The sequence below is a fragment of the Thalassospira lucentensis genome (assembly GCF_001613805.1).
Taxonomy (GTDB): Bacteria; Pseudomonadota; Alphaproteobacteria; order Rhodospirillales; family Thalassospiraceae; genus Thalassospira; species Thalassospira lucentensis_A.
The window spans coordinates 172,250-229,920 of record NZ_LPVY01000008.1 but is presented as its reverse complement, the minus strand read 5'-3'; the positions used below and the strand labels follow the sequence as shown (position 1 = coordinate 229,920).

Here is a 57,671-nt window from a genome sequence, read left to right as displayed (position 1 = left end):
CCCTCGACCGGAATGCTCAGCCACGTCGGCAGTCTGATCCTTTATGCCAATCGCAACAAAGAAATGACCAAGGTGATTGCAAGGGTTGAAAAAGATCATATTCCGATCGAACAGGCCGAAATTGAACAGTTCGGCGCAGGTCATCCGGAAATCGGTGCCTATCTTCTGGGATTGTGGGGCTTCCCGGCCCCGGTGGTTCAGGCGGTTGCCTATCATCACCGACCGATGGATACGCCCCATCGCGAAATGAATGTCCTGACCGCGATCTATGTCGCCCAGGACCTCACACGACAGGTTGCCGCCAACGAAACCGGCAAGAAAGTCGAAAGCCATATCGACATGGATTACCTGGCGGGTATCGGCAAGGCCGACCAGCTTGATGAATGGCACAAGATCGCACGCGTTGTAGCCGACAAATATAAAACCCTGACCCAGTAAAGACCCGCGGCCATGGAAAAAAGCAAAGTCCTATTCGTCGACGATGACAGAAACCTGCTTCACGCCCTGCAGCGCAAAATGCGCCGCAAATTCGATTTCGAAATTGCGGTTGGCGGCGAGGAAGCCCTGCGTATCCTGATGGAAGACGGCCCCTTTGCCGTCTGTATCGCCGATATGCGCATGCCCGGCATGGATGGTGTCAAACTTCTGACCGAAATCGGCCGGGTCAGCCCCGATACCGTCCGCATGATGCTGACCGGCAATGCCGATCAGCACACCGCGGTCGAGGCCATCAATCGCGGCCAGATTTTCCGGTTCTTCAGCAAACCCTGCGATGACGAGGTCCTGGAACAGGGGATCAATGATGCCATTCGCCAGCATCACCTGATCACGGCGGAACGCGATCTGCTTGAACAGACACTGGCTGGCAGCGTCAAGGTTCTGACCGATGTTCTGGCACAGCTTAACCCCCTGATATTCGGGCGTTCCATGCGGGTGAAAGCATGGTGTGACATGATTGCGCGCGATATCGGCTATCCCCAGCCGTGGGAACTTGGTCTTGCAGCCCTGCTTGCGCCGATCGGTATGGTATCGCTGCCACCTGATACCCTCGCCCGTCTGGCGATGGGCAAGGTTCTGCAACCGCTGGAACGCGATCTTTTGAAACGCACGCCTGAAGTCGGCAAGCAGCTGATCGCCAATATTCCGCGCCTGCACCATATCGGCGAAATTGTTTATCTGCAGTTCAAGAACTTCGACGGATCGGGCTTTCCGGTCGGCGACAGCCCCAAGGGCAAGGATATCCCGCTTGGCGCGCGTGTGCTGCGCATCCTCAATGATCTTGCCGAACTCAGCACCAGCGACATGCCGCTCGCCCAGAATTTCGATGAATTGCAGGAACATCCGCACCGCTATGACCCCGAACTTCTGGGTCAGATATCCGACCTTCTTGCCATTGTTGACGACTCCTACGATATCGAAGCCCACCCCAAAGGACGTGAACAGGATGTCTATCTCAAGTCGCTGCGGGTACACGACTTTCTGATGACGGATATCGAAACAGTCGAAGGCCATATCCTGCTGACCCACGGCAATCACGTTTCCGAAGTTCAGTTGCAACGCCTGCGCGTATTCCAGCAGATCCACAAATTTCGTGAACCGATCCGTATTCGCCGCGGCGGCTCCCGCCCTTCGACCAATAACTGAATAACGGAACCGCGGGCATGACAGACAAGCGGCATAACGACGATCATCTCAAGGTCATTCACCCTGCCAGAGACTCGGCGGGCACCGACGATCTTCTTGATGCGATCAATCAGCTTGATGTCAGCTCCGAGGCTCTCAAGCAGATCCATGCCCTTCTGAACGAACAGAAAAAACGTGAAACCGAAGCCAATCAGCGGCTGAAAACCATCCTTAACAGCGTGGTCGAAGGCATTCTGGTCATCGATGGTGCGGGGATGATCTGCGACTGCAACGAGTCCGCCCTTAACCTTCTGCGCGGCACGATGACCGATATGCTCGGCCTGTCGGTCGACGCCCTTTTTGTCGACCGCAAATCGACGGTGCGCCACAAACTGCTGAACCGCTGCATCAATATCAGCAGCGGCACGCTACGCTATGACTATACCGAAACCATGGGTCAACGCCTTGATGGTGATACCTTCCCGATGGAAATCACCGTAAGCCCCGCCAACTTTACCGGCGAAATGAGCTACCTGTATATTTTCCGCGATATCACGCGCCGCAAACAGGCCGAAGAATCACAGCAAAAACTCGAAGGCGAACTGCGCGAAGCCTTGAAACTCGAAGCCATCGGCCATCTGGCGGGCGGGATCGCGCATGAAATCAACACGCCCAGCCAGTATATCCGCGACAACCTGAAATTCCTCAATGACGGCTACGGGGCGCTGTCGCGCATTCTGGGGCTGGCGCTGCAAACGCTGTGGCAAAATCGTGATCGTTTGCCTGAAAACACCTTCAACAATTTTGCCCGCAAAATGCGCGATGCCGATCTGGAATTCCTGCTTGATGAAATCCCGCATGCAACCCAGCAATCCCTTGATGGCATCAATCAGGTTGCGCGTATCGTCCTGTCGATGAAGGAATTTTCCCATCCGGGCGGGGCGGAAAAAACCGCGACCGATATCAACCGGGTCCTGTCAAACGTCACCGTCATATCGCGCAATGAATGGAAACATTACGCGCAACTGGTCGAAAATTACGAACCGGAACTGCCGCATATCCCGTGCCACATCAACGAAATCAATCAGGTATTTCTCAACCTGATCGTGAATGCCGCCCAAGCAATCGACGCCGCCGGTCGATCCCCCGAAGAAGGCGAGATCAAAATCAAAACCACCTTCCTTGATGACAGTGTCCTGATCAGCATTTCCGATAACGGAACCGGCATCGCCAAGGAAAACCGATCCAAAATCTTCAACCCGTTTTTCACCACCAAGGAAGTCGGCAAAGGCACCGGTCAGGGCCTCGCCATCACCCATGACATCGTGCAGATCAAGCATGGCGGGCGCATCTGGTTTGAAACCGAAATGGGCAAAGGCACAACCTTCCATGTCCTCCTCCCGGCCGAGGATCGGACAGGCAAACCCGATACGGTCAAAAAGGCTCCCGATAAAAAGAAGAAAAATGCCTAGGATGCCGATGTATCGCGACATCTTTGAATATATTGGATTTAACAGAACTATTTCATAAGTTAGGGTCAGGCTTCTGAAAACCTCATCGGTGAAAACCCAATCCGGAGACCAATATGGCGTCGCGCCCGACCGTTCATGACGTTGCCCGCGAAGCCGGGGTTAGTCTTGCCACCGTTGACAGAGTTTTAAATGCCCGAAGCGGCGTGCGGCCGGTCACCGCGCGCAAGGTCGAAGAAGCCATGGCAAAATTGCGATATGAACGCGATATCGCCGCCGCCAACCTTTCTAAAAAGCGCTTTTACCGGTTCTGCTTTATCCTGCCCAAGGGCCCCAACACCTTCATGCGCGGTCTGGAACAGGAAGTTGGCAAAATTGCCGAACACGGGCCGCTTGATCGCATAGAAATCGAAACCATCATGGTCCGGGCCTTCGATGGCGTTGCCCTGGCAGAGGTGCTTGATGCCATTGGCCATCAGAAATTCGACGGTGTCGCCGTTGTCGCCACGGAATCGCAAGCCGTGCATCAGGCCATAGAGGGATTGCGGGAACGCAATATCCATGTCGTGACCCTGGTCAGTGACCATCCGACATCCCGGCGCGAACATTTCATCGGGATTGATAACGAAGTTGCTGGCCGGACTGCCGCCGGATTGCTTGGCCGTTTTTGCCATGCGCCATCGGGGAAAATCGCGGTCATAGCAGGCTCAATGCTACTGCGCGACCATATGGAACGGCGCAACGGCTTTGAACGGATCATCCGCAACGAATATCCGCATTTCTCGATCCTGCCTGCCATCGAAGGTCTCGATAATTCCGACCGGGTGGAACTGTTGCTGCGCGAAATGCTCGAACAAAATTCCGATATTGTCGCACTATACAGCCTGGGGGCGGGCAATCGTGGCGTTATCCGCGCTCTTGAAAAAACCGGCAAGGCCGGAAAAATCCCGGTGGTCGCCCACGAACTGACCGAACATACCCGGACCGCATTACAAAACGGCATCTTTGACGCCGTCATCAATCAGGACCCCGGCCATGAAGCCAGAAGTGCGGTGCGTGTGCTAAAGGCACTGGTTGACGGACGTCCATTCCTGAATGCACAGGAACGCATCCGCATCGATATTTTCATGCGTGACAATCTCCCCTAGAACAAAATCTGAAACAGGCACTTTTAAATTCCTCTCTTTTGAGGTACGTTCATCAAAGACGTACGTACCTCAGAAAAGCAACTGGATATCGTTTCGTCCTAAAATGCATCAACAAAAGGTTGCAAAAGCAACCTCCGGGAGGAACCAATGAAACACATGCTTGGCGCTGTCGGCATCGCCGTATGCAGTCTGTGCACCGTCGCCGCACAGGCCGATACCACCATCAATATTCTGCGCGTTGAAACCGGCGATCCGGCCCAGAAGGCATATCTGTCGACTATCGGCAAAGATTACGAAGCCAGCCACCCCGGCGTGAAAGTCAATTTCGAATATCTCGCCAACGAAGCCTATAAAAGCAAACTGCCGACCCTGCTGCAATCCGATGCTGCCCCCGACATTTTCTATAGCTGGGGCGGTCAGACGCTGGCCGATCAGGCAAAGGCAGGCTTCCTCAAAGACATATCCGGCCTGCTAAACAGCGACTTCCTTGATACCGTTCCCAAATCCGCGGTTAACGCCTATTCGGTCGACGACAAGATTTACGGCCTGCCAATCTATGCGACCGAGGTCATCTTCTGGGTCAATAAAGACCTGACCGCCAAGGCTGGCGTCGATCACACCCAGATCAAAACCTGGGATGATTTCCTCAAAGCCGTCCAGAAAATCAAGGATGCCGGCATCACCCCGATTGTCGCTGGCGGCAAGGATAAATGGCCGCTGCATTTCTACTGGGCCTATCTTGCGCTGCGCTATGGCGGGGCGGATGCGATTAACGAAGCCATGCAGGATGACGGCGAGAATTTCGAATCAGAGCCTTTCGTCAATGCGGGCCGGACCTTCCAGGAACTGGCCAAGCTCGAACCCTTCCAGTCGGGCATGATGGGCACAAGCTACGAACAGGCCAGCGGCATGTTCGGCGACGGTGCCGCGGCCTTCCACCTGATGGGGGATTGGGATTATCTGCCGTCGCGTGCGCGTTCCCAAAGTGGCAAGGGCCTGTCTGATGACCAACTGGCCATCATGCCCTTCCCGATGATCGATGGCGGCGAAGCCGGTGCCGATGCAACCTTTGGCGGCATCAATGGCTGGGCGGTTTCCCATAATGCGCCTGACGAAGCGGCTGATTTCCTGCAACACATGATCAGCGCCAAATATCAGCGCGAAGCCGCCAAGGCCGGGATCTTCATTCCGATCGTCAAGGGAACCGACGACGCAATCGATAATCCGTTCTTCCAGCAGGTCGCCCGTGATCTGACGCAATCTTCCTATCACCAGATCTTCCTTGATCAGTATCTCGGGGCGTCCGTCGGCGCCACGGTGAATGATATTTCCGCCGATCTGGCCCAGGAAGTCATCACCCCAGAAGAAGCCGCCGCACAAATTCAGGAAGCCTGGGACTTCCAGTAAGTTCTGACCCTGCATTTGGCCCTGCATTCGGGGGCGTTTGGTTCAATCCGCTTGCGGGTTGGGCAACGCCCCCGCCTTCTCCAATGATACATGCTTCGGAGGCGGCCCATGCCGACCATCCCCCACGCCCCGCCGCACCTTTCGCTGGCCCAGCGCACAAAAAACGTCCTGACCAATGGCAAATTCGCAGCCCTTGTGCTGCTGCTGCCGCCTGCCCTGATCCTGTTCAGCCTGTTTGTCATTCTTCCCCTGCTTCAGTCGGGCTATTTCGCGTTCTTTAACTGGAACGGATATGGCGAACCGACCGACTATGTCGGACTGAAGAATTTCGAACAGATGATCGGACATTCCGTGTTTCATTCGGCGATCTGGAACACGATCAAGATCGTTCTGGTATCGCTTCTGGTCCAGATGCCACTCGCCCTGTTTCTCGCCCTTCTGATCTATAAAAAAACACCGACCAACGCCCTTTTCCGGCTGATCTTCTTTGTGCCCTACATTCTGGCCGAAGTCGCCGCCGGCCTGATCTGGAGCTTCGTTTTCGACGGCCATTATGGCGTCACAGCATCGGTTGGCGAAACCTTCGGGCTTGAACCCTTCTTCATTCTGGCCGATCGCGATTGGGCCTTTGTTGCCGTCATGACCGTGATTGTCTGGAAATATTTCGGCTTCCACATGATGATCTATATCGCCGCCCTGCAAGGCGTACCCCGCGATCTGATCGAAGCCGCCCGCATCGAAGGCGCAAAACCGTTTGATATCGTGCGCTATGTACAGATCCCGCTGATCAAACCTGCCATCATCGTCAGCGCCTTTTTCGCCATCATCGGCGCGCTTCAGGTCTTTGACGTGATCATCCCGCTGACCAATGGTGGCCCATCCAACACCAGCCATACCATTGTCACCTATCTTTACACCTTCGGCCTGACACGTCTGCGCATCGGTTTTGGCAGTGCCATCGGGGTTGTCCTGTTCATCACCGCGGTTGCCGTTGCCATTTTCTATCAACGTGCCGCCATGTCGCCGGGGAAAAAGCCATGACAAGCAAAACCTTCCTGCGCAATCTTCTGCGCGTCACCATACTGTGCGTCATCGCCAGTTTCGTCATCGCACCCCTGCTTGCCACCGCTCTTGGCGGCTTTAAAACAAATGCCGAAATCCGCACCAGCGCCTTTGGCCTGCCCGAAAGCTGGAATTTCGAATTCTATAACGCCATCGTGTCCGATCCGGCTTTCTGGCGATATCTGGGCAATTCGCTGCTGATTTCGGTGTCGGCGGTGATCCTGACCCTTCTGGTCGGGGCGGCTGCGGCCTATGTGTTCGCGCAAATCCGCTTCTTCGGATCGCGGATGCTGTTTTCCTATCTGCTGCTGGGCCTGATGTTCCCGTTTGCAACCGCCATCCTGCCGCTGTTCATTCAGGTGCGCGATATCGGCCTTCTGGATTCCTACTGGTCGGTCATTCTGCCGCAAACCGCCTTCGGGTTGTCGCTGGCAATTCTGCTTTTCCGCACCTTCTTCGAACAGCTCCCGCGTGAACTGTTCGAAGCCGCCTATGTCGATGGCTGTGGCTATATAAGGTTTTTCTGGCGGTTCACCCTGCCGCTTTCCACACCGATCCTCGCCACGGTTGGCGTCTTCGTCTTTGTCCAGAGCTGGAACAACTTCCTGCTGCCTCTGGTCATGCTCAATTCACGCGAAGCCTTCACATGGCCGCTTGGCATGATGCAGTTCCGCGGTGAATTCGTCACCGAATGGAACCGCACCCTGGCCTTCGTCACCCTGACGATCATGCCCGCCATCGTGTTCTTCCTCGCTGCCCAAAAATATATCGTCGCCGGCCTGACCGGTGGTGCTGTCAAAGGTTGATGCCATGTCTGCTGAAATGATCCAGAACCCCATCCTTCCCGGTTTCAACCCGGACCCGTCAATCTGCCGTGTGGGCGATGATTATTACATCGCGACCTCGACCTTCGAATGGTTCCCCGGTGTTCAAATTCATCATTCCCGCGATCTGGTAAACTGGAAACTGATATCGCGTCCGTTAAACCGCAAATCGCAACTCGATATGCGCGGCAACCCGGATTCCGGTGGCATCTGGGCGCCCTGTCTGACCTATGCCGACGGTCTGTTCTGGCTGATTTATACCGACGTCAAACGCAAGGACGGCGCCTTCAAGGATACACCAAACTATCTTGTCACCGCCCCCGCCATTGATGGCCCGTGGTCTGATCCGATCTATCTCAATGCATCGGGTTTTGATCCGTCGCTGTTCCATGATGATGGCCGCAAATGGCTGATCAACATGATCTGGGATCATAATCAGGTGGTCGGTGAACGCTTTGTCGGTATCGCCCTTCAGGAATATTCCACCACCGAACAGAAACTTGTCGGACCGATCCGCAACATCTATCGCGGGACGGATCACCTGTTTACCGAAGGCCCGCATCTTTATCGTCGCGATGGCTATTACTATCTGCTCGTGGCCGAAGGCGGCACTGGCTATAACCACGCCGTGACCATCGCCCGGTCACGCGAACTGACCGGGCCGTATGAAACCGATCCGGCCAAACATATCCTGACGTCCAAGGACAATCCCGAAAACCCGCTGCAACGTGCGGGCCATGCTGATATTGTCGAAACGCAGAACGGCGAATTTTATATGGTGCATCTGTGCAGCCGTCCGCTGCCCGGCACTAAAAGATCACCGCTGGGCCGCGAAACCGCGATCCAGAAACTTGTTTGGGAAAAAGGCGAATGGCCCCGTCTGGCCAATGGCACCAACCAGCCTGACCTGACGGTCCCGGCCCCCGATCTTGAACCCCATCCGTTCGAAGCCGAACCGTCGCGTATTGATTTCACACCGGGCGACCTGCCCGCCATGTTCCAATGGCTGCGCACCCCCGAACCCGAACGTCTGTTTTCGCTTGGCGAACGGCCGGGGCATCTGCGCCTGTTCGGGCGTCAGGCACCGGGGGGCGCATTCGAACATTCCCTTGTCGCCCGTCGTCAGACCGACATCAATTACAGTGCCGAAACCGTCGTTGAATTTACCCCGCTGGACTTCCAGCAGATGGCGGGCCTGATGGCGTGGTACAACCGGTTCCAGTACCATTACCTTGCTGTCACCGCCGACGAAGACGGCAACCGCAAGCTCAACATCTATAGCTGCCCGGGCGATTTCCCCTATGCCCGGCTGACCTACCCGCTGCCGGCGTCTATCGACCTTCCAAAGGACGGTGTCATCCGCCTTGGCGTTGATGTGAACGGGCCGGAATTGCAGTTCCGCTATGCCCTTCCCGGCGGCGACTGGACCATGATTGATGCGGTCCTCGATCACACCGCCCTGTCTGACGAAGCCGGAAGCGGCGAAGGCACGAACTTCACCGGTGCCTTCATCGGCATGGCCGCCCATGACAATAGCGGCCGCGGCATTCACGCCGATTTCGCCCATTTCATCTATCAAGCCAACGGGGAACGCAACAATGGCTGACGTTCATCTCAGACATATCAATAAAAGCTTCGGCGCTATCGAAGTCATTCCTGATATCGAACTCGAAATCCCGCATGGCTCCTTTACCGTGCTGGTCGGTCCATCGGGTTGCGGCAAATCGACCCTGCTTCGCATGATTGCGGGTCTGGAAAAACCGACATCCGGGACGATTGAAATCGGCGGCACCGACGTCACCGGTTTCGAGCCATCCGCACGCGGCATTTCGATGGTGTTCCAATCCTATGCGCTTTATCCGCATATGACCGTGGCACAAAATATCGATTTTGGCCTGCGTCTAATGAAAATGCCCACCTCTGAACGTGAAGAACGGGTCAAGGACGCGGCAAAACGCCTGCATCTTGAACCGTTGCTGGATCGCAAACCGTCCGAACTTTCCGGCGGGCAACGTCAACGCGTTGCCATCGGGCGGTCGATCGTGCGCAATCCCAAGGTATTCCTGTTTGATGAACCGCTTTCAAACCTGGATGCCGCCTTGCGGACCCAGATGCGCGTTGAACTGGCCGAACTACACCAATCCATCGGTGCGACCATGGTTTATGTCACCCACGATCAGGTCGAAGCCATGACGCTTGCCGATCAGATCGTGGTGATGAATGCCGGTCGCATCGAACAGGTCGGCCCGCCGATGGAACTTTACGACAATCCGCAAACCGAATTTGTCGCCGCCTTCATCGGGTCGCCGAAAATGAACCTGCTGCCCGGTCAGGCCATTGGCCGCGATGACATCAAATCGGTCGGCATCCGCCCCGAACATCTCGGAACCCATATGGAAAATGGCAAATGGGCTGCCAGGGTCGGGGTGATTGAAAATCTTGGCAGCGACACCGTCGTCTATATGGAAACCGATGATTTCGGGTCCGTTACCGTGCGCCTGCCCGGCCATCACCCCCTTCGTACCGGGGATCGTGTTTTCCTGACCCCGGATGAAAAGCACCTGCATCTGTTTGGCAAGGATGGCCGGAAAATCCACGCCAAAGACGCCCTTTCTGCGCCCACCACCTGAACGGAAAAACGCGTTATGACAACATCATCACTTGGCGTTGGTATCATCGGATGCGGTGTAATCAGCGAAATATACCTTAAACGTGCCCAAACCTTCCCGCAGATCGACGTCAAGGCCGTCGCCGACCTGAACCCGAATGCGGCGCGCATCCGCGCCGAGGCATTCAACGTCGATGCCCTGACCGTCGATGCCCTTCTGGCCCGCGATGACATTGATATCGTCCTGAATCTGACAATCCCGGCCGCCCACATGGATGTCAGCATGGCGGCGGTAAATGCCGGCAAACATGTCTATTCCGAAAAACCGCTAACCGGAAATGTCGCCGATGCCCGTGCCCTGCTCTCGCTCGCGGCCCAAAGAGGTGTGCGGGTCGGCTGCGCCCCCGATACCTTCCTTGGCGGCAGTCACCAGACCGCACGCGCCCTGATCGATCAGGGCAAAATCGGCACTCCCCTTGCCGGGACCGCGACCTTGATGCTTCCCGGTCACGAACGCTGGCATCCCAACCCGGATTTCTACTATGTCCGCGATGGCGGCGGTCCGCTGCTCGATATGGGGCCTTATTACATCACCGCGATGGTCAATATGCTGGGTCCGGTATCACGTGTTTCGGGCATGGGGCGAAGCAGTCGCGCCACCCGCGTCATTGAATCCGGCCCCCGCAAGGGGCAGGAAATTCCCGTCACCACGCCGACCCATATTACCGGTGTCATGGAATTCACCAGCGGCGCACTGGTTCAGATCACCACCAGTTTTGATGTCGAGGCACACCGCCACACCCCGCTTGAAGTCTATGGCAGCGAAGGCTCCCTGCTTGTGCCCGATCCCAACCGCTTTGATGGCACCGTCGCACTCTATCGCCGTGGCGAGGACTGGCAGGACATGCCAATGACGCATGGCTATGGCGATGACAATTATCGCGGGATCGGCATCGCCGATATGGCCGATGCCATTCTCAATAATCGTCCGCACCGTGCCAGTGGCAAACTCGCCCTGCATGTTCTTGACGTGATGGAAAGCCTTCTGATCGCCCCCCTCGAACAACGCACCATCGCCATCCAAAGCCATTGTGACCGACCCGACGGGCTCGCACCAAACCTGTCCGTCGGCCAAATTCACGCATAAAGGATAAATCCATGCCCCAGAAATCAGCCCTCATCTTCTACGGCGGATGGGAAGGACACGAACCCGAAGCCTGCGCCAAAGTTATCGACACCATGCTGCGCAACGAAAACTTCAACACCGAACGGGTCGAAGGCACAGACTGCCTTGCACGCGAAGACCTTGATCGGTTTGATCTGATTGTGCCTCTCTGCACGCAGACGAGTGTTGAAAAGGATGCGCTCGACAATCTGGTTGCCGCCATTGCTGCCGGAACCGGGCTTGGCGGTTTTCATGGTGGCATGGGTGATACGTTCCGTATGGAACCGGCCTATCAGTTCATGGTCGGCGGGCAATGGGTCGCCCATCCGGGCAATATCATTGATTACCGCGTCAACATCATCAAACCCGATGATCCCGTTGTCGAAGGCATCGGCGATTTCGATTACCACTCCGAACAATATTACATGCATATCGACCCGGCGATTGATGTGCTGGCCGAAACCACCTTCACCGGCGAACATGCCGCGTGGATTGACGGGGTGAAAATGCCGGTGGTCTGGAAACACCGCTATGGCAAGGCACGGGTCTTTTTCTCGGCCCTTGGTCACGTTGCCGACGAATTCAAAGTCCCCCAGATGCACGAAATTGTCCGTCGCGGCCTGATTTGGGCGGCACGCTAAGCCCCGCCACCACGCATTGACAAAGACCACACCCGTTGATTTTCGGGTGTGGTCTTTGCATTTGATGACACTGTCAAAAAATCGCCTGCCTATCGCGGCGCAAACAGGATAATCCCCGCCCCGATCAGACAGACCGCAACCCCGGTCATGTCCCATCGGTCGGGCATTTTACCCTCAACCAGCCACAACCAGCCCAGCGACGCGGCGATATAAATCCCGCCATAGGCCGCATAGGCCCGACCGGCAAAATCGCTTTCAACCTTGGTCAAAAGCCACGCGAACACAATCAGCGACAAAATACCCGGCACGATCCAAAATGCGGATTTGCCAAGCCGAAGCCACGCCCAGAATGCAAAGCATCCGGCAATTTCGGCAATTGCTGCACCGGCATAGGCCGCAATGCTGTGCATCTTTCCCCCAAATCAGAATGCCGGGCGCAAATCCCCGGCATATTTGCCCGCCCAGTTGGTCAGAACCGGCGTCAGATATTGCTTGAGCGTCTCGGCACGGGCATCGTCAATCACGCCATGCTGGCGCAATATCGCGCCCATCGCAACCTCGGCCCCGCGCTGGGTGCCGTCATCGATCTTAAGCGCCACGCCAAGACCCTGTTTGGGGAATGCTGCGCAATAAACGCCTTCGGCCCCGACCTTGACCAACGCATCTTCGCCACAGACTTCCATGATCCCGGTGCAAAAACGCCCGGTGCCCGCCACCATGAACGGGGCGGCCGCACATCCCTTGCGGATGCGTTTGATCGCCTCGATACGCTTCGGTGCCAATCCGCTTGGATCAGCCATGCGCGCCATGGCAAGGCCAAGGTCACGCAACCGCATCCCGATCACCGGAATGCCGCATCCATCAATGCCGCGTGGCGTGGACGACAGATCGCAATCGCCCATTTCTTCCAGAATTCTGATCAGGCGCTGCTGAACCGGGTGAGCTTCTTCAATGTAACCTTCGGGATCATCACCCAGATGCTGTGCGGTTGTCAGGAACCCGCAATGCTTGCCCGAACAATTGTTATGCGCCTTTGAAAGCTTCACATGATCAGACGCCTGCTTGATCGCCGCGTTCAGGCTCAATGAATAATGCGGCGCACAGGCCAGCGTATCAACCGACAACCCGATTTTCTCAAGCCATGCGGCAACCGCCTTGGCATGTTCTTCCTCGCCATTATGCGACGAACAGGCCAGCGCGATATGTTTGTCCTCAAGCCCAAAGGCATCCGCCGCCCCGCTTTCAAGCAGCGGGATCGCCAGCAACGGCTTGATCGCGGATCGCGGATACATCAACGCGTCAATATCGCCCCCTTCGGCAACCACCGTGCCATCGGCCTTCATCACGACATAACGCCCGCGATGAAAACTCTCGACCATCCCGCCACGCGTGGCTTCGACAAGGATCGGATTGGCAGCAATCTGGTTGGCAGAATTGGCAGACATCTTGGGGCTCTCCATGACTGGGCACATTCAAAGACCAGGCGCATTCAAAACAGGATCAAACCTATGCCCGAAATCACCCCAAAAAAGCAAGCACCACCCGTGACGCAGTGCAGCGCGATCACAACCCACAAAGCGGGACGTCAACTTTGGGCTTCCTTCCTTTCGAAGATGATCAACGAACCAAGGACCCAAAGATGAAACGCCTCTATTCCCTACTCCTCGGATTGGTTCTGACACTTCCCTTGGCCACCCCTGTTATGGCTCAGGATCACTGGACAGACCCGCAAGATGCCATCGGACAACTATGGTCCGGGCGTTCCCCGGTTGGAAACGCTCAGAATTTCCCGGTCAATCAATGCGATAATTGGGGTGCCTTGCCCCCGGCCGTACAGGGCGTCTCGACCCAGACCCTATCCGGGCTCGTGGTACCGTCGGTCAGTGCAACACGCGCCGTTGTCACCAACGGCCTGCGCCAAATGGCGCAATCACTGCACGCCTACAATGTCGCGCAGGTGGCGATCGGAAATTTCTATCCCGCTGCCGTTAATGGGCCTTTCGCGATGGGGCCTGCCTATTGGCAGGGGGCGGTTCGCTCACCACATGGCAACGCCGTTGATCACCTTCCCCGTATCGCCTTGGGCGGATTAAATACCGCCGCTTGTCCCAACTACGCAGGCAACCCGAACCAGCAACAGACAATGGATGCACTTGATAACCTGGCTGGCATCTCAAACAGCCAACGCTGGCATTGCGTTGCGCATCGTTTCTCTGTTGTCGGCGGTGTTGCAGTCCCGCTGACCGGCTATATCGAATTTACCCAACAAGAATATCCGGCCGATAACCAATATGCCTATGCCAACTCGGATGGCCGGATTGTCTACGACTACGTAAACAACCTCGTCTATTTCACCCCGGCCCATTATCGCCAATGGAAAAAGGCCGATTTTGCGCAGGACATGACCGGCAATTATGGATGCACCCCGGGTGGCACCTGCTGCGATCCATTCTTCAAGATTGTGCCGTAATTTTGCGCAGCCAGTCCCGAGGAACTTCTCGGTAATTGCAATCACGCTTCAGGACGCTGTCGGCCAGATGGAAAGCGCCTGGTCGATAACGCGTTCCAGCCTTTCACGGCTGAAACCGGCCTTGGCCTGTACGGCCATGCCATGCAGGATCGCCAGAACGAATAACGCAAGCCCTTCGGGGTCGGCTGTTTCGGGTAAATCGCCCTCGGCCTTTGCTCTTTCAAACCGCTGGCGAAGCTGCGCCTCGCCCGCCGCACGGGCATCAATCAATGCCTGTCGCACCGGTTCCGCATCATCCGATCCGGCCAGAACCCCGTGAATGCCAAGACAGCCGGTATGATCGGGGTACCGTGTGTTCAGATCAGCCGCCTGATACAGGATATGTGCTGCAACTTCGCGGGCCGTCGGCAGGTCGAGTGCCACCGGAATATAATCAAGATAATGCGCGTAATAACGATCCAGCGCCTTGCGAAACAGGGCTTCCTTGTTGCCAAACGCGGAATAAAGGGCGGGTCGTTCGACACCGGTTGCTTCTGTCAGATCGGCATAGGACGCGCCTTCGTAACCCTTGCGCCAGAAAACACAAAGTGCCGCGTCGAGTGCCTTTTCCACATCAAATTCGCGATGACGTCCCATCAGTCTAATCCTGCCTTTTCATAATGACCGTTACTAAACCACTTGACAGTGCATGTCCAGTTTTCATAATGATCGTTACAGTAACAATCATTATGAAATGTGCTGCCGCCATCTTGGCCGACCAGCACGGATCACACAGAAAGGATTAATCATGACCGCAACTCTTAGCGGCAAAGTCGCCCTCATCACGGGCGGGTCGCGTGGCCTTGGGGCTGTCACTGCCGAAAAGCTTGCCGATCTTGGCGCAAACGTCGCCATCAGCTACGCCTCTTCTGCCGACAAGGCACATGCCGTCGTCGAAAAACTCAAATCCAAAGGTGTTCGTGCGATTGCAATCAAAAGCGATCAGTCGGATCTGGCCTCTGCCAAACCATTGATCGATGCGGTGATTGCCGAATTCGGCAGGCTCGACATTCTTGTGAATAACGCCGGAATCGCCATTCAGGGGCAGTTGGTGGATGATCCCGAACTTGATGGCGAAAGATATAATAGCCAATGGCAGGTCAATGTCATGGGCACGATCGCCAATACCCGTGCGGCTGCACCCAAACTTTCTGACGGTGGCCGGATCATCTTTATCGGCTCCCTGCTTGGCAGCTACGTTCCCTTCGCCGGTGCCGCCGACTATGCCGGGACCAAAGCCGCCCTTGTCGGCTATGCCAAGGGCGTTGCCCGTGATCTTGGCGGTCGCAACATCACGGTCAATGTCATTCAGCCCGGCGTCATGCCAACGGACATGGCCACCGAAGTCCTTGGCGACAGCGTGCCCGATGCGCTTCTTGACATGCATCCGATCCGCCGGATCGCGACACTCGACGAAGTCGCCGAAACCATCGCCTTCTTTGCCGGACCGCATGCCGGTTACATCACCGGCGAAACCATCAATGTCGCGGGTGGCATCGGAACCTGACGATCACCCGATGCGGGCGGGCAAATGCCCCCCAGCAGCCGCTATCCATCGCCTGCCCGCATCACCTTTCAAGTCAAATCCAAAGGTAAATCTCCATGACAACCATCGGTATCATTGGCGCTGGCGAAGTCGGCAGCCATATCGCACGCGCCGCCATTGCAAACGGCTATGACGTCGTGATTGCCAATTCACGTGGCCCGCAAACATTAAACGATCTCGTGGCGGAACTCGGCCCCTCGGCACGTGCGGCAACCGCCGCCGATGCGGCCAGGGCCGGGGATTTCGTTGTCATTGCCGTGCCACTGAAACCCGTCAATGACATGCCGGTTAACGAACTTGCCGGGAAGGTCGTGATCGACACGAACAATTACATGATCTGGCGTGACGGCAACTTCCCGGTCGTTGATCGGGGTGAAAAAACCGTTCATGAACTTCGGCAGGAACATCTGCCCACCTCGAAGGTGGTCAAGGCTTTTACCCATATTCAGGCCCCCCGGATTCTATCCTTTGCCAGACCGGCCGGGGCGCCTGACAGAATTGGCCTGTCGGCTTCAAGCAACTATCCCGAAGCCGTTGAAATCGTCACCCGGCTTTATGATCAGTTCGGCTTCGATACCGTTAATAACAGCCCGCTTTGCGAATCATGGCGCACCGCCCCCGGTCAACCGGCATGGAAAAACAGTGATTATCAGACCCGCGACGAACTGATCGCCAACCTTGCCCGGGCAAAACGCATTACGCCGCAATAAACCCGCCGCAACGCAAGGAAATCCGCCTAGCTACTTGCGCCCTTAAACCGACGCCAATATCGGAATGGCCGTCTGGTTCTTGTATTCCTTAAGCACAAGGCTTGACTGCACATCACGCACATTGGGCATGGATAACAGCTTGTGCGTCACGAAATCCCCAAAACTTTCAATATCGCGCGCCAGCGCCACCAGAAGGAAATCCTGCCGCCCGGTCATCGCCCAGCAGGACATGATCTGCGGCAGGTCGTTCATCGCCTTGGCGAAATCCTCGGCGCCTTCTTCGGTGTGGCGTTGCAGGCGGACCTGAATGGTTGCCAGCACGCCAAGCCCTGCCTTCTTGCGATCCAGCAACGCCACCGACTGTCGGATGATGCCCGATGCCTCAAGCTGCTTGACCCGGCGCAGGCAGGGCGAAGGCGACATGCCAACCTTTTCGGCCAGTTGCACATTGCTGATCGATGCGTCGCGCTGAAGGATTTGCAGGATTTTGATGTCGGTCGGGCTTAGCAGCAGATCGGTCATTTTTCGCCCCAAAACTGGCTTATACGGTCACATCTGATCAACCATAACGCATTTTTACCGCGACATCGCGCGAAAATGACATTTGAATTGATGTAAAATGGCCCATGCAGAAAGTCTCATCAGGGAGCAAACGAGGACCGTCATGGACCAGAACAAAAATCTGCGCGGCGATTACAGCCACATCAATGATGACTACACCGTGGCCCAGGACTGGGCATCCTATTCCGGGGCAGAACACGACCTCTGGCGCAAACTTTACGCCCGCCAGAAGGCGATCCTGCCGGGCTATGCCGCCCCCGATTACATCCGTAATCTTGAAAAACTTGATGCTGCCGATGGCATTCCGCATTTCGGCCGGGTCAGTGAAAAGCTCCATGCTGCCACCGGCTGGCACCTTGTCTCGGTGCCGGGGCTGGTGCCCGATGATGTGTTTTTCGATCATCTTGCCAACCGGCGTTTTCCGGTAACCGTCTGGCTGCGCAAGCCCGAGGAAATCGACTATCTGGTCGAACCCGACATCTTCCATGACTTCTTTGGTCATGTGCCGATGCTTTATGATCCGGTCTTTGCCGATTATCTGGCGGCCTATGGTGCCAAGGGGCCCGAGGCGATTGCCAAAGGCGGGCTCAAGAAACTTGCACGGATGTATTGGTACATGGTCGAGTTTGGCCTGATCATGACCGACCATGGATTGCGCGCCTATGGCGCGGGCATGCTGTCATCGCAAACGGAAACCATCTATTCCGTGTCTGATCCAACCCCCAACCGGGTGGCATTTGACCTCGAACGGGTGATGGCAACCGACTATGCGATTGACGATTTCCAGAAAACCTATTTCGTGCTGACCGACTATCAGCAGCTTTTCGATGCGATGGATACCGATTTTGCGGCCATCTATGACCGCCTCGCCCAGCGTCCGACCATCGATCCGTCGACCACGCTTGCCAGTGATCGGCTTTATCATGTCCACGGGGACGAGGATCACACGATTGCCATGCCATCGGGTGACCCGGCACAGCTTCGGCACGCCTGAGAAGGCGTTTGATATTATGATATGAGCAATACGAAAAATCGGGTCGGACGGCATTTTTTGCCAAAAGACCCGATTTTTTGATTATTCACTAAAAATGAAAAATGCAGGCGATTGCCAAAAATAACTCAGCAATGGCTCATGGATTTATCGAGCGCCCGGTTAAGCTGCTCGATCACCACCATCGGGCTTGCATCCTTGCTGATAAAGTCAGCCGCGCCAAGGGCATCAGCCTGGGCCCGCGTATCGGCATCATAATGGGCCGAGAAGAACAGAACCGGCACCTCGACCGCGTTCGGGAAGCGGCGGCGAATCTCGCAAAAGGCTTCAAACCCGCTCATGCCGGGCATTTCAAGATCCAGAATAATCGCGCGCGGATAAAGACCGTCCAGCTGGTCGATCAGATCGTCGGCACAGTCAAACCCTGCCACGTCATACCCGGCACGGCGCAAAACGGTTTCAAGGGCCGCTTTGGCGCTGGGGCTGTCGTCGGCAAACGCAACCAGACCGTCATGTATCGGTCGGGGCGGCACGGCGCTGAGCGCATTCATGGATGGCAATACTCCGAGATTTGGGACAGCCCCAATCTGGCAGATGAAAATGTCAAATTGGTTAAACCCCGCATTTTTTCCCAGAAACCATCACAATCCGGCCAAAGTATAATGGCAGCGACACGCCATGATTATGCTTCAACTGATCCCACCCTTGGCAGAAAACAACTATTTTTCAGGATGATAACGTTACGGAATACTGATGGATGGTCGGAATATTGACCTAAATAGGTATTTCCATGCCTATTTACGTAATTATGGGCGGGTGCTATAAACACCGCCATGTCGCAGATGCGATATGGAAACATTCTTTCGGGAATTCGGTACGATCCGGCGCAAGCCCGTGATCAAGGCCGAAGCTGCCCTCGCAACTGTAAATGCGCCGTTTTGGCGGCGCACAAGCCAGATACCGAAAGATGGCTCTGTTTCTGCCGGACCGGGCGGGGTGTACCGGGAGGAGGGAATCCGTTGTAAAATAGAATCGGCCCAGATCCGAAAAGATCCGACCGCGACCGGGAGAGAGCATGACAGACCCGTTAAAGCTGGCCTCAGAGTTTCCAGCCGCAGATTATGCGAGCTGGCGTCAACTGGCGGAAGCCGGGCTGAAAGGTGCATCCTTTGACAGGAAACTGGTCACAAGGATGCTTGACGGCTTCAACATCCAGCCGCTTTACACCAACGATGATCAGGATGATGCCACCCGCCTGATCCATCAGGTGCTGTGTGCCACGGTCGATGCCGAAGACGCCGCCAGCGGCTGGGATATTCGACAGCTTCATGCCCATCCCGATCCCAAATCGGTCAATGCCGCGATTCTCGACGATCTTGAAAACGGCGCAACGTCGGTTCTGTTGCGTCTGGATGCCGCCGCACGCGCGGGCGCGGATGTCACATCCGGCGACGCGGGCATTGATGGCATCGCCATTCACTGCCTTGCCGATCTCGATGCCACACTAGACGATGTCTATACCAACCTTGCCACCGTCGCACTTGATGCCGGTGCCGCCGCCATCCCGGCAGCCGCCATTCTGGCCGCGCGCCTTGAAAAGGATGCGGAAAACAGCACCGACACGGATGACGATTTTGCAAGCGACGCCGCTCCGGCCTTTAACATCGATCCGATTGGCACATTGGCCGCAACAGGCAGCCTTCCGGTTTCCGCCGATGAAGCGATCAAACAGGCCGCCGATATTGCCGCCGATCTGATCGACCGCTTCCCGCATGCCACCGCCATCACGGTCAATAGCGCGCCGTTCTGTAATGCCGGCGCGACCGACGGGCAGGAACTTGCCTGCCTGCTGGCAGGTGGTGTCACCTATCTGCGTGCCCTGACCGATACCGGCATGGTGATTGATCAGGCCGCGGGTGCGATTGCGTTTAATGTTGCGGTCGGCACCGATTTCTTTGCCGGGATTGCCAAGCTGCGCGCGCTTCGCCTGATGTGGAGCCGCGTTCTTTCGGCATCGGGTGTGGATGACGCCACCATCACGATCAATGCGGTATCGGCCGAAATGGCCCTGTCGAAGGTTGATCCGTGGGTCAATATGCTGCGCACCACCGTCACCAGCTTGAGCGCCGGTCTGGGTGGGGCTGATAGCGTTATCTGCCTGCCCTATGATCATCTGATCGGCCTGCCCGATGGCTTTGCGCGCCGCATTGCGCGCAATACCCAACTGATCCTGCAGGAAGAAAGCAACGTTCACCGTGTGATCGACCCGGCAGGCGGGTCATGGTTTATCGAAAACCTGACCCGCGAACTGGCATCCAATGCCTGGGGCCGGTTCCAGTCACTTGAAGCCAGGGGCGGCATCATCAAGGCCCTTGCCGACGGGTCCCTGCAAAAAGAGATTGCGGAAATCTGGCAGGCCCGCGAAAGCCGCGTTGCCACCCGGCGCGATCCGCTGACCGGGGTGTCGGAATTCCCCAATATCACCGAGGCCAAAGTCACCTGCGATACGCCGGATCTGGCGACGATCCGCAAAGAGTCCAAAGCCCGCCAGACCCGGTTCAAGGGTGCAATCGGAAGCAACCTTGAGGGTCTGATCACGGCCGCCAAATCGGGGGCGAACATCGCACAGATGTATGAAGCCCTTTATGGCAAGGCAGCAGGCACAACCATCGGTCCGCTGCCAACGCATCGTCTTTCGGAAAGTTTCGAAACCCTGCGGGATCGTGCCGATGACCACAAGGCATCAACCGGCAAATTTCCGCAAATCTTTCTGGCCAATCTGGGCCCGGTTGCCAAGCACACCGCGCGCGCCATGTTTGCCCGAAACTTTTTCGAAGCTGGCGGGATCGAGGCGATCACCAATAACGGCTTTGCCGATGCCCGCGAAGCCGCCAAGGCATTTGGCGAAAGTGGTGCAAAGATCGCGGTGATTTGCGGATCGGACCCGCAATATGCCGACATGGCCGCCGATATTGCCCAAAGCCTTAAACAGGCCGGGGCAACCCGCATTTACCTTGCCGGGCATCCCGGCGATGCCAGGGCCGATTACGAGGCGGCTGGGATCGATGATTTCATATTTATCGGGGCGGATGTTCTTGCGATCTGCGAGACGGCCCTTTCACATCTGGGGGTAAAATAACCATGACCCGGATTCCGGACTTTTCCGATCTGCCGCTGTTTGATCGTGCTACTTCCGGCCCGACCAGCCCGGTAAACACCGCCCCCTGGACCACCCCCGAAGGCATCGATGTCAAAGCCGTCTTTGGCGCGGACGATCTGGCCGGGCTTGATCATCTCAACACCATGCCGGGCATGCCGCCCTTCCTGCGCGGCCCCTATCCGACCATGTATGTCCAGCAACCCTGGACCATCCGGCAATATGCCGGTTTTTCGACCGCCGAAGAATCCAACGCGTTTTATCGCCGCAACTTGGCGGCGGGCCAAAAGGGCCTGTCGATTGCCTTCGACCTTGCCACCCATCGCGGTTATGACAGCGACCATCCGCGTGTGACCGGCGATGTCGGCATGGCCGGTGTGGCGATTGACAGCATCTATGACATGCGGACCCTTTTTGATGGCATCCCGCTTGATCAGATGTCGGTATCCATGACCATGAATGGCGCGGTTCTGCCGGTGATGGCGCTTTATATCGCGGCTGCCGAAGAACAGGGTGTGAAGCATGAACAGCTTTCGGGGACCATTCAGAATGACATTCTGAAGGAATTCATGGTCCGCAATACCTATATCTATCCGCCGAAACCCTCGATGCGGATCATTTCGGACATCTTTGCCTTTACCTCGCAAAACATGCCGAAATTCAATTCGATCTCGATTTCCGGCTATCACATGCAGGAAGCCGGGGCGACGGCGGACCTTGAACTGGCCTATACCCTGGCCGATGGCATTGAATATGCCCGTGCCGGGCAGGCTGCGGGTCTTCCGATTGATAAATTCGCGCCGCGTCTGTCGTTCTTCTGGGCGATTGGCATGAATTTCTTTATGGAAATCGCCAAAATGCGCGCCGCCCGCATGATCTGGGCCAAGCTGATCAAACAGTTCGATCCGCAGAGCCCCAAATCGCTGTCATTGCGGACACACAGCCAGACATCGGGCTGGTCATTAACCGCCCAGGATGTGTTTAACAACGTCATCCGCACCTGTGTCGAGGCGATGGCATCAACACAGGGCCACACCCAGTCGCTTCACACCAACGCCCTTGACGAGGCCTTGGCCCTGCCGACCGATTTTTCGGCGCGCATTGCGCGTAACACGCAACTTTTCCTGCAACAGGAAAGCGGTACGACCAAGGTCATCGATCCGTGGGGCGGGTCCTATTATGTCGAACGCCTGACCCGTGATCTGGCGGAAAAGGCATGGGCCCATATCCTTGAGGTCGAAGAACAGGGCGGCATGGCCAAGGCGATTGAGGCCGGCATTCCCAAAATGCGCATCGAAGAAGCGGCTGCGCGCACACAGGCCCGCATCGATAGCGGCCGTCAAACACTGGTGGGCGTGAACAAATACCGTGCGACGGATGATCGCCCGGTCGATGTTTTGCAGGTCGACAATGCCGAGGTCCGCCGTCAACAGATCGCCAAGCTGGAACGTCTGCGTGCCGAACGCAACAATGCGGATGTTGAAAGCGCCCTTACCGCCCTGACCAATGCCGCCGATCAGGGCAGCGGCAATCTGCTTGAACTTGCCGTGCAGGCCGCCCGATCAAAATGCACGGTGGGCGAGATTTCCGACGCACTTGAAAAAGTTTATGGCCGTCATCAGGCGGTGATCCGGTCGATTTCGGGGGTCTATAAAACCGAAGTCGGTGCTGGTAACGAAGCACTGGACAAGGTCGACAGGCTGGTAAACGAGTTCGAACAATCCGAAGGGCGCCGCCCGCGCATCCTGATTGCCAAGATGGGGCAGGACGGGCATGACCGCGGCCAGAAAGTCATTGCGACGGCCTTTGCCGATCTTGGCTTTGACGTCGATATCGGCCCGCTGTTCCAAACACCCGAAGAAGCCGCCCGACAGGCGGTTGAAAACGATGTGCATATCGTCGGTGCCAGTTCGCTTGCGGCCGGTCACCTGACACTCGTGCCGCAGCTTCGTGCAGAACTGGACAAGCTTGGCCGCGAAGACATCATGATCGTTGCGGGCGGCGTTATCCCGCCGCAGGATTTTGACAAACTTTACGAAGCCGGGGCCGAGGCGATCTTCCCACCCGGAACCGTGATTGCCGAAGCGGCCTGTGACCTGTTAGAAAAGCTGAAGGAATCAACGTCCGAGGAAGCAGCCTGATTGTGAAGGCGAGATCGTGACAGAAACTGCGCCAAAGAGTGCACCCCAAAATGCGCCGGAAACGCTGCGCACCATATCGGGCGGCCCCAAGGGCCAGCCCCGCAAAACGGTGCGCAGGCGGGTTCTTTCAACCGACGAGATTGTCGATGGCATTCTGGCCGGTGATCGCACCATTCTGTCACGCGCGATCACACTGGTCGAAAGCCGTAATCCCAGACATTTTGATCAGGCGCAGGATGTTCTTTCGCGCCTGATGCCCCATACCGGCGGGTCACAGCGGATCGGCATTACCGGCGTACCCGGTGTCGGAAAATCCACCTTTATCGAGGCCTTTGGCAAAAACCTGACCAAGGCGGGCAAAAAGGTCGCCGTGCTGGCGGTTGACCCGACAAGTGCACGGTCAGGTGGATCGATCCTGGGTGACAAGACCCGGATGAACGAACTTTCCATCGATCCCAATGCCTATATCCGCCCATCACCTAGCAGCGGCTATCTCGGCGGGGTCAATCGCATGACCCGCGAAACGATTTTGCTGTGCGAGGCAGCCGGTTTTGACGTGGTGCTGGTCGAAACTGTCGGGGCTGGTCAAAGCGAAACCATGGTCGCCCAGATGACCGATTTCTTTCTGGTTCTGATGCTGCCCGGTGCCGGGGACGAATTGCAGGGGATCAAGAAAGGCGTTCTTGAAATCGCCGATCTGATCGCGGTCAACAAGGCCGATGCCGACCCGGCCAAGGCGCGCGAAGCCAAACGCGAATATTCATCCGCCCTTCGCATCCTGCAACCCAGCAGCCATCATTGGCGCCCGCAATCGATCATGGTTTCGGCCCTGATCAATGACGGGCTTGATAAGGTCTGGGATCTGATCAACCAGCACCGCACCATCATGGAAAATGAAGGCGAATTTGCCGCCAAACGGGCGCGTCAGCAACGTGACTGGATGTGGACCATGTTGCGCGACCGGTTGCTTGAAACCTTTACCGCCCGCCAAGATGTTGCCGGTCGTCTCAAAGCCCTTGAAGCCGACGTGCTGGCCGGATCAACCAACCCGACCGCCGCGGTCGAGGAAATGCTGGAATTGATCAAGTCCCCACAAAAATAAAGGCCGCACAGAAGTGCGACCTTTGATTGGATAGCCCATCGCAGCGGGTCTTATTTCTTTTCGCCAGCCGCTTCGAGTTTTGCCTTGAGAACCTTAAGCTTTTCGACGGCTTCATTGATTTCAGTATCAAGATGCGCAAGGTCTTCACGCTTGTCACGCGGCATGGCTTCAATCTCGTTCAAAGCTTTTTCGATGATATAAAGCAAATTCTGTCCTCCATTATTGGCTGCCGGTTATATGACAGCTCAAAATTTCTTTGTCTCAAGCAGACCGTAATCCGGCCTGTCGTAATCGCTGCCGTCATAGCCCGGTTTACCGTTGGCCCCCATGATCCTGATCAACAGTCTGGTCAAGCCGGATCAACGGCTTATTGGTAGCGCACCCGTTTTAGTGCGCACCAATGAGCCGCCCGGATCGTCTGCCGGACCCGCAGGTTATTCTACCCAAAACAGGGGTAAAGAAACAGGGATCAAGACGCTATTTGTTGAAAAAGCAGACCGGAAACTAGCCGTTGGTGGCAGGCTGTTCGAGTTTGTCTTTGAGGATTTTCAGATTTTGCGCGGTTGATTTCATCACGGTTTCAAGACGTGACAGTTTTTCACGGGCATCGCGCGATACGGCTTCGACTTCGTCCAGCGCACTTTCGATAATATACAGCATTTCCACACTCTCCTGCCCGAACCATCAAAGGCCGGGTCGTTTTATTGTGATTGACCTTTTGAAGGTGGGCGGGAAATTCGCTGAAACATTGTCGGAAATAAGCCAAATTGGCCTTAATTCGCCGATCCTGCTGTTGGCAGGGCAAACCTGATCTGTGATTTTTGACCGGCATGATGTTGCGGTTTGTGTTAAAAGCCGCGCACTCAATTTCATTTAACGGGATAATTCGCAAATGACGCATCTGGTGCTTGCACCAATGGAAGGACTGGTCGACTGGCGCGTTCGGCAATTGCTGAGTGCGACGGGCGGGTTTGACCTGTGCGTGACCGAATTTATCCGTGTGTCGCAAAACCTGTTTCCGGCCCACGTGTTTTACCGTTATTGCCCCGAACTGCTTCAGGGTGGCAAAACCGCATCGGGCACGCCGGTTCTGGTGCAGTTGATGGGGCATGATCCCGAACTGATGGGGGAAAATGCCGCCTTTGCCGCGTCCCTTGGCGCGCCGGGGATCGATATCAATTTCGGCTGCCCGTCCAAAACGGTGAATAAACGCGAAGCCGGTGCATCGCTTTTGAAATGCCCCGACAACCTGTTCAACATTGTTTCGGCCGTTCGCCGTGCGGTTCCCGACCATATCCCGGTCAGCGCAAAAATCCGTCTGGGTTATGCCGACAAGGAACTGTTTCTGGACAATTCGCGCGCGGTCGAGGCCGCCGGTGCCCAGCACCTGACAGTGCATGCACGCACCAAGCTTGAAGGATATAAACCGCCCGCACATTGGGAATATCTGGCGCGCATCCGCGACGCCATTTCAATCCCGATGACCGCCAACGGCGAAATTTGGACGGTCGAGGATTACGCGAAATGCCGGGATATTTCCGGTTGCACGTCCTTCATGCTGGGCCGCGGCGCCATTGCCGCCCCTGATATCGCCAATCGCATCAGGGCGTCTGAAGCCGGTCAGAATCTTGAAAAGCAAAGCTGGTCCGATGTCCTTGGCATGCTTTTGACCTATATCGATCTGATGGATGCCGATGACACCACCGAAAATCATCAGGCAGGGCGTATCAAGCAATGGGTGGCGATGATCCGCAAGGGTCATGAACAGGCTGCCGATTGCTTTGACGAGATCAAGCGCATTCGCGACATTCACGAGCTTCGCGCCAAACTGACCATGGATCGCGACAATCCGGAAAATCAGCGGACAAATGTTCCAATTGCCGCCGAATAGCCGGAAAATATGGAACAATAAAAGAAAAGGCAGCCTGTTTGGCTGCCTTTGTCATTTTCCGGTCAGGTAATCGGAATAATCCGCGATCAGGTGCCGAACCCGAAATCATCGGCATCAAGATCATCAGGATCATGAATACCCATCAGCGTGACAGACGCATCATTGCCAAGATCGATGACCACATTGCCATCGGTATCAAGATGCATGTCGTTCTTGATCTGGTTGAAGTTGCTGTAATTCCATTCGGACAGATTGATGATGTCCTCGCCCGGGGTGAAGTCGGTGATGATGTCGTGACCGTTGGTTTTGCCGATCTCGAATTCATCCCACCCCAAACCACCGGTCAGGGTATCATTGCCATCACTGCCATAGAGACGGTCGTTACCCGCACCACCGAGCAGCACATCATCACCCGCATTTCCCCACAGGATGTCATTGCCATTACCGCCATCAAGTGTGACATCGCCATAGGTTTCATAAGTACTGGTCATATCGATGATATCGTCGCCATCACCGGCTTCAATCACCTCGATATTGCGGATGCGTGGGGATATTCCCGGATCGGAAACCTGATCGGCAAGGAACAGGGCGTCATTGCCGCTGGTCAGTTTCAGGGTATCGGTACCAGCACCGCCTTCGAAAATGTCGTTCGACTGGTTATAGCCGTTCAGATTGACATATTCACCGGTGCCGGAATCACCACTGTAATCATGGCCCCAGCCGTTCCCGTGATGGCCGGTATGGCCCCAACCATTATTGTGGTCGTGGCCATCTTCACCCGGCGCACCATCATTCAGCGCATGCCAGTTCGAGCTCCAGACGCCATCGGCGTTATATTGCAGGACGTCATCACCCGCACCACCGTTCAGAATGTCGATACCATTGCCACCGGACAGGGTATCGTTGCCCGAACCACCCCAAAGCGTGTCATTGCCTTCGCCGCCGTCAAGGACGTCGTCACCGGCGTTGCTCCAGATGATGTCATTGCCGGTTCCGCCAAGAACCGTCACATCACCATAAGACTGGGTTTCGCTGGTCAGGTCGACAATATCGTCGCCGTTACCGGCATCGATGACTTCGATATTCGAAATGCGCGGCGAAACACCCGGATCGGTGATCTTGTCGTCAAGGAACAGGGCATCATTGCCACTGGTCAGAGACAGGGTATCGGTACCATCGCCACCGTCGAAGATATCCTGCGAACGGGTATAACCCTGCAGATTGATCTGTTCGTTGGTGCCGTTCATATCCGGATCGCCGACATTCTTCGCGGCATAGCTGCCCGACCAGGTCGCGTCTTTCTGATATTCGATGATGTCGTCACCGGCACCGGCATCGATCAAATCGGAACCAGCCCCGCCATTGATGACGTCATTGCCATCGCCACCCCAGATGGTGTCATTGCCGCTATCACCGCCCAGAACGTCATCGCCCGACAGGCCCGACAGCAGGTTGGCACCATCATCGCCAAACAGGTAATCGTTGAAGTTCGACCCGATCAGATCCTCGATCGAAGACAGGACGTCATTGCCATCACCACCGGTAGCCGTACCAAGTTCAAGGCTGACGCCAACCGCGGATGTTGCATTGGCATAGCTTGCGGTATCGCGGCCCGATCCCCCCGAAAGGGTATCGTGACCCTGACCACCCATCAGGGTGTCATTACCGCCATCGCCATAAAGCTTGTCATCGCCCGATCCGCCGAACAGGGTATCGTTGCCATCGCCGCCCCACAGGCGGTCGTTGTTTTCGCCGCCATCCAGAACGTCGTTACCGTCCCCGCCAAGGATCGAGTCATCGCCGGTGCCGCCATTGATCACGTCATTGCCGGCTTCACCATAAAGCCTGTCCTGACCCTGACCGCCCAGCAGCGTATCGGCCCCGTTTCCACCCCAGACGCGGTCATCACCCGACCCGCCATCCAGCGTATCGTCACCTTCGCCGCCGGTGATGCTGTCCTGACCGCTGCCGCCGTCAATCAGGTCATTACCGTTGTCACCATACAGCTTGTCATCGCCATCACCGCCATAAAGGCTGTCATTGCCATCCATGCCCGACAGCGTGTCCTGCCCATTCAGGCCAAAGACCGTGTCATCACCCGCAAGGGCCGCAATCGTGTCATTGTTGCTGGTGCCATACAGGACATCGTCATAGGGGGTCGGCCCGGTCGAGGCTTCGACACCGACGAACATGTTCGCATTAAGATCGCTGATCGCGACACCCAGCAGGGTAAGCGTACCCTGACCGTTCAGGTTGATGACGGCGTTACCATTGACCTCGGACATCAAGCTGCGCAACTCTGCCCAGTTATCCACATCAAGCGCAGACAGATTGATCTGGTCACTTGCCGGATTGAAATCGGTGACGACCTTGTCGCCGGAATTATCCGACACGATGATCTGATCCGAACCGGCACCACCGGTATAGATGTCGTTGCCAGCCCCGCCATCAAGCGTATCGTTACCGTCACCACCCAGCAGCGTGTCGTTACCGGCATCGCCCGACAGGGTGTCGCTTCCGATACCGCCTTCAAGCAGGTCATTGTCATTGCCGCCCGACAGGACGTCATTACCGGTACCACCCGAAAGCGTATCGGCACCGTCGCCACCCATCAGGGTATCGTTGCCATCCGCACCCGAAAGGGTGTCATTGCCCGCATCACCCGAAAGCAAGTCATTACCAAGACCGCCATTGATGGTATCGGCACCATCGCCGCCCGAAATGACATCATCACCCGCTTCACCCGAAAGCTGGTCATCACCGGCCGCGCCATAGATCGTATCGGTATCATCACCGCCGGTGACAACATCATTGCCATCCATCGCATCGATGAAGTCAGAACCGCCACCGCCGGAAATCACATCGTTGCCCGATCCGCCGATCAGGGTGTCATTGCCCGCACCGCCCGCGATCACGTCATGGCCGTCATTGCCATCCAGATTGTCATCGCCGTCGCCACCGTCGATCACGTCGTTGCCGTTGCCGCCCGAAACCGTATCGTTTCCGGCACCACCCGACAGGTTATCGTCGCCATCATTGCCAAGGATGGTGTCATTGCCATCCCCGCCATCAACCACGTCATTCCCGGCCAGTGCATCAATATAATCGTCTTCGCTGGTGCCCAGCAGGACATCATCAAACGGCGTCGCGCCAACCGGGCCTTCGATCCCGACAAACATATCAGACGTGACTTCGTTCAGACGCACACCCAGCAGCGTTACCGAGCCATCCGGCCCCAGATCGATGACGGTATTGCCATTGACCTCGCTCAGACGCGGGGCCAGTTCGGACCATTCGGAAATGCCAAGTGCATCAAGGGAAATCTGGTCAACGCTTGTGTTGAAATCGGTAACGACCTTATCACCGACAAGGCTTGTGACCTTGACCAGATCGGCACCCGACCCGGTCGTGATACGGTCATTGCCCGATCCGCCATCCAGCGTATCGTTGCCATCACCACCCACAAGGCTGTCATTACCAGCCCCACCGTCAAGCGTGTCGTCGCCTTTTTCACCATTCAGATAATCATTGCCATTGCCACCGATCAGGGTATCGGCGCCATCGCCGGTCCAGATCGTGTCATTGCCCTCGCCGCCATCGACTGTATCGGCGCTGACATCGGCTTCGACATTGTCAAACGTATCGTTGCCATCACCCAGATCGACAACGTTGTTCTGGCTGTTGCCATAGACATAATCATCATGGGCCGACGCAATGACGCGTTCGAAATTGGCAAGAATATCGCCCGCGGCATCGCCGCCAAACGCACGGCCACCTTCACCCGGTGTTCTGGCATTGCCATCGGTATCGCCAAGATAAATCTCGACCCCGGCGCTTGAACCCTCATAGCTGATCGTATCAATGCCATCGCCACCATCAAGCGTATCGGCACCCGCACCGCCTTCGATGGTGTCATCACCGGCACCGCCCGAAAGGACGTTATCGCCATCCGATCCGGTAATGTCGTCGTTGCCCGCCGATCCGATGACATTTTCAAAACCGGAAATAGTGTCGTTGCCGGTTTCGGCACTGCTTGCGGTACCGGCCGACAGATCAACCGTGGCCCCACTTGCCGCCTGGCTCAGATCAAGGGTATCGGTGCCCGCACCACCCGAAAGCGTGTCATTCCCGGCACCGGCGATAATGGTGTCGTTACCGGCCCCGCCATAAACGGAGTCATCACCCGCACCCCCGTCCAGAACGTCATTACCATCCGCACCAGACAGGACGTTTGCCCCGCTCGATCCGATAAGCGTATCCGAACCCGCCGTGCCCAAAACATTCTCGAAGCCGGAAATGCTGTCCGTACCGGTGGCATCGCTGCTTGCAGTGCCAGCCGACAGGTCAACCGTCACGCCATTGGCAGCAGCGAAATCAAGGGTGTCGTTGCCATCACCACCGGCAAGAATATCGTTGCCCGCACCGGCAACAACCGTGTCATCGCCCGTACCCGCATCAACCGTATCGGCACCTGCACCCGCAGTGATGACGTCATTGCCATCGCCCGCCAGAATAACGTCGTCGCCCGCCCCGGCATCAAGGGTATCGTTACCGGCACCCCCATCAAGCGTATCATTGCCTGCCCCGCCATAGATGCGATCGGCACCATCACCCCCCATCAGGGTGTCGTTACCATCGCCACCATCGAGCATGTCGTTGCCGATACCACCATCAAGGGTATCGTTGCCGCCATTGCCGATCAGGCTGTCATTGCCCGCACCGCCCGAAAGCAGGTTGTCGCCATTCGACCCGGTCAGGGTGTCGCTGCCGCCCGAACCAATCAGGTTTTCAATGCTGGTCAGGGTGTCTGCTTCACCATTGGCAAGCTGTGCGGTACCGGTTGCAAGGTTCGCACGAACCGCCGCGGCCGAATTGCTGTAATCCGCCGTATCGTTGCCATCACCACCGCGCAGCGCATCATTCCCGGCACCACCGGAAAGGGTGTCATCACCGGCACCACCATCCAGCGTGTTATTCTGCGCATCACCCCTGATGATGTCATCATGGGCAGAACCGACAACGTTTTCGACCCAGTAGATGCCGTCATTCCCGGCACCACCCGTCGCGGTGTAATTGGCCAGATCAACATTCACGCCCGATGCCGCATCGTCATAGGTCACGGTATCGATGTCACCACCGCCATGGATGATGTCGTCGCCTTCACCACCACGAAGCGTATCGTTACCCTGCCCGCCGATCAGCGTATCACTGCCTTCGGCACCATCAAGGACATCACGACCATAACCACCATCAAGATAGTCGTCACCCGCACCGCCATAAAGATTGTCGTCACCAAGTTCGCCATTGATGCGGTCATTGCCTTCGTTGGCCCAAAGCGTATCGTTGCCGCCGCCACCATTGATGGTGACATCGCCATAGGCAATCGTATCGCTGGTCAGATCGACAACGTCGTTGCCTTCACCCGCGTTGATAACCTCGACCCCGTCAAGGCGCGCGCCATCGGTAACGGTTTCTTCGACCACCGCATCAAAGGTGATGGAACGGACGAAATAATCGCTGCTGTCACCACCCGATGAACCATCGGCATAAGGCTCGCTTTCAAAGGCGAGGTAACGGAATTCAACCGGATTGCCGAGACTGTCGGTGACACTGATCGTTGCCGTGCCAACACCGCCACTGGTGTAGCTGATCGTGCTTTCGTCAAGCACACCCGACGCAACCAGATTGCCATCGGCATCAAAGGCCTGCCACGAACCGACTTCACCGCCATGTTCGGCCGCAATCAGGTTGGAAACCTGAACCGTGGCATTGCGCGCATTGGCACCAAGATCGACAACAACGGCTTCGCTTTCGCCGGTATTGCCATTGTGGTTGATCTGGCTTCCGGCCGGTGAACCACCGTTATTGCCGATACCGTTGCCATCAAAGGTCACGGTGTCATCCGCCGCGGCAAGGTTCAGTTTGCCGTCTTCACCGACATAGGATGTGCCAAAATCAAAGGCGTAAAGATTTGCATCCGACCATGCGGCCTGCACGGCACCTGATGATGCCGAATCCGTCAGGCCGAATGTCCGGGTTTCGATCGTGCTACCCGTCGTCTGGCCATCGCCCAGTTTGCTGCCATCAAGGATGAGCGCATCACTGCCACCGGTCAGGTTCAGGGTATCGGTACCGTCACCACCGACAAAGGTATCATCCGAGATGTTCTTGCCACCGATATTGGCAAGCTCACCGGTGCCATCGACGCCCGGGCTGCCGGTATTTTCGGTGGTGTCACCGCTTGCGGCCGTGCCATCGGCTTCAAAGTTCAGGACATCGTCGCCGGATCCGCCATCAAGGGTGTCGTCACCCGCACCGCCCGAAAGCGTGTCGGCACCATCGCCACCATCGAGTTCATCATTGCCGGTGCCGCCGCCAAGCGTATCCGAACCGGCTCCACCATCGACCGTGTCATCGCCCGAACCACCCATCAGGGTATCGTTGCCCGCACCGCCATCAATCGTATCATTACCGGCACCACCATCGACAATATCGTCACCGGCAAGCGCATCAATGACATCATCGCCATCGCCACCGGTCAGGCTGTCGTCATAAGGTGTGCCGCCATCGGTCACACCGGTGAAATCATCGACTGAGAGATCAAGCGGATTAACACCCTGCAGCGTTATCGTGCCGCCGGACGGCAGATTGATTACGGCATCACCAAGCGAATTGCCGGTGATCAGATCACGAAGCTGGGTCCAGGTTTCAATGCCCGTGCCATCAAGGGTCAGTTTGTCGGTCCCGACTACGAAGTCGGTGACAACATCATCATCGGTGCCATCGGCAAAGATAAAGCTGTCATTGCCCGCCCCGCCGGAAAGCGTATCGTCGCCAGCCCCACCATCAAGGGTGTCGTTACCCGCCCCTGCGGCCATGACGTTATTGGCGTCCGATCCGGTCAGTTCATCATCGCCCGAACCGGTTGTGACATTTTCAAAGTTCGAAATGCTGTCCGAACCGGTTTCTGCCGATTGCGCCGAACCTGCCGCCAGATTGACCGTGGCACCACTGGTTGCGTTGCGCATATCAATGGTGTCATTGCCCTGGCCACCATCAAGACTGTCATCACCGGCACCCGCAACAACCGTGTCATCGCCGGTACCAGCATCGACATAGTCACTGCCCGCACCATCGGATACGGTATCATTCCCATCACCGGCCACGATCCGGTCATTGCCATCGGCACCGTCAATCGTATCGTTCCCTGCGCCGGACGATATTGTGTCATCGGCGGAACTTCCGGAAATCGTATCGTCACCAGCCCCTGTAACGACCTGTTCGAAGCCCGAAATGGTGTCAGACCCAGTTTCCGTGCTGCTTGCCGTGCCATTTTCAAGATCAATGACGGCCCCGCCATCGGCATTGGTCAGATCAAGCGTATCGGTGCCATCGCCACCGGCAAGAATATCGTTACCGGCATCACCGATAACGCTATCGTCACCCGTACCGGCATCCACCGTATCATTGCCGTCACCTGATGAAATCACATCGTTGCCGTTACCCGCATTGATCACATCATCGCCGGAACCCGCCGCGATATCGTCATCACCCGCCCCGGCGTCAATCACGTCACTGCCGGCACCCGTATTGATATGGTCATTGCCATCACCGGCAAGGACGCTGTCATCCCCGGCACTGGTCCAGATGGTATCGTGGCCCGCACCGCCATCAACCGTGACATCGCCATAGGAATGAACCTGGCTGGTCAGATCGACAACGTCATCACCGTCGCCGGTTTCAATGATTTCAACGCCACTGATTGACGGATTGGCGGAACCATTTTCATGATCGCGATCCAGAATGATCGCATCGCCGCCCGACGTGCCCACCAGCGTATCGATGCCGTCACCGCCATCATACTGATCATCACTGATACCAAGACCATCAAGATCGGCAATTTCGCCGGTGCCATCGACACCCGGACTGCCCGCATGATCGGTGGTATCACCCGACTGGCCGGTGCGATCCGCACCAAATTCCAGAACGTCATCACCCGCACCACCGGCAAGCGTATCCGTGCCTGGCCCACCGATCAGGGTGTCGTTGCCATCACCACCGTCAAGCGTGTCATCACCTTCGCCGCCATCAACCGTATCGTCGCCGGCACCACCACCAACAGTGTCGTTACCCGCACCGCCACCGACGGAATCATTACCATCACCACCGTCGACCGAGTCATCACCGTCACCGCCGTCGACCGTATCGTTACCGGCACCACCGCCAACACTATCGTCGCCCGTGCCACCACCAACGGAATCATCACCGTCGCCGCCATCGACCGTGTCATTACCTTCGCCACCGTCGACCGTGTCGTTACCGGCACCACCGCCAACACTATCGTCGCCCGTGCCACCACCAACGGAATCATCGCCGTCGCCGCCATCGACCGAGTCATTACCTTCGCCACCGTCGACCGTGTCGTTGCCATCACCGGCACCAACCGTATCGTCACCGCTGCCACCGCCAAGTGTATCATCACCCGGCGTTCCGACATTTTCGATTCCGGCAAAGTGATCCGGTGTCAGGGAGCCAACAGCCACGCCCGAAAGCGTTACCGTGCCGCCGGACGGCAACGTGATCACCGCACCATCCGGTCCATCGGACAGCAGCGGCTGCAATTCGGTCCAGCTTGAAACACCGATATCGGGCAGGGAAATCACGTCGCTGGCGATGTCAAAGTCGCTGACCAGATCGGCGTCGCTGCCATCTTCAAAGACAAAGACATCCGCGCCATCGCCACCGGTCAGGGTGTCGTTGCCGTCGCCCGCGGCCAGTGTGTCATTCCCTGCACCGCCCGAAAGGACATCGTCGCCAGCGCCGCCATCGATCACGTCATCACCGGCACCACCGTCAATCGTGTTGGCCGCATCACTGCCGGTAATGGTATCGGCGTCTGCTGAACCCGTGACATTTTCGAAACTGGCAATCGTATCGGAACCGGTCTGTGCGCCGTTCGCCGTGCCAGCGGCAAGATCAACCGTTACCCCGCCACTGGTGCCCGACAGGTCAAGCGTATCAATGCCGTCGCCACCATCAAGATGGTCGTTACCGGCATCAATCGAAACCGTATCGTTGCCCGCACCGGCATCAATCACATTGTCTGCGGCATTACCGATGATGGTGTCATCACCATCCGTCGCGATCACATTTTCAAAGCCGGAAATACTGTCCGAACCGGTGGCATCGCTGCTTGCCGTGCCATTGGCCAGATCAATTGTCGCGCCATTGGCCGCAGACATATCAAGCGTATCGGCACCGTCCCCACCCGAAAGCGTGTCATCGCCGATACCGGCCATGATGGTATCGTCGCCAGCACCACCCGCGATGATGTCATTCCCGGTTCCGCCATCAAGGATGTCGTTATCCGCACCCCCATCAATATTATCGGCACCCGCACCGCCCAGAATATTGTCAGAACCAGCACCCCCAAGGATGACGTCATCACCGTCATTGGCCCACAGGGTATCGTCACCGGCGCCGCCATCAATCGTGACGTCACCATAGGAATGCGTTTCACTGGTCAGGTCGACAACATCGTTACCCGCACCGGCATTGATGTTTTCAATATCCACAATCGACGGGTTGGCGGCACCGCCACCGGCGTGATCGCGATCCAGGATGATGGCATCATCACCGCCGCCTGCTTGCAGGGTATCGTTGCCTTCGCCGCCGACAAAACTGTCATCAGAAAGGTTTTTGCCACTGATATCTGCAACGTCGCCGGTGCCATCCGTCGTCGGGCTACCGACATGGTCGGTGGTTTCACCCGATGCCGCGACATGATCACCATCGAAGGTCAGGACATCGTCACCGGCCCCACCATCAACCAGATCGGCCCCGGCGCCACCGGCAAGGATGTCGTTACCCGCACCGCCCGAAAGGGTGTCATCACCGGCACCACCCGAAAGGATGTTATCGCCATCCGACCCCAGAAGGGTATCGTTGCCCGAACCACCGGTCGCCCCTTCGATATCGATCAGCGTATCGTTGCCGTCGGCGGTCGTGCCGGTACCCGCGGCAAGATCGACGACAACCGGATCGGTCCGATCCGAATAATCGGCGATATCGGTGCCATCGCCACCGACAAGGGTATCATTGCCGGTACCCGCCTGCAGGGTATCGTTACCCGCCCCGCCCAGAATGGTGTCATCGCCACCACCACCGGCCAGCACATCGTCACCGGCACCGCCTTCGATCACGTTGCTGGCATCATCGCCCGAAATGGTATCGGCATGATCAGACCCGATCACGGTTTCAAAACCGTCAATCACATCATTTCCGGCACCACCACTTGCCGTGCCATTGGCAAGATCGACGGAAACGCCTTCTTCGGCCCCTTCGTAGGACAGCGTATCATCGCCTTCGCCGCCAATCAGGGTATCGTCGCCGTCATTGCCATAAACGGTATCGTTGCCTTCGCCGCCATCCAGAATATTGGCGTTTTCATCACCGATCAGGATATCGTCGCCATCCCCGCCGGTGACATTTTCGATGCTATCAAGGGTATCGTTTCCGGCTGCGCCAGTTGCGCTACCTGTGCTCAGGTCAACGGTGACACCTTCGGACGTATCGGAATAATCGGCGGTATCGTTGCCGTGCCCACCATTCAGTTCGTCATCACCGGCACCACCGATCAGGGTATCGTTGCCCGCATCGCCATTGATGACATCGTCACCGGCACCGCCATCAACAATATCGTCACCGTCCAGCGCATTGATTTCATCGCCAAGCTGGCTGCCCTGCAGGACGTCGTCGAATTCAGTACCTTCGATGGTGACATAGCCAAAGAAGTTATCTGGCCCAAGATCATCGACCGAAACACCTTCAAGCGTGATGCTTTCACCCGGGCCGAGCGAGATAACCGCATTGCCGTTGGCGTCATCGAACATGCGATCGGCAAGATCGCTGTAATCCTCAATCCCATAGGATGACAGATCAATCACATCTTCGTTGACGTCAAAATCGGTAACCGTATCGCTGCCGCCACCCGGGGTAACAACAATCATGTCTTCGCCGTCGCCGGTGATAATGACGTCGTCACCATCGCCGCCAAACAGCGTATCGTTGCCCGATCCACCATCCAGGGTATTGACCCCGTCCGCCCCGATCAGGGTATCGGCAAAATCGGTACCAATGACCCGTTCGACATTGCGAACGATATCATTTCCGCCCGAACCCGATGCATACTGGTTGACCAGATCAACGACAACCGGGCCTTCGACATTGGAATAATCGGCCGTGTCGATACCGTTGCCACCATCAATGATGTCGTCACCGGTATCACCATAAATCCAGTCGTCGCCGGTCCCGGCCTGAATGATGTCGTCACCCGTGCCACCCGACAGGGTATCGTTATCCGCCCCACCATCCAGCACGTCGTTGCCGGTACCACCGGAAAGGGTATCCGATCCCGCACCGCCGGTAATTTCGTCATCACCGCTTCCGGCATCAACAACGTCATCCCCCGAACCGACATTGATCACGTCGTTCCCGGCCCCGGCCGTTACGGTGTTATCTGCAGCATTGCCATTGATTGTGTCGTTGAAGTCCGAACCGACGACATTTTCGATATTGGCAAGCGTGTCGTTGCCCTGACCGATGGCTGTGCCGTTTTCAAGATTGACGTCAACTGCACCGTTGGCGGTGCTGTAATCAGCTGTATCCGAACCGGCACCGCCGTCAATGACGTCATTGCCCTCGCCCCCGGCCAGCGTGTCATTCCCGGCAAGGCCCGACAGGGTGTTGTCACCAACATCACCCGTCAGCGTATCTTCAAACAGCGTCCCGGTAAGATTTTCGATACCGTCAAGCGTGTCATCGCCATCACCACCGGTGACGATACCGGTCGACAGATCGCCCGTAATACCGGCTGTCTCGGTCGAGTAATCAACGGTGTCATTACCCGCACCACCGACCAGCGTATCGGAACCCGAATTACCAACCAGCGTATCATCGCCGGCATCGCCAGAAAGGATGTCATTGCCGGCGCCACCAATCAGGCGGTCATTGCCGTCACCGCCCGAAACAGTGTCATCCCCACCCAGCGCATTGATGATGTCACCGCCTGAACCGCCAATCATTTCATCAGCATTTTCGGTCCCCAGGCGGACATCGACACCGATGAAATTATCAATGCCAAGCGAAGATGCCTGAACCCCTTCAAGAGTGATCGTATCACCGCTATCGAGCGTAATGATCAGGTTGCCGCGGGCATCGGTTCCAAACAGGCTTTCAAGCGCACCATAACCGGCAATATTGAAGTCCGTCAGATCAATGACGTCATTCGCCGGATCAAAATCGGTAATCGTGTTATTACCGTCGCCCGGACGAAACACGACCTGATCCCTGCCGGTTCCGAGTGTCAGCGTATCGCTACCAAGACCGGCTTCAAACGTGTCATCACCAGCACCACCGATGAAGGTGTCGTTCTCCGCACCACCGATAAAGGTATCGTCGAATGCCGAACCTTCAATAACTTCAATACCGTCAAGCGTATCTGTGCCGGTTGCAGACCCACTGACAGTATCGTTTGCGGTATCAACCAGAACAGGGCCGGTTGCGTCGGCATAACTGGCGGTGTCAAGCCCGTCACCACCCATCAGAACATCGTCACCGCCGCCGGAAAGAAGGGTATCGTTGCCTGCCCCCCCTTCAAGCGTGTCGGCACCGTCACCGCCGGAAATGACATCGTCGCCAGCACCACCATTTACAACGTCGTCGCCAGCGCCAGTCGTAATGATGTTGTTGCCATCATCCCCAACGACAGTGTCATTGCCCGATCCGGTCGTGATATTTTCGATATTGGCAAAATTGTCGGTATCCGCGCCATCAGTTGCCTGACCACCGGCCATATCAACGGTGACGTCACCGGCAAGGTCAGAAAGATCAAGCGTGTCGACACCGGCACCGCCATCTATGGTATCCGACCCGGTACCGCCACGGAGCGTATCATTCCCCGCACCACCTGACAGAACGTCATCACCGGCACGACCATCGATGAAATCATCACCTGCACCGCCATCAATGCTGTTGCGACCGGAGTCACCCCTTAGCGTATCGGCGAAGGCAGATCCTTTGATATTTTCAAAACTGGAAATCTGGTCGTTTTCGGTACCGCCAACGACACCGCTTTGCAGGTCTACACTGACGGAGCTGCTTGCACTGTCATAGGAAATGGTATCTTCACCGGCTCCGCCGTCGAGGATATCCCGACCCGCGCCACCATCAATCAGATCATTACCGGCACCGCCAGAAAGCGTATCTTCCCCGGCGCCACCGCGAACGATATCGTCGCCAGCCCCGGCACTAACCGTGTCCGCACCAGCCCCGCCCGTGACGGTATCATTGAATTCGGATGCCAGTATCTGTTCGATACCGGTAAAAGTATCGGTCCCGGTATCAGCCCCAACCACAACATTGTTTACCAGATCAATGGTCAGACCGGATTGCGCGGTACGGAAATCAAGGGTATCGGAGCCTGCTCCACCAACATATGTATCGTTGCCTGCCTCACCGACGAAGCTGTCATCGCCCGCACCACCATCGAGCAAATCATTGCCCGCACCACCGGTCAGTACGTCGTCACCGCCACCACCAATCAGGGTGTTGTTTGCACTGTCACCAATAAGTGTATCGTTGAATGTCGTTCCGACAACATTCTCGAAACCAGCAATGTCATCGGAACCATCGGCACCAGCCGCAGTCCCAATAGAAAGATCAACTGTCTGCCCGCCATTCGCAGCAGAATAGTCAAGCGTGTCGTTACCTGCGCCACCGCGCAGGGTATCATTACCAAGCCCACCGGAAACCGTATCATTGCCGCTATCAGCATTGATTACATCATCACCATTTCCGCCAGACAGGATGTTATTTGCACTGGAACCGGTAATGTTGTCATTGAATTCGGTTCCAACGGCATTTTCGATACTGGTGAATGTATCGCTTCCAGCCGTCTTTTCGGTCGTCCCGGACTGCAGGTTCAGAGACACACCCGCAGTCGAAGCACTGTAATCAACAGTGTCGCTTCCTGTACCTCCGCTAAACACGTCATCACCGGCGCTTCCAACAAAGGTGTCATTGCCATCGCTGCCAACGAGCATGTTATTGACGCTCGAACCCGTAATCACGTCATCGAAACTTGACCCGATTACATTTTCTACGTTGAGAATTTGATCTGCTGAAGTTTCGTCAGTTTGACCTGTAGCAAGATTTATCTCGATGCCGGTTTCACTATCTGTATAACTAACGGTATCAATACCGTCGCCGCCATCAATAATATCGGAGGAACTCCCGCCAGAAAGCGTATCGTTTCCTGCTCCACCCAAAAGAGTATCTTTGCCAAGGCCACCTGAAATGATGTCGTTCCCGACGCCGCCGTTCAGAAGGTTGTCGGACTGATTGCCTATAATAACATCGTTGAAACTGGATCCTGACACGTGTTCAATGCTCGACAGCGTGTCAGTCCCCATGCCCGACGCACTACCGGAACCAAGATCGATAGTCACACCGTTCTGGGCATTTCGATAATCAACGGCATCCTGCCCGGCACCACCTGCCAGTGTGTCGTTACCTTCGGACGCAATCAGAGTATCATTACCCGAGTTTCCGAATAGTTTGTTGGCACCGCTATCACCGGCAAGAACGTCATCATATTCAGAACCTGACACGTTTTCGAAACCGATTAGCACATCATTGCCAGCAGCTCCGGTCACCTTCAAGTCGGCAAGATTGACGTTCACCGAACCATTTGCGTTTGAGTAGCTGGCCGTATCTTCGCCCGAGCCACCGAACAATGTGTCGTCACCTTCTAAACCTTCAATAAGATCGTCACCACCACCACCCGATATGACATTGTTACCGTTGCTGCCGGTCAAGACGTCTGAACCGGAACCACTTGCAACATTTTCAATATTGACAAGTACGTCCGAGCCACCTGCACCTGAAGCTACACCGGTATTGAGGTTTACATTTATTGCCTGGGAAATATCGCTGTAGTCAGCAGCGTCGGTACCGTCGCCACCATCGAGGAAATCATCACCCTCACCTCCCTGAAGCAGATCATTCCCGGCACCCCCCAATAGATGATCATTGTCCTCTAGGCCGATCAGTGTGTCGTTGCCTGTCAATCCGGAAAGTGTATCTTTTCCGTCAGTACCGATCAGAATATCGACCCCCGAGGTCCCAACAATGTCCCTAATTCCAACAAAATTGTCAGCAGAGATTTCATCAAGACTGACCCCATTAAGGGTCATGGTAACACCCTCTCCGAAGTCTATTACGAGATCGCCTGAAGCAGTCTCGGACATCAATTCAAAAAGCTCGCCATAGGTGCTGATTGACAGCTCGCTGAGGTCAATTTGATCCGAGGCGACGTCGAAATCCATAACAACATCATCGCCGTCTCCTGCAGCGATTTTATAAAGATCTGCCCCACCACCACCAGTTAGCGTGTCATTGCCAGCGCCACCACGGATGGTATCCGCACCACCACCACCCGAAATCACATTGTTACCGTCGTCTCCGCGCAAGTCGTCTGCGAACTCGGAGCCTTCGATATTCTCTATCCCCGAGAGAGTATCAACGCCATCAGCGCCGGATGCGGTGCCTGCTGTGAGATCAACCACCACTCCTGCTTCACCAAGGTAACTAACGGTGTCAGTTCCTTCGCCACCATTAATTTCATCGTTACCAGAACCACCACTGAGCAGATCGTCCCCCGCATTCCCGAAAATGGTGTCATCGCCAGCATTCCCGAACAGGGTGTTGGAGCCGTCATCTCCCACAATTGTATCGTTGAAACTACTACCCGACACATTTTCGATACCAGATAAAGTATCGGAACCGTCCGCACCCATTGCAGTGCCGACAGAAAGATCGACTAACACCTCACCCGTTGCAGTCGAATAATCTGCGATGTCCGTGCCTGTACCACCGATTAGTGTGTCATCTCCAACACCACCTGCAAGAGTGTCATTTCCAGATCCACCTTCAAGAGTATCGTTTCCAGCCCCACCGGAGAGGTTATCTGCGCCAGCCTCACCTGTCAGACGGTTGTCACCATCATTTCCGCGAATGGTATCGTTAAAGGCCGAACCAATAATGTCTTCGATATCAACAAGAATATCCTGATTTGAGCCACTTGCATCTGCAGTGCCATTATCAAGACTGACGGTTACGGCCGAACTGTTTCGATAGTCGGCCGCGTCTCTTCCCGCGCCTCCATCAATAATATCCCGCCCTGCTCCTCCGGAAATTGTGTCATTGCCGTCACCACCAAATACCGTGTCGTCCCCTCCACCAGCACTGATCGTGTCATCGCCGCCAAAACCATCGATTATTTCATCAAACCCGGTGCCGATAAGAATGTCATTTCCTTCGGTAGCACCGAGTGTTCCCAGATTTGCAAAGTTTTCCCCGGACAATAGATCAGGCGAGACCCCCAACAGTGTGAAGCTGTTGTCATTAATGTTAATAACTGCGTTACCATCATTATCAACATCAATGAACTTCTTGAGAGCTTCCCAGTTAGGAATGCCAAAAGAATTCAGGTCGATTTTGTCATTTTCCGGATCAAAATCAGAAACAACATCATCCCCGGCACCTGCACCGAAAACAAAGGTGTCGCCGCCGTCACCTCCGACAAGAAGATCATCGCCCATACCGCCATTCAGCGTATCATCGCCAGCGCCCCCCCAAAGGGTATTGCTGCCACTTGATCCAACAATATTATCGTCAGCATCGGAACCAATTGCATTCTCAATTGAGACCAGTCGATCGTTACCATCACTCCCTGTGACAGAACCCGCACCCAAGTTTATCGAAACCGGGCCGTCCGCATCCGCATAACTGGCGGTATCAATACCACTGCCACCGTCAAGAACATCAGCACCACCACGGCCAGCAAGAGTATCACTTCCACTTCCACCAGAGAGACTGTTGGCATTGGCATCCCCGGAAAGGATATCGTCATTAGCTGAACCAACAACGTTCTCGACATTCCTTAACGTATCTTGTCCGTCACCACCTGTTGCTGTTCCAGATTGAAGATCGACATTTACGCCGCCCTCGCTGCTAACATAGGTCGCAGTATCAAAGCCCTCACCGCCATCAATAACGTCATTACCAACGCCCCCCGAAAGCAAGTCATCACCAGAACCGCCAGCGAGTACGTCGTTACCAGCATTACCGAAAATTGTATCATTGCCTGCAAGGCCGTCGATTACATCACTTCGGCTTGTACCTTCGAGGACATCTTTCTCTTCTGTCCCATCAAGTGAACGGACGCCCGCGAAATTGGCGTAAGTCAGCGCGTCGGCGCCTACACCTTTTAGCGTAACAACAGAGTCACCGACGGTGATCGTCGCATTCCCCAGCCCATCTTCCCCGATAAAGGGAACCACGTCGGAGAACAATTCGATGTTTTCAAGACCTTTCAGGTCAATAATATCCTCGAGCGGATCGAAATCGGTAATGATATCGTTCCCGCTATTCGACGTGACGACAAATGTGTCAGCACCAGCCCCGCCGGTCAGGGTATCGTCGCCCTCCCGCCCATCGAAGATGTCGTTACCGGCACCGCCAGACAGGAAATCGCCGTCTGCGCCCCCCAGCATAGTGTCATTTCCACCAGAACCTTCATAAGTCTCAAAGCCCAAAATCTGATCAACGAAATCAGCTCCGGTTACGGTTCCCGCATCAATGTCAAGAATTACGCCCTTATTTTCCTCACCTTCGACATTGATTTCAGCATAGCTAAGAACGTCATCTCCTGCGCCGCCACTTAAGATATCCGAACCGTTGCTACCGAAAACGGTATCATCACCAGCACCCGCATCCAGATTGTTCGCATCGTCATTGCCACGAAGAACGTCATTTCCCATGCCGGTCGACACGTTTTCGATATCTCTCAGGGAATCCGAGCCATCGCCGACAGCTTCACCAGTAGAGAGGTTCACAGACATGTTTGCCGAAGTGTCCGTGAAATCTGCAGTGTCACTTCCTACACCACCCGCCAGTGTGTCATCACCAGCACCGCCGAGCAGAGTATCGTTACCGGCACCGCCAGTAAGAATATTGTTGCCAGCATCCCCGGTCATCACATCGGCGCCTGCAGACCCTTGCACGTTTTCGATGTTGATAAATTCGATAGTGCCGTTGTTGGTTTCAGCATAACCTGCGGCAAGATCAATTGAGACGCCTTCTGCATCATCGAAGATAAGGGTGTCATTACCATCACCCGCATCAATGGTGTCATTGCCACCACCCGCAGAAATAGTGTCACTCCCTGCCCCAGTAGAAATTAAGTTGTCCCCCGCATCACCGAGCACAACGTCATTGCCGTCACCAGTGATGATATTTTCAACGCCGGAAACAATATCACTCTCGCTCGATGCGATATCAGTGATCGTCCCGTTGCGCATATTCACGATCTGGTTATGAACGTCAGCACTCAGATCCAGCGTATCGTTGCCCGCACCGCCGATATAGGTGTCATTGCCTGCCTCGGCGACAAAGGTATCGTCACCGGCACCGCCATCAAGCGTATCGTTGCCATCGCGGCCGGTGATGGTGTCGTTGCCTGCCCCGCCCTGAAGCACGTTAACACCGCTGTCACCCGAAATCGTATCGTCGTAATTCGATCCGATAACGTTTTCGATACGGTCAAGAACATCATTGCCATCGGCACCGGTTGCACTACCGGCGGCAAGGTCGACATTCACCGAACCATTGGCACCGGAATAATCAACCGTATCAATACCTTCCTGACCGCGCAGGGTATCATTGCCCAAACCGCCCGAAAGCGTGTCATTGCCATAACCGCCAGAAATGACATCGTCACCGGCACCACCGCCAAGGATATCGTTCCCGTCAAACCCATACAGCGCATCATCGCCATCAGTACCTTCGGCAACGTCGTCGCCATCACTTTCAAAGATACGGCCAAACCCGCGGAAATTATCCGCAACAAGACTGTCCGAACTGACCCCTTCAAGGGTCAGAACACCCTGCTCGCCGAAATCGATAACGGTATTGCCGTTGCCATCGTCGCTCATCATCGCTTGCAGGGTCGCGAAATCAGTAATGCCCAGCTTCGAAAGATCGACAGTATCTTCGGCAATATTGAAATCGGTGACCGTATCGCTGCCGAAATTCTCGGTCAGTTCGATGTCATCCTTGCCCGAACCGGTCGTCAGCGTATCGTCACCAGCACCACCGGTCAGGGTATCGATGCCATCCCCGCCAATCAGCACGTTATTGCCGTCATCACCGGTAATATGATCATCGAAGTCAGAACCGATAACGTCTTCAACCATCTGCAGGACATCATTGCCTGCCCCACCGGTTGCCGTGCTCTGCGAAAGATCGACGGTTACCGCATCGGTCGCATCGGTATAGCTGACGGTATCAGTACCATCGCCGCCCTGGATATGATCATTGCCAAGACCGCCGCGCAGGAAGTCGTCACCCGAACCGCCCTGCAAAACGTCATTGCCAGTGCCACCAACCAGTAGGTCGCTGCCTTCGCCCCCCTGAAGAATGTCGTCTTCGGAGCCGCCATAAAGGCTGTCATTGCCTTCACCGCCCTGCAAGACATCGGCACCAGCACCTCCATCAAGGGTGTCGTCGCCAAGGCCGCCCTGCAGCACATCGTTGCCAAGACCACCATCCATGACGTCATTGCCGCCACTGCCCTGCAGGGTGTCATTCCCGGCAGCCCCGCCAAGGAAATCATCACCATCGGAGCCATGAACAATGTCGTTCCCCGATGTCGGGGTGTTGTCATAGATATTGGTATCGTCGCCGGTCTCATTTCCGCTGTCGGTAGCACCACCTCCGGTATCGCCACCAGTCTCATCACCGGCCTCATCCCCGGCTTCGGAATCCGTCTCGCCGGTGGTCTCACCATCCGTCTGCTCGCCCGATGTGCTGTCGCCGTCTTCAGCACCCGCGTCAATCGGGTCTGCTTCGCCATCGGTGGTTTCGCTGCCGGTCGTATCCTCGCCGTCGCCTTCATCCGTGCCAGCATCTTCACCAACAGTCTCATCACCGGTCGCATCACCGGAAAGACCGGTGTCATCCGCACCGGATTCCGGCGATGTTTCTGCCCCGGCCTGAAGGCCGCTATTGGTGTTTTCCTGTTCGGTCTGGTTCTCTCCGGATGGCTGTTCTTCGCCGTCCGTGCTGTCATCACCATCGCCCGACGCAGGCGTATCTTCGTTCAGAACGTCTTCGCCCGCACCATCCGAACCGCCGATGCTGTCATCTTCGGCACCGTCACCCGCGTTCGTTTCATCGCCTTCTGCGTCCGAACCGGTTTCAGCAGGGGGTGTTTCCTGATCGGGCGTGGTTTCTCCGTCGGTGACCTCATTTGAGGCATCACCGGAAGTCTCACCGTCGGTTTCGGTCGAAGAGCCTTCTTCGATTCCGGATGTTTCCGAACCGTTTTCTGCCAGGGCATCTTCGCCTTCCGTCACCGGATCGGTCGAACCTTCATCGGTGGTATCCGCGGGATCGGCGCCATCCGTACCAGTTGACGTGTCTTCGCCAGATGCACCGGCTTCACCCGAACCATCACCCGATGCCGTATCATCCGGCTCGTTCGGGGATGCGTTATCGGATGCGTCATCCTGCGCGCCGGTTTGCGTATCGCCGGTCTGCGTCTGATCACCGTCGGTGGTCGATCCGGTTTCGGTTTCCTGCGACGCACCATCGTTATTGCCAGCCCCATCCGTCTCGTCACTGCCGGTTTCCGATCCCGTGTTGGTATCAGCACCAGCATCAGAGCCCGCTTCGGCCCCATTCTGATCGGTCGGGGTTGTTTCATCGCTACCGGTGTTCGGATCGGTTTCTTCATCCGTTCCGGTGTCACCGGTGGTTTCATCACCTTCGCCCGAACCGGTGTCGGTTTCGGTGTCGGTTCCCGTGTCGCTTCCTGCGTCGCCGGTTTCCTCGGTGATGGTGTCATCACCCGAGCCGCCAGATGCAGGATCATCGCCAGCCCCGCCATCGGTTTCTGGCTGGGAGGTTTCCCCGCCGCCACCGGAAGAAGCCTGATCACCGGTTTCGCTATCGGTCGTATCACCGCCGGACGTATCAGTTTCGCCCGTCACCGGATCATCCGACGGGTCTGATGCCCCATCGGTCGTATCGCCGGTCGTTTCATCAGAATTTTCGGAACTGCTGTCCGCACCGCTGTCTGTCTCGGCTGCCGTATCACCGCCGGATGCATCGTCATTTGCCGCGCCGGAATCCGTGTTGCTGCCGGTTTCAGATGCGGCATCATCGTCCGTTTCGGCCTCGGTCCGGCTTTCGGATGCACCGTTTTTCAGGTCAACAACCACACCCTGTTCGGACGTGCTGTAATCAAGGGTGTTGCGACCCGCGCCACCATCAATCGTGTCATTGCCGCCACTGGCACCAAAGGTATCGTCGCCTGCTCCCCCCGAAAGCGTATTGTTTCCGGCATCCCCGCGCAGGACATCGTCGCCCGATGTCCCGGTCAGATTTTCGATATTGCTAAATGAAACGGTATTGTTCCCGCTGACACTGCCTGCCGTACCGGTCGAAAGATCGGCGGTCACGGCATCATCGGACCCGTCAAATGACAGCGTATCGTTACCAGACCCGCCATCAACAGCATCGCTGCCGCCATTGCCCGAAATCACATCGTCGCCAGACGTGCCCTGGATCACGTCATCACCCGACGTTCCGTCAATGACGGTTGCGTCGCCCGACGACGGATCGCCGGAGCTGTCCAGCGCGACATCCGTCAGTTTCGGGGCATCAACAAGGGTGATGTCGGAAAGCTGGGCAATGGTAATGCCCTTAAGTGTAAGCTGATCGCCGGTCGCAAAAGTAATGACGACATTGCCCTGACCGTCATCCGACGCACGCGAAACCAGATCGGCCGCACTTTCAATGCCGAGATCATCAAGGGCCAGATAATCTTCGCCAATGGTGAAATCGGTAATGGTCGCCTGCCCAAATCCAGCCTGCAAAACGAATGTGTCGCGGCCTTCGCCACCAGTAACTTCATCCTGACCCTCGCCCGGTACCAGGATATCGTTGCCCGCGCCACCAATCAGCGTGTTGTCGCCCGCATCCCCGATCAGGATGTCGTTATACGACGTGCCGATGACGTTCTGGATATTGGTAAAGACCTGCGTTGCAGGGGATTGTGAACCCGTCTCGCCCGACGAACCGGAATCGGAATTACCCGCAGCAGAGCCATCCTCTGCGCGGTCATCCAGTACTTGTTCGATATCGGCATCGGTTAAACCGGTGCCATCATCTTGATTGGCGGGCGAGGCCAAGGCTTTGCTCCCTACTTGGGACTAATTTTTCAATCCATTTTCATGGAAGGCAATCCACCATCCATATACACTAGTATAGACCCCAATCAAGAGCCCATCAACGGAAGATGAGCACCAGAATCGGTAAATCACATTTTTTTCATGTTTTACGGGGATTTGGAAGGCGAAATTCGCCTCTGACAGAATCTGTCAGGTTGTATAGGGTGGATATAGACACCCCAAATCGGGCACCAGTGCCTATTGTTCGCGGAATGCGCGATCAAAACTGTCGGTGATCGGGGCAAACAGATAGGCGAGAATCGTTCTGGCACCGGTCACGATTTCAAGCTGTGCGGCCATTCCCGGCGATAAAATCATGCCTTCATGCTCGGCAAGACTTTCCGAATCGATTTCGATCATCGCCTGAAAATACGGGCGGCCTTCCGGATCGGTCAGACGGTCCGGCGACACATCGGACACAATCCCTTTTACCGGCGCAAACCAGCGCTGGCTGAACGCCGTCACCCGGATGTTAACCTCAAGCCCCTCATGAACGACATCAATATCGTTAGGGGATACCCGCGCCTCGATCACAAGCTTGTCATCTTGCGGCACGATTTCAAGGACTTGTGCACCGGGCGGGATCACCCCGCCAACGGTCGAAAACTGAAGATTGGTCACCGTCCCGGAACGCGGTGCCTTGATGTCGGACCGCACCAGAATATCCTCGGCCGATCGCAGCCGTTCATTCAGGTCGGAAATCTCGCCCTGGATATCGCGAAGCTCGGTATTGATGGTTTGCAGATTGTCGCGTGTGAGCTGCGCCTGACTGGATTTGACCTGCTGGATCTGCTGTTCGATGCGCGCAATATCGGCCGAAAACCGCCCGATATTACCCAGAATTTCAACCAGACGACTTTCAAGCTGCAGCAACCGGGTCCGTCTGGCATAGCCAAGATCGACCATCGGTTTGACCATCGCCAGCTCTTCCTTGACGATGCCAACCTGCTGTTCGGCTGCGGTTTTCTGTTCGCGCGTGCCAATAATCTCGCGGCGCAGTTCCTTGATCCGTTCGTCATAAAGGTCAAGTTCACCACGAAACGCGTTCATCCGGCTTTGAAACAGGGTTTCCTGCGATTCAACAATCCCGGCATATTTCGGATCATAAAGCGGGGCGGGAAACTGAATTCTGTCCCTGTCGCCACGCTCGGCAATCAGGCGCGCCTGTGTCGCCAACGCATTGAGATACCGGTTGTTAAGCAGGTCATAACTGGCCCGCGCACGCGTATCGTCAAGCCGGATCAGAACATCCCCGCCCTGCACGCGCGCACCATTGCGCACCAGAATCTCGCGAATGATCCCGCCTTCAAGATGCTGAACACTCTGGCGGCCCGAAAACGGTGCCACCACGCCGCTTGCCGTCGCGGCGGAATTGATGCGCGCGGTTGCCGCCCACAAAATCACCGACCCGACACCCAGGATCAGGATCAGAAGGCCGATCCGCACCAGCGGTCTGACATCGGTTTCAAGTTCGCGCGCGGTCGGAAGCTGCACCCCTGCCATCAGGCACCACCCTGTCTGCGACTAGCCGATCCTTCAACCACGCGAAGCTGCGGCGGATCGCTGCGTTTCGGGCGCGGGGCCGATGCCGGCTGCTCTGCGGCGGTGCGTTCGGCGGCACGCCGTGCCTTGCGGGCTTCTTCCCGGGCGGCGGCCTTTTTGGCCAGAACCTGCGCACGGGCTTCCTTGCGACCGGCTTCAAGGGCGGCTTCGCGGGCGGTTTTGCGCGCGCTCAGCCTTTGCTGTTCCTGTTTTTCACGGGCGATACGCATCCGTTCCGCACGTTCATCCGCCGTTGCCGCGGCTTTTTTACGGGTTGCCGGGCGCATGGTCATCATGGTTCCGCCAGGTGTCGGTTGCGGCACCATTTCGGTGCGTTCGATCCCGGCCGTTGCCTTGGCCTGCGCGGCACGGCTGGCCTGTGCCCGGGTCGGCGTCGGCATGATGCCTGCCGGCAGGGGCGGCTGTTCCGGCGTTTGATTCTGCGACGAATTCTTTTCAATGATCGGGCGTGGCGCATCCGGATTGGGCACGGCAATCCGTTTGGGCGTGATCCGCATTTGTCCGTCACGCGCCGGTTCGGCAGCAGGCGATGCCACGGGTGCAGGTGGTGGCGCGATCATCTGATCGGCCTTGGCCCGCACCGGAACGACCTGAATCTGCCCGTTGGCAAGGGCAAGGATCGCATCGGCCCGCAAAAGAATTTCGCGTTCGTGACTGACGATAAAGGTCGTGATCCCGGCCCGGCGCACGATATCGATCAACGCACTGATATGACCAACACCATTGTCATCAAGGGCGGTTGTCGGTTCATCGAGCAGCAACAGGCGCGGCCGCCCGAACAGGGCGGCGGCAAGGGCAATCAACTGTCGCTGCCCGCCCGAAAGGTTGCGCCCGCCCCGTTCAACCCGGGTTTCATAACCATCGGGAAGATCAAGGATGAATTTATGCGCCCCGGCCAGTTCGGCCGCCTGAATGATGTCGCGCATTTCCGCATTGCCAAGACGCGCGATATTTTCGGCAATTGTCCCCGGAAACAGGAACGGGTTCTGTGACAGATAACCAACCTGCGGGCCAAGTTCGCCGCGATCAATGCGCGATGCTTCGATCTCGTCAAGTTTGACCGATCCCGATCCGGGCACCCAGATGCCCATGATCAGCTTCAAAAGGGCCGTTTTACCAACCCCGTTGAACCCGGCGATGGAAATCACCTGCCCCGGCCCGGTCTTGAAGGAAAATCCCTTGAACAGGACGTTTCGGCTGCCCGGTGGCGCAAAGACCAGCCGGTCAACAGTCACCGACATACCGCGCCCGCGCGGCAGCGGGGCCGTATTCGTCTGACGTTTATCCAGAAGGATCTTGTTTAGCCGTTCGAACGAATTGCGTGCCGAATTCCAGCTCCGCCATGCCGAAACCGCCCCATCAAAGGGTGCCAGTCCGCGCATCCCCATGATCATGGATGCCACCATGATCCCGATCGTGATGCTTTCAGTCAGCACCAGATAGGCACCAACCCCGATAAAGCACACCTGCATCGCCAGACGAATGAAATGCGAAAGCGTGGTTGATGTCCCGACCCGTCGGCTGGCCTGGCCTTCCCAATACAGGGCATCGGACTGGTCTGCCTGCCAGCGCTGGCGCGCGGACGGGGTCATGCCCATGGCTTCCATCGCCTCGGCATTGCGGATATAGGTTTCTTCCTGCGCAATGCCCCGGTTCTGGCTTTCTTCGGACCGGTCGACCGAAATCTTTGCCGCCGCCTCGTTGGCAATCGCAATCAGGATCAGGATCGTCGCCCCGGCACAGGCCACAAGCCCAAGGCGGGTATCAAAGACGAAAACCACACCGATATAAACCGGCGCCCACATGAAATCGATCAGGGTAAAGGGCCCTGATCCGGTCAGAAACCCGCGCAGACCATAAAGATCGCGCAACGGTCGCTGGCGCATATTGTTACCGCGTGCCGCCTGCTGCACGACATGGGCAAACAGGTCCCCGCCAAGCCGAAGATCAAGCGCGGTGCCAACCCGGATCAAAAGGCGGGAACGCAACTGTTCCATCGCCGCAATAAAGACCAGGACAAGCACGATACCAAGCGTCAGCAACAGCAGCGTATCAACACTGCGGCTGGAAAGGACGCGGTCAAATACCTGCATCGAATAGATCGGGATGACCATGTTCAGCATGTTGATGACCATGCTGAATCCACCGACAAGGGCAATCGACCGCCAGAACACCCGTTCCAGCGGGGTGCGATCCCCTTCCCGTGTCGCGCCCGCCTTGCGGACCGACTGGATTTTGTCCAGCAGGGTCATTGTGTTCCTTCCCGAAACCCCGTTCGCAGCAAGTCTTGTATCATATCAAATATGGTGCACGCGCCAAACGACCCGCGACAAACCTGTTACGAGCCACCTATCCGATTGCATAAGCACTATTCTAGGGCAACATATAAGGATGTGTTAACAAATTAAGGAAGTTCAACGATTTGCGGGCAATAATGCCGCCTTTCGCACGTCACCCGATACGATCACTAGCGGCGAATCCGGCCCCACCTGCAACGCCCTGCCATCAAACAGATGGCCGCAATTCGCGGGCAACATACTGGAAATCATCCATTTTCCGGTTTGAATTGCGCGATCTCAAATCCATACCACGGCTTTTGGCATAACCTTGACACCACCTGCCGGGAAATTCTCTGCCCTTGCTGTTCCGGCGCAAAGGAACAACTTTTCATACAGGGAAAGAGAATCGGTAAACCGCATGGAAAACGACGAAAACAACCAGTCAGATCTCCCCGGCTTCCTGCAACGCTTTCTTGCCATCAGCCCGGGCGGCGCTTCGCACACCTTTCCGCTGATGGCCTGCATGGCGGGTGTTCTTGCGGCCTGCGCATGGATGCTGGGTGGATTGTCGATGGCGATTTCCGCTGCGATTGCGGTTGCGCTGATGCTGATGCTTGCCCCCATGGTTTCACCCGAAATCCTGATGAAGCTTCTGCGTGCCCGGCCACTCGATAGCGGATCCTTCCCCGCCATTCACGAAATGGCCGCCATGCTCGCACGCCGTGCCGGGCTTGATTACCTGCCCAAACTTTTCCTTCTGCCGGGCAAGGGGGTCAATGCGATCACCACCGGCACCGCCGAGGATACCACCATCGCAATCTCCAGCGACGCCCTGCATGACCTTTCTCCGCGCCAGATGCGCGCCCTTCTGGCGCACGAGATCGCCCACGCATGGCATGGCGATACCCGCATCCTTCTGATGACCGATGTGCTCTATCGCGCGACCTGGACGGTGGCCCTGTTCGGATTGATGGTTTTCATCTTTGGCGATCTGAACCCGCCGGCATGGATGATCATCATTTTCGGGGCAGTACCCACAATCAGCTTCCTGTTGCAGCGCGCAGTAATCCGGGATCGTGAATTCATTGCCGATCACGGCGCAAGCGACCTTCTGAACGGCCCCGAAGACATGATCGATGCGCTTTTGCATATCGACCAGATCAATCGCCGCCGCCTGCGTCTGATCCCCTATCGCAGCACGCAACCGCCATCCCTGCTCGATACCCATCCCTCGGTCGGTGCCCGCATCCGGGCATTGCGCGACCTTAAACCGGGCACATGGCAGAAATTCTTTGAAAACCGGCGTCCGCCCGGCGCAAACTAGCTCGGTCTGATAATTCTGATAACAACGACGTCCTCTTCCATGCCGGTATCACCCACACCAGATCAGGAACTTGGTCCCTGCCCGATTTGCGGGCGGATGATGATTGCTGGCGACAGTGTCGACCGGCATCACTGGACGCCGAAATCAAAGGGCGGCACGGATACCGAATGGCTGCACCGGGTCTGTCATCGCATGATCCATCGATTGTTTGATGAAACGACGCTGGCACGCAATCTCAATACACCCGAAAAAATCATCCCCCATCCCGATATGCAGACATTCATCCGATGGATACGCAAAAAGCCCGTTGATTATGTCGACTGGCCGGAAAATGCCGGACGATACGGGCGCAATCGCCGCCGCAGCCGTTAAAATCACGAAAATCGACAACAGCCGATTGCATTTTACCGCCGACATAAAGGTTTACCTTGCGTGGCCGGGCCGATATACGGCCCCAGTTTTGCGGCGACAAATCCGGTCGCAATTGGCACTATGACAAACGATCAGCTTTAGGGTCCTGACCCTACGAACGGACAAAGGAAACCAGATGCCAAGCCTAGACATGCTGAGCGAACTGATCCCGGCCTTTGTCACGTTATTTGTGATCATCGACCCGATCGGGCTGGTGCCGGTCTTCATCGTCCTAACACAGGGCACAGATACCAGACATCGCCGTCGCATGGCGATCCGGGCCTGCATCGCAAGCTTCCTGATCCTTGCCGCCTTTGCCGTGGTGGGCGAAAGCGTGCTTGGCATTTTTGGCATACATATGCCGGCCTTCCGGATTGCCGGCGGAACGCTTCTGTTCCTGATCGCGCTTGAAATGCTGTTTGAACGCCGCAGCCAGAAACGCAACCAGCGCGCCGAACAGGTTCATCAGGAACTTGAAGACGAACACGAACTGGATCAGCAGATCACCGATGCCAAACCGGCACAGGCCGAAGACGAGCCCGACGACATTTCGATCTTCCCGATGTCGATCCCGTTCCTTGCCGGTCCCGGTTCCATCGCGACCGTGATGCTGCTGATGGGCAAATATGAAAACAGCGTGGTGATGCAGGTCAGCGTCGTCGCGGTTGTCGGCCTTGTCATGCTCTGCGCGCTGACCATGTTCCTTCTGGCCAATCTGGTCGCCAAACGCCTGAGCCCGACGGTCGCCACGGTTATTACCCGCCTGCTTGGCATGATCCTCGCCGCCCTCGCCATCCAGTTCATCATCGATGGCATCAAACAGGCGTTTTTCTGATCAGCACCAGAACGTTGCCTAACCCTTCAACCCCGCATGGGCCAATGCGGCGATAAGATCGGTCCGGGTGACGATGCCGATGATCCGGTGATCCTCAAGGACCGGGACGGCATCGCACGCCCCATCCGACATCAGCGGCAGCAAGGCGGCAATCGGGGTATTTGCCGTTGCCCGTGGTTCTGTCACCGACATGATTTCAATGGCCCGGATCGGGACATTGCGACGGCGATCAATCAGGCGCACCATCGCGGCAAGCAATCCGCGATCCAGACGAAGCGCGTCTTCGGTTGCACGCCGGATCAGATGGATCTGGAAGATCACCCCGATAAAACGTCCGTCATCCTGAATGACCGGCAGTGATGTAAATCCGTGCCGCCGAAACAGGTCGGCAACCTCGCTAAGCGGGGTCTGGGCATTCACCGTCACCAGATCGCGCGACATGATCTGACCTGCCGTAATCGGCCCGGCGCGATGGGCGGCGACCTGAAATTCAGCCGCCCCGATCAGGCGCGCAAGGTCTTCAACGCCAAGGTTCAGCGACTGGCGATATTGCTGCAAAATGGTGTTGAGCTCCCCCTCGTCCAGACCAAGCCGCTCAATCGGGGAACGGTCCGTTGTCTGAAAGGGGCTCTTGTCATCGAAATGGCGTAACGGATATTTCCGCCCGGTTGCCCGGGCATAGAGCACCGCCGTCAGAACAAGAATGGCCGTGATTGCCGCAACCGGTGTCAGGGCAAATCGAAAGCCAAGCTCGGTCGCAATATCGGGGTTCATCGCAACAACCATCGCAACCGCCCCGCCCGGCGGATGGACCGCGCGCGCAACGATCATAATGGTAATGGCAAGCCCGACCGCCACTGCCACCCGCAAAACCGGATCAGGGATCACATAACAGACGGCAACCCCGGCAAGAGCGGCGACAGAGTTGCCGACAATCGCCGACCACGGCTGCGCCAGCGGACTGTTTGGCACGGCAAACAAAAGCACCGACGACGCCCCGAACGGCGCGATCAGATAAAGCCCCAACCCCTGCAGATCAAGGAACGACAGAACAAAACCGGCAATCCCCAGCCCGATCAGCGCCCCGAACCCGGCACGGATGGCTTCCTTATGCGTGCTGGCCGGTATCGCCGGATAAAGCGCGCGAAAATTGCGAAGTTTCATAGGATTGGTTCATTTCCGGCCCGTTATTGAACATTTCATTATTGTTCAATTTTTTTATAAATGCGATTTTTTCTAGTATTTGTAATTCGCATTCCCGTCAATATCGGCAGCCGATAAATCCCCCAACAAAAAGGAGGGCACGGGGCCCTCCTTTCGAACTTTTCCCGGCAAGGCTCCTGATCGCAAAGCCCTGCAAAAGGCCGGATTGCGCCCGTGCTGGCTGGCAATATTTTACTGTGCTGCCAACACATATCCGGCGTAGGCGACAAGCATCACGATCCCGATCCCCCGCCCGATCGTTTGACGGCGCAACAACAAAGTCAGAACCAAAGATACCCCGATCATGATCGGCAAATCAAAGGTCAGGAAGCGGCTGGCAACCGGGATCGGGGCAATGATGGCGGTCAGGCCAAGAATACCCAGAATGTTGAAAATGTTCGATCCGACGATATTGCCGATGGCAATTTCCGACTGCTTGCGAAACGCCGCGATTAACGAGGTCGCCAGTTCCGGCAGGGACGTGCCAACCGCAACAACCGTAAGCCCGATAAAGGCTTCTGACACGCCAAAGGTCCGGGCAATCGTCACCGCCCCATCGACCATGAAACGCGCGCCAAACATCAACGCCACCAGCCCGCCAATCACCCAGATCAGCGACAGCCACAAGCCACGCGCCGGAACCGGCAGATCACCCTCATCGGCAAGCAGCGCATTGGGCGCATTGCGTGATTGGCGATAGGCAAACACAAGATAGGCAACAAGCGATGCAAACAGGATACCGCCGGCAACGCGCCCCATCATCCCGAAGGCAAAGATCGGCACAAGGGCAATGGCTGCCGCCATCATCACCGCCGTGTCGCGTTTCAGCGTATCGCCAGAAACCCGGATCGGCCAGACAAGGGCCGATACCCCCACGATCAGCAGAATATTGGCGATGTTCGATCCCACAACATTGCCAAGCGCAATATCGGAAACCCCGCGCAGGGCCGCATCAACCGAAACCAGCAATTCCGGGGTCGATGTGCCAAAGCCAACCACGGTCAAACCAATCAGAAGCGGCGGCATCGCCAGACGTTGCGCGATCCCGACACTGCCACGCACCAGTGCCTCGCCCCCTAAAAACAGACCGGCAAGGCCCGCCAGCAACATCAGATATTCCATAACCAAAGCCCCCAAAATGCGCCA

General features: G+C 56.4%; 34 protein-coding genes and 1 riboswitch (1 of these 35 cut by a window edge). Of the genes, 22 read left to right on the top strand and 12 right to left on the bottom strand.

Annotation, left to right across the window (positions count from 1 at the left end; genetic code table 11):
• The 11 genes from AUP42_RS09520 to AUP42_RS09470 form a co-directional block, all read left to right on the top strand.
• On the top strand, positions 1–438 hold the 3' portion of the coding sequence (locus tag AUP42_RS09520) for a response regulator (RefSeq protein ID WP_062951398.1). It extends 783 nt beyond the left edge of the window; only the last 438 of its 1,221 coding nucleotides appear in the window; the start codon falls outside the window, past its left edge; the stop codon is at positions 436–438.
• 12 nt (positions 439–450) lie between these two features.
• Positions 451–1,644 (top strand): HD domain-containing phosphohydrolase, encoded by a 1,194-nt coding sequence (locus tag AUP42_RS09515; RefSeq protein ID WP_062951253.1) that lies wholly within the window; start codon positions 451–453, stop codon positions 1,642–1,644.
• A 17-nt stretch (positions 1,645–1,661) separates the two neighbouring features.
• The gene (locus tag AUP42_RS09510) at positions 1,662–3,095 is read left to right on the top strand and encodes a two-component system sensor histidine kinase NtrB (RefSeq protein ID WP_062951251.1); all 1,434 of its coding nucleotides are present in this window, start codon (positions 1,662–1,664) and stop codon (positions 3,093–3,095) included.
• A 113-nt stretch (positions 3,096–3,208) separates the two neighbouring features.
• Entirely contained in the window at positions 3,209–4,240 is a 1,032-nt protein-coding gene (locus AUP42_RS09505) for a LacI family DNA-binding transcriptional regulator (protein WP_062951250.1), read from the top strand.
• Positions 4,241–4,387: 147 nt separating this feature from the next.
• Positions 4,388–5,647, top strand: a complete 1,260-nt coding sequence (locus AUP42_RS09500; RefSeq protein WP_062951249.1) for an ABC transporter substrate-binding protein — start codon at positions 4,388–4,390, stop codon at positions 5,645–5,647.
• Between the two features lie 108 nt (positions 5,648–5,755).
• Entirely contained in the window at positions 5,756–6,688 is a 933-nt protein-coding gene (locus AUP42_RS09495; protein ID WP_062951248.1) for a carbohydrate ABC transporter permease, read from the top strand.
• A complete protein-coding gene (locus AUP42_RS09490) occupies positions 6,685–7,515 on the top strand; it encodes a carbohydrate ABC transporter permease (protein ID WP_062951245.1) in 831 nt (276 codons plus the stop codon). Before AUP42_RS09495 ends, AUP42_RS09490 begins: the two co-directional genes overlap by 4 nt.
• A 4-nt stretch (positions 7,516–7,519) precedes the next feature.
• The gene (locus AUP42_RS09485) at positions 7,520–9,139 is read left to right on the top strand and encodes a glycoside hydrolase family 43 protein (RefSeq protein ID WP_156484590.1); all 1,620 of its coding nucleotides are present in this window, start codon (positions 7,520–7,522) and stop codon (positions 9,137–9,139) included.
• The gene (locus AUP42_RS09480; protein ID WP_419865694.1) at positions 9,060–10,163 is read left to right on the top strand and encodes an ABC transporter ATP-binding protein; all 1,104 of its coding nucleotides are present in this window, start codon (positions 9,060–9,062) and stop codon (positions 10,161–10,163) included. The genes AUP42_RS09485 and AUP42_RS09480 overlap by 80 nt, the downstream gene beginning before the upstream one ends.
• A gap of 15 nt (positions 10,164–10,178) precedes the next feature.
• On the top strand, positions 10,179–11,288 hold the full coding sequence (locus AUP42_RS09475) for a Gfo/Idh/MocA family protein (protein WP_062951240.1): 1,110 nt from the start codon (positions 10,179–10,181) through the stop codon (positions 11,286–11,288).
• 11 nt (positions 11,289–11,299) lie between these two features.
• Positions 11,300–11,947 carry a ThuA domain-containing protein gene (locus tag AUP42_RS09470; RefSeq protein WP_062951238.1) on the top strand — a complete coding sequence of 216 codons (648 nt, stop codon included), beginning with the start codon at positions 11,300–11,302 and terminating at the stop codon, positions 11,945–11,947.
• A gap of 89 nt (positions 11,948–12,036) precedes the next feature.
• On the opposite strand, the gene AUP42_RS09465 is transcribed toward AUP42_RS09470, so the two are convergent.
• Together AUP42_RS09465 and AUP42_RS09460 are read right to left on the bottom strand one after the other, a co-directional pair.
• Positions 12,037–12,357, bottom strand: coding sequence for a YnfA family protein (locus AUP42_RS09465; RefSeq protein WP_062951236.1), 321 nt, complete (start codon positions 12,355–12,357; stop codon positions 12,037–12,039).
• A gap of 12 nt (positions 12,358–12,369) precedes the next feature.
• Positions 12,370–13,392, bottom strand: a complete 1,023-nt coding sequence (locus AUP42_RS09460; RefSeq protein ID WP_062951234.1) for an asparaginase — start codon at positions 13,390–13,392, stop codon at positions 12,370–12,372.
• Between the two features lie 194 nt (positions 13,393–13,586).
• Here AUP42_RS09460 and AUP42_RS09455 point away from each other — a divergent pair, with 194 nt between their 5' ends.
• Positions 13,587–14,417 (top strand): hypothetical protein, encoded by an 831-nt coding sequence (locus AUP42_RS09455; protein ID WP_156484589.1) that lies wholly within the window; start codon positions 13,587–13,589, stop codon positions 14,415–14,417.
• 48 nt (positions 14,418–14,465) lie between these two features.
• Here the strand turns inward: AUP42_RS09455 and AUP42_RS09450 are convergent, their stop codons facing one another.
• On the bottom strand, positions 14,466–15,053 hold the full coding sequence (locus AUP42_RS09450; RefSeq protein ID WP_062951230.1) for a TetR/AcrR family transcriptional regulator: 588 nt from the start codon (positions 15,051–15,053) through the stop codon (positions 14,466–14,468).
• Between the two features lie 151 nt (positions 15,054–15,204).
• Between AUP42_RS09450 and AUP42_RS09445 the strand changes: the two genes are divergently transcribed.
• The gene (locus AUP42_RS09445) at positions 15,205–15,963 is read left to right on the top strand and encodes an SDR family NAD(P)-dependent oxidoreductase (protein ID WP_062951228.1); all 759 of its coding nucleotides are present in this window, start codon (positions 15,205–15,207) and stop codon (positions 15,961–15,963) included.
• Between the two features lie 95 nt (positions 15,964–16,058).
• Positions 16,059–16,712: an NADPH-dependent F420 reductase gene (locus AUP42_RS09440; protein WP_062951227.1), complete on the top strand. Its 654-nt coding sequence runs from the start codon at positions 16,059–16,061 to the stop codon at positions 16,710–16,712.
• A gap of 42 nt (positions 16,713–16,754) precedes the next feature.
• Here AUP42_RS09440 and AUP42_RS09435 read toward each other — a convergent pair whose 3' ends face one another.
• Positions 16,755–17,234, bottom strand: a complete 480-nt coding sequence (locus AUP42_RS09435; protein WP_062951226.1) for an Lrp/AsnC family transcriptional regulator — start codon at positions 17,232–17,234, stop codon at positions 16,755–16,757.
• Positions 17,235–17,376: 142 nt separating this feature from the next.
• Here AUP42_RS09435 and phhA point away from each other — a divergent pair, with 142 nt between their 5' ends.
• Positions 17,377–18,267, top strand: a complete 891-nt coding sequence (gene phhA, locus AUP42_RS09430; protein ID WP_062951225.1) for a phenylalanine 4-monooxygenase — start codon at positions 17,377–17,379, stop codon at positions 18,265–18,267.
• Between the two features lie 125 nt (positions 18,268–18,392).
• Here the strand turns inward: phhA and AUP42_RS09425 are convergent, their stop codons facing one another.
• On the bottom strand, positions 18,393–18,815 hold the full coding sequence (locus AUP42_RS09425) for a response regulator (protein WP_037986992.1): 423 nt from the start codon (positions 18,813–18,815) through the stop codon (positions 18,393–18,395).
• Between the two features lie 313 nt (positions 18,816–19,128).
• Positions 19,129–19,227, top strand: a riboswitch (cobalamin riboswitch).
• A gap of 112 nt (positions 19,228–19,339) precedes the next feature.
• On the opposite strand from AUP42_RS09425, the gene AUP42_RS09420 reads away from it, so the two are divergent.
• From AUP42_RS09420 to meaB, 3 genes are read left to right on the top strand one after another with little or no spacing between them, the layout of a single operon-like run.
• A complete protein-coding gene (locus AUP42_RS09420; RefSeq protein WP_062951224.1) occupies positions 19,340–21,403 on the top strand; it encodes a methylmalonyl-CoA mutase family protein in 2,064 nt (687 codons plus the stop codon).
• Between the two features lie 2 nt (positions 21,404–21,405).
• Positions 21,406–23,562, top strand: coding sequence for a methylmalonyl-CoA mutase (gene scpA / locus AUP42_RS09415; RefSeq protein ID WP_062951222.1), 2,157 nt, complete (start codon positions 21,406–21,408; stop codon positions 23,560–23,562).
• 16 nt (positions 23,563–23,578) lie between these two features.
• A complete protein-coding gene (gene meaB, locus AUP42_RS09410) occupies positions 23,579–24,664 on the top strand; it encodes a methylmalonyl Co-A mutase-associated GTPase MeaB (RefSeq protein ID WP_156484588.1) in 1,086 nt (361 codons plus the stop codon).
• Positions 24,665–24,714: 50 nt separating this feature from the next.
• Here the strand turns inward: meaB and AUP42_RS21380 are convergent, their stop codons facing one another.
• Both AUP42_RS21380 and AUP42_RS21375 read right to left on the bottom strand, forming a co-directional pair.
• Positions 24,715–24,870 carry a hypothetical protein gene (locus tag AUP42_RS21380; RefSeq protein ID WP_156484587.1) on the bottom strand — a complete coding sequence of 52 codons (156 nt, stop codon included), beginning with the start codon at positions 24,868–24,870 and terminating at the stop codon, positions 24,715–24,717.
• 298 nt (positions 24,871–25,168) lie between these two features.
• Positions 25,169–25,324 carry a hypothetical protein gene (locus AUP42_RS21375; RefSeq protein ID WP_156484586.1) on the bottom strand — a complete coding sequence of 52 codons (156 nt, stop codon included), beginning with the start codon at positions 25,322–25,324 and terminating at the stop codon, positions 25,169–25,171.
• A 232-nt stretch (positions 25,325–25,556) separates the two neighbouring features.
• On the opposite strand from AUP42_RS21375, the gene AUP42_RS09405 reads away from it, so the two are divergent.
• Entirely contained in the window at positions 25,557–26,555 is a 999-nt protein-coding gene (locus AUP42_RS09405; RefSeq protein WP_062951221.1) for a tRNA dihydrouridine synthase, read from the top strand.
• An 86-nt stretch (positions 26,556–26,641) separates the two neighbouring features.
• On the opposite strand, the gene AUP42_RS21885 is transcribed toward AUP42_RS09405, so the two are convergent.
• The 3 genes from AUP42_RS21885 to AUP42_RS09390 form a co-directional block, all read right to left on the bottom strand.
• Positions 26,642–48,871, bottom strand: a complete 22,230-nt coding sequence (locus AUP42_RS21885) for a hypothetical protein (RefSeq protein ID WP_062951220.1) — start codon at positions 48,869–48,871, stop codon at positions 26,642–26,644.
• A gap of 237 nt (positions 48,872–49,108) precedes the next feature.
• Positions 49,109–50,413 (bottom strand): HlyD family type I secretion periplasmic adaptor subunit, encoded by a 1,305-nt coding sequence (locus AUP42_RS09395; protein ID WP_062951219.1) that lies wholly within the window; start codon positions 50,411–50,413, stop codon positions 49,109–49,111.
• Entirely contained in the window at positions 50,413–52,725 is a 2,313-nt protein-coding gene (locus AUP42_RS09390; RefSeq protein WP_062951218.1) for a type I secretion system permease/ATPase, read from the bottom strand. Before AUP42_RS09390 ends, AUP42_RS09395 begins: the two co-directional genes overlap by 1 nt.
• 445 nt (positions 52,726–53,170) lie before the next feature.
• Between AUP42_RS09390 and AUP42_RS09385 the strand changes: the two genes are divergently transcribed.
• The 3 genes from AUP42_RS09385 to AUP42_RS09375 all read left to right on the top strand — a co-directional run bounded on the left by AUP42_RS09385 (position 53,171) and on the right by AUP42_RS09375 (position 55,322).
• The gene (locus AUP42_RS09385; protein ID WP_062951217.1) at positions 53,171–54,076 is read left to right on the top strand and encodes a M48 family metalloprotease; all 906 of its coding nucleotides are present in this window, start codon (positions 53,171–53,173) and stop codon (positions 54,074–54,076) included.
• Between the two features lie 39 nt (positions 54,077–54,115).
• Complete coding sequence (locus AUP42_RS09380) at positions 54,116–54,448, top strand: HNH endonuclease signature motif containing protein (RefSeq protein WP_231858214.1); 333 nt, start codon at positions 54,116–54,118, stop codon at positions 54,446–54,448.
• Between the two features lie 175 nt (positions 54,449–54,623).
• Positions 54,624–55,322 carry a MarC family protein gene (locus AUP42_RS09375; RefSeq protein ID WP_231858213.1) on the top strand — a complete coding sequence of 233 codons (699 nt, stop codon included), beginning with the start codon at positions 54,624–54,626 and terminating at the stop codon, positions 55,320–55,322.
• A gap of 18 nt (positions 55,323–55,340) precedes the next feature.
• Here AUP42_RS09375 and AUP42_RS09370 read toward each other — a convergent pair whose 3' ends face one another.
• On the bottom strand, positions 55,341–56,486 hold the full coding sequence (locus AUP42_RS09370) for an HPP family protein (protein ID WP_062951215.1): 1,146 nt from the start codon (positions 56,484–56,486) through the stop codon (positions 55,341–55,343).
• Between the two features lie 231 nt (positions 56,487–56,717).
• Complete coding sequence (locus tag AUP42_RS09365; protein WP_062951209.1) at positions 56,718–57,647, bottom strand: calcium/sodium antiporter; 930 nt, start codon at positions 57,645–57,647, stop codon at positions 56,718–56,720.
• Positions 57,648–57,671 lie beyond the last annotated feature (24 nt).

Coding starts and splice junctions, on each gene's coding strand:
- AUP42_RS09455 (WP_156484589.1), top strand. CDS start 13,587: ATGAAACGCCTCTATTCCCTACTCCTCGGATTGGTTCTGACACTTCCC.
- AUP42_RS09460 (WP_062951234.1), bottom strand. CDS start 13,392: ATGTCTGCCAATTCTGCCAACCAGATTGCTGCCAATCCGATCCTTGTC.
- AUP42_RS09425 (WP_037986992.1), bottom strand. CDS start 18,815: ATGAATGCGCTCAGCGCCGTGCCGCCCCGACCGATACATGACGGTCTG.
- AUP42_RS09375 (WP_231858213.1), top strand. CDS start 54,624: ATGCCAAGCCTAGACATGCTGAGCGAACTGATCCCGGCCTTTGTCACG.
- AUP42_RS09390 (WP_062951218.1), bottom strand. CDS start 52,725: ATGACCCTGCTGGACAAAATCCAGTCGGTCCGCAAGGCGGGCGCGACA.
- AUP42_RS09485 (WP_156484590.1), top strand. CDS start 7,520: ATGTCTGCTGAAATGATCCAGAACCCCATCCTTCCCGGTTTCAACCCG.
- phhA (WP_062951225.1), top strand. CDS start 17,377: ATGGACCAGAACAAAAATCTGCGCGGCGATTACAGCCACATCAATGAT.
- AUP42_RS09405 (WP_062951221.1), top strand. CDS start 25,557: ATGACGCATCTGGTGCTTGCACCAATGGAAGGACTGGTCGACTGGCGC.
- AUP42_RS09395 (WP_062951219.1), bottom strand. CDS start 50,413: ATGGCAGGGGTGCAGCTTCCGACCGCGCGCGAACTTGAAACCGATGTC.
- AUP42_RS09445 (WP_062951228.1), top strand. CDS start 15,205: ATGACCGCAACTCTTAGCGGCAAAGTCGCCCTCATCACGGGCGGGTCG.
- AUP42_RS09465 (WP_062951236.1), bottom strand. CDS start 12,357: ATGCACAGCATTGCGGCCTATGCCGGTGCAGCAATTGCCGAAATTGCC.
- AUP42_RS09470 (WP_062951238.1), top strand. CDS start 11,300: ATGCCCCAGAAATCAGCCCTCATCTTCTACGGCGGATGGGAAGGACAC.
- AUP42_RS09505 (WP_062951250.1), top strand. CDS start 3,209: ATGGCGTCGCGCCCGACCGTTCATGACGTTGCCCGCGAAGCCGGGGTT.
- AUP42_RS09450 (WP_062951230.1), bottom strand. CDS start 15,053: ATGGGACGTCATCGCGAATTTGATGTGGAAAAGGCACTCGACGCGGCA.
- AUP42_RS09515 (WP_062951253.1), top strand. CDS start 451: ATGGAAAAAAGCAAAGTCCTATTCGTCGACGATGACAGAAACCTGCTT.
- AUP42_RS09495 (WP_062951248.1), top strand. CDS start 5,756: ATGCCGACCATCCCCCACGCCCCGCCGCACCTTTCGCTGGCCCAGCGC.
- AUP42_RS09510 (WP_062951251.1), top strand. CDS start 1,662: ATGACAGACAAGCGGCATAACGACGATCATCTCAAGGTCATTCACCCT.
- AUP42_RS09365 (WP_062951209.1), bottom strand. CDS start 57,647: ATGGAATATCTGATGTTGCTGGCGGGCCTTGCCGGTCTGTTTTTAGGG.
- scpA (WP_062951222.1), top strand. CDS start 21,406: ATGACCCGGATTCCGGACTTTTCCGATCTGCCGCTGTTTGATCGTGCT.
- AUP42_RS09420 (WP_062951224.1), top strand. CDS start 19,340: ATGACAGACCCGTTAAAGCTGGCCTCAGAGTTTCCAGCCGCAGATTAT.
- AUP42_RS21375 (WP_156484586.1), bottom strand. CDS start 25,324: ATGCTGTATATTATCGAAAGTGCGCTGGACGAAGTCGAAGCCGTATCG.
- AUP42_RS09370 (WP_062951215.1), bottom strand. CDS start 56,486: ATGAAACTTCGCAATTTTCGCGCGCTTTATCCGGCGATACCGGCCAGC.
- AUP42_RS09475 (WP_062951240.1), top strand. CDS start 10,179: ATGACAACATCATCACTTGGCGTTGGTATCATCGGATGCGGTGTAATC.
- AUP42_RS09435 (WP_062951226.1), bottom strand. CDS start 17,234: ATGACCGATCTGCTGCTAAGCCCGACCGACATCAAAATCCTGCAAATC.
- AUP42_RS09385 (WP_062951217.1), top strand. CDS start 53,171: ATGGAAAACGACGAAAACAACCAGTCAGATCTCCCCGGCTTCCTGCAA.
- AUP42_RS09380 (WP_231858214.1), top strand. CDS start 54,116: ATGCCGGTATCACCCACACCAGATCAGGAACTTGGTCCCTGCCCGATT.
- AUP42_RS09440 (WP_062951227.1), top strand. CDS start 16,059: ATGACAACCATCGGTATCATTGGCGCTGGCGAAGTCGGCAGCCATATC.
- AUP42_RS09490 (WP_062951245.1), top strand. CDS start 6,685: ATGACAAGCAAAACCTTCCTGCGCAATCTTCTGCGCGTCACCATACTG.
- AUP42_RS09480 (WP_419865694.1), top strand. CDS start 9,060: ATGACAATAGCGGCCGCGGCATTCACGCCGATTTCGCCCATTTCATCT.
- AUP42_RS09500 (WP_062951249.1), top strand. CDS start 4,388: ATGAAACACATGCTTGGCGCTGTCGGCATCGCCGTATGCAGTCTGTGC.